The following is a 45,579-nucleotide window of genomic DNA, read 5'->3' on the forward strand; positions in this document are numbered from 1 at the left end:
CAGCAACACCGAACTGTCCTTACCCACCGAATACAACATCACCGGCCGCTCACACTCCGACACGGCCTCCCGGAAAATCTGGATGCTCTCCGCCTCCAGCCGCTGCAGATGCGTCAGTCGACCCATGGTTGCCCTGCCCTTCCTTCACGTGACCCCGTCGTGGCGGGGTGGATTCTCGCTGACTCTCGCTCGGCGTCACGGCGTCACGGCGTAGGCGGTCCGTGGACGACGCGAGAACCAGTCAGGGGAGAACCACCGGCAGGTTCAGCCATCCTCTCGTCGTCGACGTGTGGTCGAGCACCGCGTGGTCACGGTCGACATCCCAGTCGGTCCACCGTTTCAGCACCTCGTCGAGCACAACCCGGCTCTCCATCCGGGCCAGTGAGGCACCCAGGCAGAAATGCAGTCCGTGGCCGAAGGCGAGGTGCCGGTCGATCCGGCGGTGGATGTCGAAGGTGTCCGGGTCGGTGAAGTGGCGCTCGTCGCGGTTGGCGGAGGAATTGAGAAGCAGCACGGCGCTGCCCGCGGGGATGCTCCCTCCGTGGTGCTCGACGTCTCGGGAGACCACCCGGCCCTGCACGGGCGAGGGCGACTCGAAGCGAAGGATCTCCTCGATCGCCTGCGGGACGGCGGACCGGTCGGCAGCCAGTTCCCGGCGCTGGTCGGGATGCTGACCCAGGAGCTGGCCGGTCCACCCGATGAGTCGCCTGGTCGTCTCGTTGCCCGCGCCGGCCAGGACGGAGGTGTAGGTCAGGACCTCCTCCCGAGTGAGCCGGCGCGTGGTACCGGTCTCGTCGGTGAACTCGGTGGTGATCAGCTCGGTCATGAGGTCGTCGGCCGGGTGGGTCGCCCGCCAGTCGACGTACTCGGCGAACGGCTGCGCCGTCGAGCGGGCATCGGTCGGCGCCGGCGCCTCGCCTTCGGTGAGCTGGTGGCGTCGCGTGCCGGCGTCGCGGATCGCCTCCTGGTCGCCTTCGGGGATGCCGAGCATCATGCCGATGACCCGCATGGGGACGATCGCCCCGAGGTCGGCCACGAAGTCGAAGCTCCCGGCACCGACCAGCTCGTCGAGCAGCCGCGCGCACAGTGCGCGGACCTGTGGCTCGAGCGCGGCCATCCTGCGCGGGGTGAACACGCGCGAGAGCAGCCCACGATGGATGTCGTGGACCGGCGGGTCCTCCGCCAGCAGGCTGCCCGGTGGCAGCTGCACACCGGCCTTGATGATCTCGAGGATGAAACCCCTGCCGGAGATGTACGTACCCCAGTCGGTGAGCGCCCTCTCGACATCGTCGAACCGGCTCAGTGCATAGAAGTCGTACTTCTCGTTGTAGTACAGCGGTGCGGAGTCCCGCAGCCGCCTCCACACCGGATAGGGATCCGCGTCGATCGTGAGGTCGTAGGGATCGTAGTAGATCTCCGGGCGCCGTGCCCCTGTCACGTCGGACCCGCGCTCACGAAGGGTCATGAGGAATGCCCTCGGAGCGAGCAGTCCAGTGTCCGGCGCGTGCGGTGTAGGTGGCGAACAGCGGGCGGACCTCGTCGATGTCGATGCCGAAGGTGGCCGGGTCGGGGTGCACGTTGGCCTCCCGCTTCTCCGCGTTCTCCCGCCACCACCGCTTCATTCCGGCCTCGAACTCCTCGGTGACCGGCTCCTCCAGCCAGGAGTACAGCCCGCGGACCTCACGCAGTGGCTCACGCTGCATCGCCCGGAAGTCGATGTCGTAGAACCTGTCGTCCGCGCCCCTGTCGCGGAACGCGAGCGCGCGCTCCATCCCGACCGACCAGTGCTCGACATTGAGTGCGCCGAGGTAGCGCAGATCGATCTCGTCGCAGTAGGACCGGGCCACCGCCGCGTACAGGTCGGCCGCCGAGACCATCACCTCGGCCGGGTCCCGATGCGTCATCACGAACCGGGCGTCCGGAAAGATTTCGTCGAGCTGGTCCAGGAACAGCAGGTGGGTGGGGCACTTCAGCCGCCACGGCCGCGCGGGGAAACCCCACTGCAGCAGCTTCAGGACCCGCAGTTCGTACTGGTAGGTCGGGGTGAGGTCGGCGCTCTCCAACAGCCATGTCGAGTACGACGGGACGTAGGCGAAGGCCTGGAAGTAGTGCGCCTTGAAATCGAGCGCCATCAGGCCCTGGCACTCCGTCGGCCCGGTCGCGCTGGCCGGCACGAGCTTGGCGCGTCGCGGCGAGCTCGTCGCGCGGAACTCCGCGTCCGAGCGGCTCTCGTCGAGCCGGCTTTCCAGCCCGTCGCCGGTGGAGGGCGGTGGGCAGGGCTGTGATGCCTCCCAGGTGCGCAGCGAGCGGGCCTGCGGATCCTCGGCGAGCAGCGCCGACAGGGCCGTCGACCCCGTCCGGGGCAGCCCCAGGCCGATCAGTGGGGCGACGATCGCCTCGTCGTCGATCTCCGGGTGACGCCGGTACCAGTCCTCGACCTGCAGCCGCTGCGACAGCAGCCCGCCGAGCAGCCTGCGGAGCACGGCCTGGCCGGTCGTGTTCAGCCGGGCCTCCGTCTCGAGTGAGCGGGTGAGCCGCTCCAGGCCCTCCCGGAACGCGTCGTCACCGAAGTCCGTGAGGCCGGTCCCGGCCCGGGCCTCGTCCAGCAGCTCGTCCTGTAAACCCATGGTGACTCCCTCCTCGCCGTTGTCGGCTGCCAGTCGCGCAGGTGGCACTCAGGCGCGCATGTTCGCGCCGCCGTCGATGGCCCAGACCTGGCCGTTGATCCATTCGGCGTCGTCGGAGAGCAGGAACGCGACGGTCGCCGCCAGGTCACTCGGGCGGCCCAGCCGGGTCGTCGGGACCTGCGCCAGGAACCGCTGCTGCAGCTCGACGTCGTTCTGCTGCGCCTGCGTCTCGCCCATCACGAGACCCGGCATCACGCCGTTGCAGCGCACCCCCTGGCGGCCCCAGTTGCCGGCGATGTGCCGGGTGAGCGCGTGGACGGCCGACTTCGAGGCCGCGTAGGCGGGCCGGAGCTGGTCGCCGCTGCCGCCGCTGACCGCAGCGCCCGAGGACGTGTTGACGATGCTGCCACCGCCGTTCGCGAGCAGGTGCGGCAGCACGGCGCGGGACGTCCGGACGTAGCCGACCACGTTGACGTCCAGGGTGCGGTGCCAGACGTCGAGGTCGGTGTCGAGCAGCGTCCGGTCGCGCCCGAGGTTGCCGGGGGACAGGTCGGCCCCGACGTTGAACAGGCCGTGGACGGCACCGTACTCGGTGAGCGCCGCGTCGACCAGCTCCTGGACGGAGGCCTCGTCCGCCAGGTCGAAATGGACGGCGACGGCCTGGCCGCCGGCTCCGGTGATCTCCCTGGCGGTGGTCGTCGCTCCGTCGATGTTGATGTCACCGACGACGACGTTGGCGCCCTCCTCGCCGAGCCGCTTCGCGGCCCCGGCGCCGATGCCGGTGGCCCCGCCCGCGATGACGAAGGTCCTACCTGCGAGTCCGCGCATCTACCGTCTCCACCATGCTCCACCGTGTCCGTGTCCGGGTCCGAGGTGACGTCAGGGGGCGCGGGCTCACCCCATCCACTGGCCGCCGGCCACGTCGATGGTCTGGCCGCACATGTAGTTGGCGGCCTCCGAGGCGAGGTAGGCAACCATGTTGGCGACCTCTTCGGGCAGGCAGACACGACCCAGCTGGACCTGGTTCTTCAGCGCGTTCGCGATCGTGGTGCGGCCCGCGAGGTCGCCCTCGTTCTGCGGGTCGAGAATCATCCGCTTCATGTCGGGCTTGATCATGATGCCTGGTGCCACACCCAGGACGTTGATGCCCCGGGGCGCGAACTCGTGGGCGAGGTTGCGGGTGAAGCCGATGACGCCGGCCTTGCAGGCGCAGTAGACCGTGAGGCCGGGCTGCTGGACGCGCCCGCCGACCGCCCCGATGTTGATGATGCGCCCGGACCCCTGCGGAACCAGGTACTGCAGCGCGGCGTGGGCGCCGTACATCATCATGGTCAGGCTGCCCAGGACCGTCCCGTCGATCTGGTCCTTGGTGAAGTTCTCGAAGGCGCCGGCCGATACCATCACCGGATTGTTGACCATAATGTCCAGGCCACCGAGGGCCTCCCGGCTTTCCGTCACGGCCTGGTGCACCTGGTCCCAGTCCGACATGTCCGCGCGGATCGGAACGGCTTTCACGCCCCAGCGCTTCTCGACCTCGGCGGCTCTGCGCTCGACCTTGGAGAACGTCCGGCCGACAAGCGCGACATCGGCGCCGGAACCGGCCAGGCGATTGGCGATGGCCTGGCCGAGCCCGTCACCGCCGGCCCCGGTGACGATCGCCTTCTGGCCCCTCAGGTCCAACAGGTCGCTCACGCGCTTCTCGATGATGTGCGTGGGGAGCCGGTCGAGCCCCATCGCCGCAGACCAGTCCTGTTCTTCCTGTTCCTCCGCGCGCATGGGAGATCTCCTGTCGCCGTGCCGGCGAGGGTGTACCGCCCGAACGGCAGTACGCCCCGTCGCGACTGTTTCGAGCGATGTTAGGGCGATGTGGTGGCGGGCTGCCAATACAAAATTCGGCGCTCAGATATACAGGATCGGTATAGCTGGGGTAACATCCGCGACATGGACACTCATCGTCTGAGGTACTTCTTACGCATCGCGGACGAGGGTTCGATCAACCGGGCGGCCAGTACGCTGGGGATCGCCCAGCCGGCGCTGAGTCGCCAGGTACGGCTGCTGGAGGAGGATCTCGGCGTCACCCTGTTCCGGCGCACGGCCCGCGGTGTCCAGCTCACCGAGGAGGGGGAGCGGCTGCGTGCGACCACCGCCGCGCCGCTGCGCCAGCTCGAGCTCGCTATGCGATACGTGGGGTCCCCGCTGGCGCGGGTCGAGCGTGGCCTGCACATCGGCCTGCCGGCCACCGCCACCGGTATCCTCGCCTCCCCACTGCTCGACGGCCTGAGCGCGGCATTCCCCAGGGTCGACTTCCAGATAAGCGTCGCCAGCACGGACGTGCTCGTCGAGGGAATGTTGAAGGGCGCTGTCGACATCTCGGTCATCGACCCCGTCCAGGACGGCCGTCTCTTCTATCACGACCTGCTGGTGGAGGATCTCGTGCTCGTCGGCGGGCGTACCTCGGACCTGCAGCCGGGCACCGCCATCGAGTTCGCCGAACTCGCCCGCCGCCCGCTCATTCTTCCCGCGTCTCCGAGCGGAATCCGTACCAGTGTCGAGAACACCGCGCTGCGGCTCAAGCACCGGCTGCAGTCCCGTTTCTCCACTGATTCGCTGCAGGTCACGAAAAGCCTCATCGAGGCGGGGCGCGGCTATGGCGTGCTGCCGCTGTCGGCGTGCGCCGCCGAGATCGACGCGAGGAAGCTGTGTTATGCCCCGCTGCGCGACCCGTCCCTGACCCGGCAGCTGGGTGTCGCCGTCACCGCGAACCTCGAACTGCCCCGCGGCTTCGCCACCAGGGTCGGTGAGATCATCCGTGAGGAGGCGGCCCGGCTGGTCGGGTCCGGCGTCTGGGGCGCGCGCCTGTCCCCGTCGATGTCCGAGGCGTAGAGGTTCCTCCACATACGTGAAGGTTTGGGCTAGCATCCCCGCGTATGTCGTCCGCCCAGGTGGCGCCGGAACTGCGCGCCAGGCTCCGCCGCTCACCGCGACTGCCGGTGTACCGGGCACCGGTGCTGCGCTTCGCGCGGTTCGCGATCGGCCGGCTGCCGGCGCCCCCGTTCGCCGGGGTCACCGTCGAGCAGTATCCCGAGGTGGGGCAGGGCCTGCAGGTCTACCGTCCGGACACCCGCCGTTCGGATGCCGCGTTGCTGTGGATCCACGGCGGTGGGCTGGTGATGGGCGCCGTCGCCCAGGACCATCGCCAGTGCGCGGGCACCGCCCTCGAGCTTGGCATCCCCGTGGTGGCTGTCGAGTACCGCAAGGCACCCGAGCACCCGTTTCCCGCCCCGCTAGACGACTGCCAGGCCGCCTGGGAGTGGCTGCAGGGGCAGGCCGCGGCACTGGGGGTGGACCCGGCGCGGGTGGCGGTCGGTGGTCAGAGCGCCGGCGGCGGGCTCGCGGCGTCCCTGATCCAGCGGCTGCAGGACGAGAGCGGTGGCCCCCGGCTGGCGGCCCAGTGGCTGCACGCGCCGATGCTGGACGATCGCACGGCCGCCCGTCGTGACCTGGACTCCCCGCCGCACCCGGTGTGGAGCAACCGGATGAACCGCTTCGGCTGGCGCTCCTACCTGGGTGCCGACCCCGGCTCGGCCGCCGCGTGGCCGCGGTACGCGGTTCCGGCCAGGCGCGACGACCTGGCCGGGCTCCCGCCCGCCTGGGTCGGAGTCGGTGAGGTCGACCTGTTCCTCGCCGAGGCCCGCGCCTACGCCCAGCGGCTGAGCGCCGCCGGGGTGTCGACGACCTTCCACACGGTGCCCGGGGCACCGCACGGCTTCGAAACCTGGGCGTCGGAGACGACCATCAGCATCGAGTACCTGGCCGCCGCGCGTGCCTGGCTGCGCCAGACCCTCCGGGACGGGCCCGCCACCGGCACCTGACGGGCTGCCACCGGCACCCTACGGGCCGCCGCCCGCCATCCGACGGGCCGCCGCCCGCCATCCGACGGGCCGCCGCCCGCCATCCGACGGGCCGCCGCCGGCTCCGACGGAGGCCGGCGGCAGCCCGCCACCATGCGCGGTTCTCGCGTCAGCGGACGACGACGCGGGCGCGGGCGAGGTTCTGGACGAGCCCGTAGGGGCTGTCCCCGGCGCCGGCCCGCCGGGCCGTGACCCGGGCGACCGGGAAGTACGTTCCGGCCCGGTCGAACGTATGGGTGGCGGTCAGCCGGACCGTGCCGTCGGTCGGGTCGATCTCGGGCCGCTCGGCGAAGGCGCCGGTGCCGTCGAAGTCCCACTCCACCCGGACGATCTCGCCGGCCCCCGGCGGCAGTTCGGCCGTCACGGCGAGGGTGGCCGGCTGGCCGGCGCGGGCCTCGGCGCGCGCGGCGGGCCGGATCTCGCGGTCGTCGACCTCGGTGACCCTGACGTCGACGACCGGCTGGACACCGCGGCGCTCGCCGGCGCCGGCCGGCACGTGGATCTGCGTCTCGCCGTCGACCTCGTAGCTGGTACTGGCGGGCGGCGCCGTCCCGCGGGTGACCCAGTCGTCGAGGTAGAGCAGGGCCTGCTGCAGCTCCGACAGGTACCGGACGATGTGGGTCTCGGTGGCCGCGTCACGCGGCGGCACATGGCCGGCGTTGTCCGTGAACCACAGCCGGTAGGAGCCCTCGAGGCCGGAACCGAGGTGGGTCTGTGTCTGCCGGCGGTACCAGTCGGCCGGCCACGGGAAGGCCTCGGTGTCGAGCAGCGAGCCCAGCATGATCATTTTACCGTGGAAGGTGCCGGTGGGGACGGCGCCGCTGGCCGCCTGCGCGAACGTCGGACCGACGAGGAGTGGGCGCTGCGGGTGGAGCGGTGCGCCGTCCGGCCCGCGGAACTGGTCCCAGCCGTACTCGCCGGGCGCCGGGACCTGGTGACGCTGGTAGTACTGCAGCGCGATGATCCACGAGTTGTCGAGACGGAGCCGGTCGCCGGGTCGGATCGTCTCGGTCACCGCCCTGTCCGCGCCGGTGCCGAAGGTGATGGTGTTCCCCTCCACCTCCCCGAGGGGCACCGTCTTCCCGGCGGCGGCACCGCTGAGCACGACGAGGTCGGCTCCGGCCAGCTCACCGGCCGGTGCGGTACCGAGAGTCAGCCTGCCGGGCGGCGCGGCCGGAATCGTCGGCGTGCCCTGGACGTCCCGCAGGGCCGGCCGGGCGGCGGCTCCGGGGTCGTCCGCCCGGGCGGTGACCTCGGCCTCGTGCCGGACGCGCGCGGCCCCGGCGGACGAGGCCGGGTCGGTGCCGGCGTAGCCCGGCTTCGACCAGAAGTCGTCGACATAGGTCGGGTCCAGAACCCGCACCCCTCCGCCCACCGCGAAGAAGGCGCCGCCGGTCATGTTCTCGTGGTCCCACCAGCCACGCAGCGGGAAGCCGATCCGGGTCGCCTCGCGCAGCACCGCACGCTGCTCCTCGTTCAGCCCGGCGTAGGGGTCGCCGCTGCCGCCGGGCTCCATCGCGTCCACGATCTGGGGGAACACGGGCTTCAGGACCCGCAGCGCCAGCAGCTGCGTGGTCATACTGCTCGGGATGGCGTTCGGGGTCCCGGGGACCATCGGCACCCCGCCGTCCCACACGCCTTCGGTGTTCTCCAGGGCGCCGATCGTCTGGTACGCACCGCCGCTCGCCCCGTAGATGTAGCCGCGGGGGCGGGCAGGATCGTCGTAGACCTGTGCCGCGACCGTCCGGGAGAACTTCGCCGCCGCCGCGTTGACCCGGTAACCGGCGATGTCACCGGCGCCGGGCAGGCCGCCCGCGTTGTTCGTGGAGACGACATATGCCCCGCTCGAGACGGCGAAGGCCACGGTGTTCGGCGCGGCCTCGTCGGTGGACAGCGTCGGATACGTCGAATGGAAGAAACGACCCTGATATCGCTCGGGGAAGTAGAGCGAGAACGTTGCCCTGGTGCCGGTGAAACCACCGTGGATGTGGCGCACGTGGACGGTGACATCCGTGGCGGGGTCGGTGATGTCCTGTTTCTCGTCCCGGTCGACGAAAGGCTGGTTCAGCGTCGGGTCCACACACCGCTCGGTGACGAACAGGGCGGTGCCACCCTGCGGCCCCGGTGCGCAGGCGGGTCCCTGAAGTGCGCCGTCGCGCAGCTGTAAGGGGCGTCCGACGTCGGCTCGCCCCGCTGGTTCGGCCGGGGAGTCGTCGCTGCAGGACACCAATGTCGCCGTTGCCGCCAGGCTGACGGCGACGAGCACCTGGCCCGCCGTTCTCGTTCGGCCCGGCCGGAAGCCTCCGGGCCGGCCTCCTTCTCGCCAGTGCCCGTGCCCGCCACGGTTCGGAGCTCGTGTCATCCTTGACCTCGCCTCGCTCTCCGGTCGGTCCTGGACCGCCGACAGGGACGGCGAGTGTAAGTTCGCCGGCTCCGGCGAATCGCCGGAATATGCCGGGGTACCCCCAAACGTGGTGTTCCGTGCGAGGGGCGGGCAGGGGCCGGGCCGGCGAAGCGGATGTCGGCCCTGCCGGGCCGGCCCGGCAGTCTTCGGTGCACGGGCATCCGCCCGAGGGAGTCGGCCTGCGGTGGCAGCCGCACCGCCGGGACGCAGAGAATGCGCGTGAGCTGGAACACCTCGAGCGCAGGCGAGATAGCAGTGACATGCGTCACCGAAGGGTGGGGGAATGTGATCCGGGTAACCCTGATTTCTCGGTTCCGAGGGTTCGATGGGCCGTTCTGTGTCGTGGGCCACGGGCGTGGATCACAATATATTCTTGTTCGGGTGGGTGCGTCTCAGGTCACGTCCGGAGGGCTCATAAAAGCTCCGGAATGGGCGCACCATAAAGACGGTGGCTGGGCGATCGGCCGCCGTCGCCAGTCTTTTCTCTGCACCTGGGAGCCTGCCGTGATGAACGTCGTCCACGCCTTCGCCCGTCCCGGCACGCGCACGATGCCGGCTGTGCGCAGCTCTGCCCGTTCCTGGTTCCTCGGCCCCGAGGAGACCTTCCTGACCCTCGGCGCCCCCGCTGCGCTGCCGGAGCCCCAGGCCGTCGCGGGCCCCCGCCCCGTCTCCGGCCGGGTGGAGCGGGAGCGCCCGGTCCAGCGTCGCCGGGTGCTGCGCTGGGCGCACTCGCACAGCTGACGGCACCGCGCCGCCACCCGCACTGACGCACCGCACTGGCGCACCGCACAGTTCATCCCGCCGACGGGATGACGGTACTGCGGCCCGTTGGCCCGCTCTCCGTACGCTGCGTCTTCCCATGGCTGTCCCTCTCGGTCACTCTGTCATCACTGCACCTTGCGATGCCCGGCTCGTGCCGATCAGCGGTATTTCGGTCACGTGCACGGGCAGGGAAGCAGTGAGACCGAGAACGGGCGGCGAATCCGGCCGGTCAGGCCGGATCGCGTCGCCGCGTTCGAGACCGGAGAGGACGCGGCCATGGCCAATCTGGCGCAGCTCCTGGCGGACACCGCCGCCACCTGTCCCGACCGCGAGGCGGTTGTCCTCGGATCGTCGAGACTGACCTACACCGAGGTGGACGCCGCCGCGGCCGCCGTCGCGCACCTGCTGGTTGCCCGGGGGATTCGTCCTGGCGACAGAGTCGCGCTGACGTGTGCGAACATTCCGCACTTCACCGTGGTGTACTACGGCATCCTTAAGGCCGGCGCGGTCGTGGTCCCGCTCAACGTCCTGCTGCGCCACCGTGAGGTGGCCTACCACCTGGGCGATTCCGAGGCCCGGGCCTACTTCTGCTTCGAGGGTTCCGCCGAGCTGCCCGTGGCGCAGGAGGGATTCGCCGGCTTCGCCGACACTCCCGGCTGCGAACACTTCTTCGTCATCACGCTGGACCCGGCCGCGCCGTCCCCGGTGGCGGGAACCTCGGCGCGCCCGGTGGAGACGCTGGCGCGGGCCGTCGCCGGCCAGCCGTCCACGTTCTCGACCGTCGAACGCGACGATGACGACACCGCCGTCATTCTGTACACGTCGGGTACCACCGGCCGGCCGAAGGGGGCGGAGCTGCGGCACCGCAACATGCGGGACAACGCGCTCGCCGGGCGGGACCAGTTCGGCTCCGACATCTCCCGTCCCGACATCTACCTGGGCGCGCTGCCGCTGTTCCACTCGTTCGGGCAGACGGTCGTCCAGAACGGGGCGTTCGCGTTCGGCGGCACCGTGGTACTGCTGCCGCGGTTCGACCCGGGCGCGGCGATCCGGCTGATGCTCGACGAGCGGGTGACGATGTTCGCGGGTGTCCCCACCATGTACTGGGGTCTGCTGAACGCGCTCGGGCAGGACCCGTCGATCGACACCGCGGCACTCGCGCGCAACCTGCGGGTCGCCGTCTCGGGAGGTTCGGCGCTGCCGGTCGAGGTGCACCGGCAGTTCGAGAAGCAGTTCGGCGTCACCATCCTGGAGGGGTACGGCCTGTCGGAGACCTCGCCGGTGGCGTCGTTCTCGCCGTATGGCGAGCCGCCGCGGGTCGGCTCCATCGGCCTGCCGATCCGCGGCGTCGAGATGACCCTCCTCGAGCGTGACACCTGGGACGAGCTCGCCGACCCGGCCGGGATCGGCGAGATCGCCGTCCGCGGGCACAACGTGATGAAGGGCTACCACCGGCGTCCCGAGGAGACCGACGAGGTCATCCGGGACGGCTGGTTCCGCACCGGCGACCTGGCCCGCAGGGACGAGGACGGCTGGTACTACATCGTCGACCGCTCCAAGGACATGATCGCCCGAGGTGGGTACAACGTGTACCCGCGGGAGATCGAGGAGGTGCTGGTGACCCATCCGGACGTGTCGCTCGTGGCCGTCATCGGCGTCCCGCACCCGCGCCACGGGGAGGAGATCAAGGCCGTCGTGATCCGCGAACCGGGTGCCACCGTCACCGCCGACGAGCTGATCGGGTGGGCGAAGGAGCAGATGGCCGCCTACAAGTACCCGCGGATCGTGGAGTTCGTCGACACGCTGCCGATGACCGCCACCGGCAAGATCCTCAAGCGCGAGCTCTCCTGACGGACCCCCGGTCAGGGGCTGATCAGCGGTCTGAAGGCGGCCTGGATGTCCGAGCCGGCGGGGGTGACGTAGCGCTCCCGATCATAGCCGTAGAGCGTGAGAGGGCAGCTCGAGCCGCTGATCTCCACCCTGGTGTCGGTCAGCAGCGCTCCGGTCCGCAGCTCGTAGACGCGGACGGGCAGCGCCACCCGATGGAACGTCACGTTCCCACCGGGGTTGTAGAGGCAGGTCTCGACCGCGGAGCCCAGCTGGTCGTCGCCGACACAGAGCACCCGGGTGGCGGCGGTCAGATCGCCGGCCTTCCACTCGCCGGGCAGATCGTCGACGTAGGTGGAGGCGCCGAAGACCAGGGCCCGGTTCGGGCCGCCGGACGCCTGCGAGAAGGGCACCGGGGCAGCGCAGTACTGCGGCAGGATGCCGGTCGACGGGGCGCGCAGCAGGTTGCGCAGGTTCGTGACCTCCGCCTCCCGGCCGATCCGCGCGATGCCCTCCCGCGCCCGGGGAGCGAGCGCGTCGCCGGGGTACCGGTCGAGCAGCTGCTGGAAGGTGGCCTGGGCGCCGTTCGGGTTCCCGGCCTGGAGAAGCTTGTCACCGCAGCCGACCAGCGCCGCCGGCGCGAGCCGGGGGACGGCCGCGGCGGCGCGGTCGAGATCGTTGCCGCTGGCCGGCCGCTGGGCGAGCCAGGTCGTGATGCTCGCGGTGTCGCAGGGATCCGGAGCGGGCAGGCCGTCGAGGAACCGGTCGAGGTTCGCGCGCACGACGTTCTCGTGGCCGGGCAGGTCCGCGAGGACGGCCGAGAGCGCCGCGAAGCCCGCCTCCAGCTCCCCCGTGTCACCGAGCCGCGCGCCGTCGAGGTGCCCGGCGGCCGCCCGCAGCCGCGCGCAGGCCTCGACCGTGCGCTCGCCCTGGGCCGCCGGAGAGATCGTGACCATGCGGTGGGCGGGGTTCACGCGGTCGACGACGGCCTGCGCCCGTGGGCAGTCCCCGGCGGCGCGCGCCGAGGCGAGATCCTTCTTGATCTGCCTGGTATCCACCCGGAGTAACACGAACGCCAGCAGCACCGGGAGCACGGAGACGAGGGCGAGTGACCGGCGCAGCCACGACCGGTGCAGCCACGACCGGTGGACCCGCGACCGGTGGACCCGCGGCCGCCGCGGGCCGGCCGTGCGGTGGCGTGGCCATCCGCCGGCCAGGTACCAGCCGTGGGCGACCAGGGCCGCCCACCACACCAGGACGACGACGGCGAACCACAGCACCTGCGCGGACGAGGCGAAGATGATGAGCAGCTCGACGGTGATCAGCACGGAGACCAGGGCGAGATGGACCCGCCCCAGCATCAGGTACCCGACGCCGAGCAGGGAGGCGTTGCCCAGCGCCACCGCCAGCGGATCGTGGGACCGCTCCGTGTCCCCGGCCCGGCCCGGTCCTGCCGTCACGTCCGGTCTGGCCGTCGTGTCCGGCGGGGGCGACGCCGGGTGTGGCCCGGGCCGCGACCTGGCCTGCGTCATCGGCGGTTCCTCTCAGACGGGCGGCGTGATGCGCAGGGTCACGGTGCGGTTGCGGATGTCGTCGGCGGGGGAGTCGGGGTAGGGCGTGACGGCGCTGCCGGCCGCCGCGACCGTGAGAGCGGCCGCGGGGACGCCGGCCGCGCGCAGGACCTGCGCGGCGGCGGCGGCGCGGGCCAGGCTCAGCGCGGTGTTGTCGATGAACGGCCCGCCCGGTCCGACCGGGACACTGTCGCTGTGGCCGACGATCTCGACGGCGACGTCCGGGACGGCCGCCAGCCGGCCGCCCGCCGTGGCGAGCACCGCGCGGCCCTGCGGGCTCAGGGCGTCGCGGCTGGCGAAGAGGGCCTCGCGAAAGACGGCGACCACCTGGCCACCGGCCCTGGTGAGCGTCACCTCCGGCCCGGCGAGGCGCGCCGCCAGCTCCGCCCCGCCGGGGGCCGGAGCGGCGGACACGCCCCCGGGAACGGCGGCCGGAGCGGATGGTGGGCCGGGCACAGCGGGAGCTGCCGCGGCGGTCGCGGCCGCCGCCGTGACCCCGGCTGCCTCGTCCTGGTCGTGGCCGAGCCACCACCCTCCGCCGAACGCGACGGCGAGGGCGACGGCTGCTGCCGCGGCCACCCCTCCCCGGACCCGGCCGCCGCCGCGGGTGCGCAGCTGGTCGAGGCGGTGCAGGCCCGCCGTCGCCCCGGCCGCCGTCGGGTCGAGGGCGAGCGCGGCCCGCCAGTGCCGCTCCGCCTCGTCGCACCGGCCCTGCTGTGCCCGGATCCGGGCCAGCAGGTCGTGTTCGGCGGCGGTGTGGTCACGTCCGTCCGCCAGCGCGCCGAGCAGGCGCAGGCCGTCCTCGTACCGTCCCGCGCGGGCAAGCGTGGCCGCCTGTCCACGGACGGCTTCGCCGAGCAGCGCGGCTTCGCCGGGCAGGGCGGCTTCGCCGGGCAGCGCGGGCGGGCCGCTGCCCGTGGGGCCGGCGCCGCTCTCAGCGCTGGGGCTTGTAGACACCGCTGACGTCCTCCCCGCCGTCCGGCCCGTCCCCGCGCGGGAGCAGCTCGATGAGCTCGCGGTTCACCGACCGCAACGCCTCGATGTCGTTGCCGTCGACGGCGCGCCGGCCCTTCGCGATCAGTCGCGCGGCCGCGGCCTGGTCGGTGAGCTCGTCGCGCATGCCGGTGAGCTGGGAGAAGCGGGCCATCACCACCGCCCCCGTCCTGCGGTCGACGACGGTGGCGAGGTAGGCCGCGAGCTGGTCCACCAGGGTCCGCAGGTGCTCGGCGTCCCGGCTCTCCAGCGCCCGGCGGACGTCGGCGGCGAGCAGCTCGTAGCGCCGCCGGTCCCGCGGCTCGCCGTACTCGTCGATCAGCCCCGGCGCGTCATGCAGCACCCGGTTCGCCCACTCGACCAGCGACGGCCACTCCAGCGCCTGCTCGACGGCGTCAAGCCTGGCCTGCAGGTCCAGCAGACGCCTGCCAGCGGTGCCGGCCGCGTCGGTGTCTCCGTGCTCGGTCGCGGCGACGTCGTTCTCCAGCTGGTCGACGACCCGTTCGTCGTCCAGCTCGTCGAGGATCGCGAGCGCGGCCGGGTCGGCGGTGCGCCGCGCGTCCGTCTGCAGGCCGTCCAGCCGTTGCTGCTCGGCCTGCAGCGCCCGGCGCAGCTCGGCCGGCTCCGGGGCGCGCTCGGTGGTCAGGTCGTGGAAGGCCTCGAACTCCTCGTCGAGGACCGGCACGTACGCCCGTGTGGTGACCAGCCGGGAGGCGTCGATCTGGATCTCCACCTCGATCTCGCTGTTCTTCGGGATGTCCCGGGTGACCTGGTCGGCGAGGATCTCCAGCGCTCCCACCTGCCGGTTGCGGTTGGCCCGGGCGTGCTCGCCCTCCACGATCGGGATCCGCAGCAGGCCGCCGGACTCGCCGCGGGTCAGCCGCACGGTGCTGCGCAGGATCTCGCGGGCCTTCTCCGGGATGCGGGTTCCCTTGGCCAGCAGCCAGGAGACCTCGTTGCCGGCGAGCGTGACGCCGATCGAGTGGGTCAGGGTCGCGGCCGGCGCGACGACCCCGACGGTGTACGTCAGCTCCGTGGGCTGGACCTTCTCCCGGGCCCCGGTCGGCCCCTCCAGGACGATCTCGTAGACGTTGCGCCGCTCGGGCTCGGCCCGCAGCGTCGTGATGAACGTCCCGGCCGCCGGCAGGACGACCTTCCCGCTTCGCCACGGCGGCCGGGCCCCGGCGTTGACGAACTCGACGGTGAAACCGTCCAGTGCCCGCCCGGCCGGGCCCCGCACCACCCCGCCGACCATCGGTTCCGGGTCGGAGCCGATCGGCTTGTACTCCAGGTCCACCGTGTAGGAGACGCCCGGGCGCACTGGCTCCGCGGGCAGTCGCTGGGTCCCCGCGAAGATCGCCGCGCCGCGGGCGACGACCGTCATCGGGTCCTGGCTGACGTCCAGCTCGATGCCGAGGCCCTCGTGCAGCCGGCGACGCAGGTAGGGCGTGAGGGTGGGGCCGCCGACGAGCAGCACCCGGTCGATCCGGTCCGGCGTCAGCTGGCTTTCCCGCAGCGCGGCCTGGCAGATGTTGACCGCCCGGGCGACGAACGGCTCGGTGAGGGCGTCGACGTCCGCGCTGTGCAGCTCGTGGACGAACTCCACCGGGGCGCCGCGGGAGTCGGCGCACAGCGGCGGGTCGCTGATGTCGATCAGCGCCGAGTCCGCCGAGGACAGCTCGATCTTCGCGTTCTCCGCGGCCGCCTTCAGCTTCGCGATCGCCTGCGCCCAGGCAGGCTCACCCCGACCGAAGCCGGGCAGCGTGTACTGCCGCAGCAGCGCGGGAATCAGCAGCTGCTCGACGATCGCCCAGTCGATGAGCTTCCCGCCCAGGAAGTTGTCGCCGCGGTGGTTGACGATGTCGAACTCGCCGTCGCGGATGTGCACGACAGAGGCGTCGAACGTGCCGCCACCCAGGTCGAAGACGAGCCGGTAGATGTTGTCCTCGTCGCGTTGGAAGCTGTAGGCGAGGGCGGCCGCGGTCGGCTCCTGCAGCAGCGGGGAGAGCTCCAGCCCGGCGGCCTCGGCGGCCCGCCGCGTCGCGTCGGTCTGGTTCAGCTCGAACGCGGCCGGCACCGTGATGACGGCGGCCCGGACCTCCTCGCCCAGCTGCCTGGTCACGTTCGCCTTGAGCGCGCGCAGCACGTGGGCGGACAGCTCCTCCGGGCCCAGGCTCAGGCCACTGTTGACGAAGGATGTCAGCTGGTCGCGCAGGCCCATCCTGAGCTTGAACTCGGCGGCGGCGTTCGCCGGGTCGGACTCGACCCGTTCACGGGCGCGTTCGCCGACATGGATCCGTCCGGCGCGGTCGGCGTACACGGCCGACGGCGTGGTGTCGTGCCCGAAGGCGTTCTTGACGATGCGGGCCTCGGTGCCGTCCAGGACGGCGATCGCGCTGTTGGTCGTGCCCAGATCGATGCCGAAGTCCATCGTTGATCGCGCCATCATGCCTCCTGGCCGGTGAAAAGGGGGATGGGTCAGCCGCCGCCGTCGCGCGCGGCGGTGTCGGGCGGGGCGGTGTCGGGCGGGGCGGGAATGCCGACCACGACCTCACCGGTCTGCACCCGCTGGCCGTGCAGGTAGACGCTCGGCCGCAGGGTCTCCAGAACGATCTCGCCGCTCAGGCCGGCGGTCTGCTGGAACTCGAGAACCTGCAGGTCGAGGCCGGAGTCGTAGCGGGTGCGGTCGTGTTCCTGGATCTCGACCCCGGCCGCGGTGAGGGTGCCCCACAGGGAGTCGAGCTGGCGCTGCAGGCGGCGGGTGTCCGCCGAGCCGGCGGACTTCGTCCGATCGCTGCCGCCGGCCAGGTCGGACAGGCGCCGGCGCAGCCGCCACAGGCCGGTCGCGAGCTCGGCGACCACCGGCTGCCCGAGCGTCCGCTCGTCGGCCGGCGCGTGGGTCGCGCCACCGTCCGCGGACGCTGACGTACCGGACTGCGGCGGGGCCTGCGCTGTGGCGCCCGTGGCGCCCGTGGCGCCCGTGGCGTCGGGGGCCGTCGTCGACGTGGGCCCGGAGGCATCCGCGGTCCGGCCGGCCGAGGTGGCGAGCCGCAGTGCCTCGGCCCATGCCGCGGGCAGTGCCGGCCGGGCTATGCGGAACTCACGGGGATGGCGCCACTGGCGCAGGCCCTCAACCACCGGTGACCCCGAGCGGTCGTTCGCCCCGCTGCCAGCCCTTGCCACGCAGTTCCGCCAGCGGTGGGAAGGAGTCGATGTGCGCCCGCCTCCGTCGCGCGGCGGGCCAGCTCACGGCCATCCCGTCGACGAGGAAGGCGATGACCGCGGCGAGAACGCCGAGCGCGACGAATCCGCCGCCCGCGCCGGGGAACAGCATCGCGGGAATGCTGATCGCCACGAGGAAGTACAGGACAGTCCGCAGGATCATCCGCCAGCCGCCGCCCACCTCGCGCAGCTCGCAGGTACGACAGCGCGGCACGGTGACCTGACCCTTGCTCCACTGCACGCCCTGGAAGGTCCGGACCACCTCGCCGTGCATCCAGACCTTGATCCCCGAGCGTTCCTCGGCCGGCCGGTCCTGGCAGACCCAGCAGACGATGTGCAGGGCGGACGACTCGAGAAGCGCCCGGTTCTCGGCAAGGCGCTCACGGATGGCCTCGGAGCCCGCTGTGCGCTCGGCCCGCGTCAGCAGCTCGGTCATCGTGAGGTGATCGCGGGCGGCGCTGTCCCCCGCGGCGCGGGGCACGCCCCTGGTCCGGTCGAAGGCCAGCAGGCAGTGCAGCGTCTCGAGGGCGACCTTGTCGTGCGCGCGGACCCGCGTCGGCTCCTCGGCGGGCAGCAGGACGTCGACCCGTTCCAGCAGCTCCGCGGACTCGGTGAGGATCCGCTCGGCCTGGGCCAGGCCTTCCGTCGAGGTGTTCTCCGCGACCCGGATGGCGCTGTCACACAGGGCCGTGATCTCGTTCGCCCAGGGGGTACCCGCCGCGCGCAGCGCCGCACCGAGCGCCTCGTCGGCGGCGGGTCCCAGCCGCGCCGCCCGCATCGCCGCCAGCTGTCGCTCGGCCCGCCCGAGGTCGCCCGCGGTGAGGGCCGCGACGGCGAGCTCGGCGCCGATCGCCAGCAGCGCGGTCGGCAGCGCCGCGCGGACGTCGGCGGCGAGGCTTTCGTCGAGCCGGGCGTTGCCGGCCTGCCGGATGCGTGCCGCGAGAGCCTCCCAGACCCGATCGTCGGCCAGGACGTTCTCCCAGCGGCGATGGACCGACAGCCAGTCAGGCGGCGGACCGCTCGTGCCGGCGGCAGCGGCGGCCGGCTCGGCGTCCAGGGCCTGCAGGTGCTCGAGCACCGCGAGGTTGTGGACGGCACTCGCGGCCTCCGTGGACGCCTCCGGGTCGGTTCGGGCCGCTGCCGCGGTCCAGTGCCGCACCGCGGACGCCGTGTCGCCGGCGGCCAGGGCGGCGAGCGCCGGGTCCGGCTCGGCGCCAGCACCGCCCGTACCGCCCGTGCCACCGGTACCGGCCTTGCCGCTCGTGCCGACCGGCCAGAACCAGAAGAACTCGTCGACCAGTCGCTGGCGCGGATCCCCCAGCCGGTCGAGGGCGCCGCGGATGTCCTGGGCGGACGGCGCCGGCCGCAGCGGCAGGACGTCGGGTACCGGCAGCTCGCCCCCGGTCTTCTCGATCACGGCGAGCATGTCGGACTTCCGCCTGATGTCCCGCCCGGTCGCCGCCAGGGGCAGGCCGGTCACGCGGAAGGCGTTCTGCCGGTAGAGCCGTGGCGACAGTCGCCCGAGGAGACCGGAGCCGGTGTGCTGGGTCGTCATCTCGCCACCCCCCTGCGCCACAGCCGGATCTGCGACGCATGCTGTTCACGCAGGTCCGGCCAGGCGGCACAGGCCTCCTCCAGCAGATCGGCGGCGTGGCCGTACCGGCCGGCGGCAGCGGCGGCCACCGCCCGGGCAGCCAACCGCTCCGCCGCGGCCGGCCCGTCGGTTGATGCCCGGTCGGCGGGTAACGTGCGGCGCTCTGGCGGCGCCTGGCCGGCGGGCAGTGCGTGGCCGGCGGGCGAGGCCCGGCCGAACGCCTGCTTGCCTGCGGCGATCTCCCCTGCCGGCACGGGTTCCCGCAGAGGCCGGCGGGCTGCGGCCGGGGTGCCCGGCCGCCACGCCTCCAGATCGGCGAGCAGCTCCGTGGCCGACGGGTAGCGCTTCGCCATGTCGAAGGACAGCGCCCGGGCGACGATGCCGTCCAGCACCGGGTCCACCGCGTGCCGCACCTCGCTCGGCGGCACGAGCGCCGACCGGTGCCACGACGCCGCGACCGGGTCGCTGGCGCCGCGCTGCGGATAGGGGACCTGATCCGTCAGCAGCAGGTGGAACACGACGCCCAGCGACCAGACGTCCGCCGGCATCGAGGACAGGTGCGGGTGGAGCAGGGTCTCCGGCGCCATGAAGGCAATCGATCCCTGGGAGCTCGCCAGCAGGGTCAGGGCGCTGACCTTTCTGGCGAGACCGAAATCGCTGACCCGCACCCGCAGGCCGGCCCCGTCATGACCGACCAGGATGTTCTGCGGAGTGATGTCACGGTGGACGACCGGCGGGGACTCCTGGTGCGCCACGGCCAGCCCGCGTGCCGCCTGCCGGATGATGTCCACCGCCGTCGGGATGGGCATGTACCCCTCGCCCTGCGAGCGCCAGAAATCGTGCAGCGTACCGCCGGCGACGTATTCCATGGTGAAGTAGGCGTGTACGCCACCGGACGTCTCGACGGTGTTCGCCTCGAACACGCGGACGATGTTCGGGTGCGCTATACCGGAGAGCAGCATCGCCTCGCCGAGCGCGTCATGAACCTGCTCTGTGGACATTCCCGCCTGCCGGAAGACCTTCATCGCCTGCCGCTTCCTCAGATACCGGTGTCGGACCCGGTACACCTCTGCGAACGCGCCGGCGCCGAGCAGCCGCTCCACCGTGTAGGTGTCACGGATGACCTGCCCGTCGCGTAACAGAGCCATGGGTCCGAACCTCCGGCAGCGCAGTACCAGATGGGGGTTCCACGGGGCCGGCTCCCACCGTGTGCTCTGGTCCCCGGGGATGGACTGGTGCGCGGTCGGGCGGGTGCGAGCGCGCCGGGCCTGCTGATTGTCCCGCTGTTTCCGAACCGCGTCGCCGCTGCCGTCGGTCGTTGTCTGTCAGGATGACGACAGGCCCTCGCGGTGTCGAGCACACCGGTTTCTTGCCTCGTAGCAACCAGTTTCCTCCCTGCTGTTCCCATGCGGCGCGCAGTCGCCACGTTAATCTTCTCTCCCCCCCCGCGTACAGCTGGGAGGAGAAACCGAAGAACGGTCTCTCGGAAAGCCGATTTCTGGCTGGATCGCGCGTCCTCCCTGCGTCCGGTCGGAACGATTTCCGAGGGGGCGGGGTTGTCGAGAGGCGGGGCTCCTCGTGATGATGCTGTGGTGGTCAGGATGCTGTGCTCGGGGTGCTCGGCAGGACGGTGCGACCGAGGGAGCATCCGGTGATCGTCGACCGGTCGCGGGTGGCCGCGGCCGTGCCGAACTACGTCCTGGGTGAGCAGCTCGGCTCGGGGGCGTTCGGCCTGGTGCTGCGGGCCGAGCACCGCCGGATGCGCCGCCCGGCGGCGATCAAGGTGATGCCGGCCGAGGGGGCGCGGATCGATTTCGCCGCCGAGGCACGCCTGCTCGCGGGGCTGGACCATCCGCACGTCGTCCGGGTTTACGACTACGTCGAGGGCGACGACCTGTGCCTGGTCGTGATGGAGCTGCTCGCCGGCGGCACGCTGACCCGACGGCGGGAAGGGTTGACAGCCGGGCAGATCTGCGCGGTGGGCCTGGCGGTGGCCGCGGCGCTGGGCCACGCGCATGACCGCGGGGTGCTGCACCGTGACGTCAAGGCCGACAACATCCTGTTCGCCGCGGACGGGACGGTGAAGGTCGGCGACTTCGGGATCGCGAAACTGTTCGAAGGATCGGCCGCCACCGTCAGCAAGGTCGTCGGCACACCGGTCTCCATGGCACCCGAGCAGATCGACGTGGGTGGCCGGCTCGGACCGGCGACCGACCTGTACGCCCTCAGCGCCGTTCTCTACACCCTGCTGGCCGGCCGGCCCCCGTTCGACCCGAAGCAGCCCCTGCACCTGCTGTGGCACCAGCTGCGTAACGAGCCCGCGCCGCCGATGGGCGGGGTGCCGGACTCCGTCGCCCAGGTGGTGCTGCGCGGGCTGGAGAAGGACCCGGCGGCCCGCCACCCGGACCCGGCGGCGTTCGCGCTGGACCTCGCCAGCGCCGCGGCCGAGGCCTACGGTGCCGACTGGCTCGCCCGCGCCGGCATGCCGCTGCATCTTGACGACGCTGTCCGCCGGGCCGCTGTCCGGTCACCGGCCGAGGCGGTGACGGAACTCGTCCGGGATATTGTCGCGGAGGGGCCGACCGCGCGCCCCGACGGGCTGCCCACATTTCCCGGCCCGGGCCCGGGCGGCGCCGGGTCCGCACCGGGCACGGTGGCCACGGCCAGCGCCGGCCTCACCGAGGGCCGGTACGGGGGTACCGCCGGCGCGGAGGAGTTCGCCCGACTGCGGCACACCCACGGCCCCGACCATCCCGCCGCCCTGGCCGCGGCGAACGAGCTCGCTCTGCGGCTGAGCGTCCTCGGGCGGCACGAGGACGCCCGCGAACTCGACGAGGACGTGCTCGGACGGCTGCGCCATCAGCTCGGGCCCGACCATCCGGACTCACTCACCGCCGCCCACAACCTCGCGGTCGACCTGGCCGCGACCGGTGCGGCGGGCCGCGCTCGTGACCTGTGTCAGGACACGCTCCTGCGACGCCGGAGGGTTCTCGGGCCCGACCACCCGGACACCCTCGACACGGCACACAACCTCGGCATGCTGCGCAGCGCCGGCGGCGAGCACGCGGCCGCCCGCGAGCTGGGGGAGGACACCCTCGCGCGGCGCCGGCGGGTGCTGGGGCCCGACCATCCCGAGACCCTGACCGCCGCCTTCAACCTGGCCGCACGGCTGGGCGCCGGCGGCGCCTTCGAGGCGGCGCGCGAGCTGGGGGAGGACACCCTGGCCCGGCGCCGGCGGGTGCTGGGGCCCGACCATCCCGAGACGCTGGTCAGCGCCTTCAACGTCGCCTTCTACCTCGGTCGTCTCGGCCGCTACCTGGATGCCGGCGACCTCTGCGCGGAGGTCCAGGAGAGCCGTCACCGGAGCCTCGGCCCCGGCCACCCCGACACCGTCGCCGCCGAGGATGCCGTCGCCTGGTGGTTCCACCAGGCCGGGCGTGACCTTTAGCCGCCTCTGGGTCCGATGGCGGCCACAGCCGTCAGTGCGGTTTGCGGCTGCCACTGAACGGCGGCCTTGTGCGTATGGATCAGAGCCTTTCGTTCTGGCTGGACGAGCAGTTCACGCCGCCGTTAGGCTCGCTCTGCTGGTGGGAGTATAAGGGCCATGTAGGTGACGGTGGATTCTGTCGTGCGTTGGCTCGGAGATTTCGGGAGCACGAGCAGCGGACGGTCATCCGGCATTGGCCCGGTTCGTTCTACCCGGCGGGCAACTCGTTATGACCGCCCCTGTCGGGCGGCATGGCGGTTGAGTCCTTCACGTCTTCGTAAATACTCGGGCATAAACAATTCGGGGGTGTCTGGTGGAACTTGTCTCGACGTACTCGCACCTGAGTGACAGGATGTTCGCCGAGCAGATCATGGAGTCGATCAGGGAGCGGCACGGGGTCGACCTGCGAGCGATCTTCGCGAATGACGCGCTGAGTGAGCGGAAGAAGGCCCGGATCGCGCGGGTCCGCCTTCTGGAGGCGGTTCTGGAGGAGGTGGGCCGGCCGGGCTCCGGTGCGACCGGCCTCGAGGCCACCGACTTCGACGAGGACACCGCTCTCGAGAGGATGCTGGACACCGAGGTCGACATCGAGCCGAACCTCTCGATGACGCGCAGCGACGCGAACTTCGTCATGGGTCTGCGGGGTGACGACGTCAGGCAGTACCTCAGCTCGCTCACGAAGCGCTTCGAGAACATGCAGAACGCCAAGACCCCGGGCCAGCTCGCGATGGAACTGGTTGCTGGCGGCCTGGTCAGCGTGGGCGTGCCGATGGCGGTCGAGACGATCAAGGCGTTGCGCGCCGGGCAGGCCCTGCTCGCCGCAATCCGCACCGGTGTCACCAGCATCGGTCTCAAGACGGCGATCGGTGCCGTCGTCGTGGTCCTCGTCGGATTCCTGCTGTACCTGTTCCTCGAGAATCCGAAGAAGATTCTCGGAATGATCATCAACGACACCGACGAGCACCTTGTCGTCAAGGACTGGGAGAAGGGGGTGGATGGGAAGAAGTCCGGCGACCTGTACATGGCCTTCGGGCACATGGCCTCCTTCATGCAGGACAACGAGAGCGGGCTGATCTCGCCGAAGGTGCAGGTCAGGGCTCGCGTCAACTTCGGGCCGAACGATCCGGAGAACCTCGTCTTCGCCGGCATCTACTTCGCCGACCGGAACTTCGGGATGCGCGGCGCCGAAGGAATCATGGTCTTCAGTTCGCCGAAGATCCGCTTCGCGCACCTCTTCGCCGTCCCGTACTTCGAGGACAACGGCACGTACATCGGGTTCGTCACCGAGGGCGAGGACATCGAGAAGATCTACAAGGACTTCTATGGGAAGCGGCAGGTCTCCGTCTCCTACACCGAAAGGAACTACCGGCTTGCCGCGAACGTCAACGCACCCAGAGGCGGTGTCGTGGCCTGTATCGCCTCCATTGTCCAGTGACGGTCGGCGCTCCGCGGGCGGCGCGGGCGGGAAGCCCGACAAGGCCAGGTAACCGGCGCTGACGGAAGCGCCGTCGACAGGCCGACCTCACGACCGCGGTCGCGAGACCGGCGAGGACCGGCAACACAGACCCACCCGGTAGCGGCTTCGTCGAACCGGTCCTCGCTCGGCTCGCCCTGCGGACCACGGATATCGCCAGGGTCCGCGACTGCGCGGCGCCGTGTGGTGCTGCTCGGGATCCGCCGAGCACCTTTCTACTTCGGCGACTGTGGGCGCGAGGCGGCGTCGGTGCGGGCTGGGTCGTGCTGGCTTGCGGCCCAGCTGGCGAGGAGGCGCAGGGCGTCATGGGACGGGGTGGCCGGTGGTGCGGTGTAGGCGGTGAGGGTGAGGCCCTGGTCGGCTTCGATGGCCATGGCTTCGAACATGAGGTCGAGGTCGCCGACTGCGGGGTGGTGGAAGCGTTTCCCGCCGGACCGGTGGAGGCGGACGTTGTGAGCGGCCCAGAGAGTGCGGAACTGGTCGCTGCGAGTGGACAGCTCGCCGACGAGGTCGGTGAGCGCCTTGTTGTAGGGGTCCCTGCCGGCTTCGGCGCGAAGCAGAGCGACGGTGGTGTGCGCAGATTCCTCCCCGTCCGGGTAGAAGGCGCGCGCGGCGGGGTCGAGAAACCTGAACCGGGCAAGGTTCGGCGGCTGGCTCTGGGTGAGAAAGACCGGTGAGTACAGCGCCCGTCCGAGGATGTTGGTCGCCAGAATGTCGAGGCGGCCGTTGCGGACAAAGGCCGGCGTGTGGGTCATCCCGTCGAGGATGAGCTGGACGCCGGGGCGGATCCGGTGGGGCGCCCGACGCCGGGAGGCGCGCGCCGGGCCGGTGTTCGCGGCGCGGGCCAGATCGGCCAGGTAGAGGCGTTCCGCCTCGTCCAGCTGGAGGGCACGGGCGACGGCCTCCAGCACACTGTCGGAGACGCCTGCGAGGTTGCCCTTCTCCAGGCGGGCGTAGTAGTCGGCGCTGACGCCGGCGAGCATCGCGACCTCTTCGCGGCGTAGGCCGGGGACGCGCCGGTTCCCGCCGTAGATCGTGAGCCCGGCCTGCTCTGGTGTGATTCTGGCGCGGCGGGTGCCGAGGAACTCCCGCACCTCGTACCGGTTGCTGTTCACGTCCTTCACGCTAGGACCCTTCCGGGGACGGAGGGGGGTTCTGCCGGAACCGGGAAGAGCGTGACCTGCCACGTTGCCGTCGATGGACGTTGCATGGACCTCACGACAGCCCCGACCGAGACCTGCGGGGCTCGTCGCGTGTTCCCCCGAGGAGACAGATGAACATCGAAGCGAAGGCACCGACCGCGAAGGGCCCTGCCGCGTGGTTCACCGGGGACGTCTACATCGACCCGATCGCCACCCGCAGGCCCGAACCATCCCGCATGGCGTGCGCCTGCGTGCGTTTCACGCCCGGTGCGCGTACCGCCTGGCACTCGCACGCCGTCGGCCAGACGCTGTACATCACCGAGGGCATCGCCCTCCTGGGAACCCGCGACGGCACCGTGATCGTGGCCCGGCCGGGGCACGTCGTCTACACCCCGCCCGGCGAGGAGCACTGGCACGGCGCGACTCCGACCGACTTCATGGCTCACCTCGCGTTCTGGGAGGGCACCGCCGAGGGTGACGGTGCCACCTGGCTCGAACACGTCACCAGCGACCAGTACACCGCCGCGGCCGCGGCCCTGACGTCCCGCTGACGGTCAGGGCCCTTCGCGCGCCGCCGTGACGAGAGCCGACGGGATGACGGTCGGCGGCGCGGGGCTGGCGGGGCCTGCAGGGGCGCGGGCGAGCACCCCGGTCAGCGCGTCGGCGACCTTCCGAGAGACCCGTCCGGGCAGGCCGGGCCGGGACCACACCGCCAGCGGCAGGGGTCTGGGCCTGGGCAGGTCGTCGCGGGCGACGAGGCCTGCCGGGGTCTCGCCGAGGGTCGCCATCAGGGCGACGCCCAGGCCGGCGCCGACCGCCGCCTGCACGCCGGCCAGCTGGAGGGCCTCCGCGCCGATCACCGCCGGGATCGCGTGGGAGGAGAGGGTCTCCAACGCCTGGGTGCGCAGCGCGCAGGGCTGGTCGAAGGCCACGACCGGGACCGGCTGGGCCGCGGCAGGCCGTTGCCAGGCAGGGGCGGAGTACCAGGTCAGCTCGAGAGCTCCGACCGGCTGGGCCCGGCTGTCGTCGGCCGGGCCGAGGAGCAGCGCCAGGTCGATCCGGCCGGCGTCCAGCCCCTCGCGCAGCGAGGTGCCCCGGTCGATACGAAATCGGACACGGTGGTGGGGCAGCGACTGCCCCAGTACGGTAGCGAGAAACGGCAGCAGCTGGGCGGCGCCGTGCTCGGTCGACCCGATGAGGACTGCCTCCTCGGCCTCCAGGCCGAAGCCGTGCAGGGTCTCGTCGTGCAGGCTGAGGATCCGCCGGGCCTGGGCGAGCAGGTGTTCGCCGTCGCGGGTCAGTCGGGAACCGCGGCCCTGGCGTTCGACGAGGACCCGGCCGGTCGCGCTCTCGAGGCGGCGCACGTGCTGGCTCACCGCCGCCTGGCTGAGATGCAGCGACAGCGCGGCGCGCTGGAAGCCGCCGCAGTCCGCGACAGCGACGAAGCTGCGCAGCGGGGCGATGTCCAGGGTCCGTCTCATGCCGTCAGAGTATCGGTAACTCTACCATGTTCATCGGAAAGGTAGAAAATAATCACGGTTCGCGATTGATCGTCATCATGAAGCGTTGTTGGACATACTGCGCCGCACGCCGCATGCTCATCGCCATGACCCAGTTGGCCACCGTGCTGCTCACGTGTTGTCGCTGGCTTGACCTCGCGCGTAGTCAGACGGCCCGCTGTAGCTGACCCGAAGAGGGTTCCAGGCCTACGCCGGCATTTCTCCGTTCCGCCCTTCCTGCTGCGCCGCCGTGCCCGCGGGTACGGCGGCGCACGCCAGAGCGCGCCGCCGCTGACCTGATCGTCGGCACCTGTCGGCACCTCCTGTCGGCGGGCGGTGAGGTGCTCTCCTCCGGCCGCCGCACTCCCGGCATGCCCGCCGCCGGGGACATCGCCTCGCTGACAGCGGTGCCCTGGCGATGTCCCCGGCGACGCCCACAGTGGTGCCCACCTCGGGCCGGCGCGCCGGCTCTGCCTTCTGAGCCCGTCCGTCTCCTGGCCTCCCGGCCGGTCCGCGGGCCTGCCTTCGCGATCTCCCGCACACCATGATCCGGCCTGTCCGAAGCCGAGCACAGCCTGCCGCAGCCCCGACACAGAAAGAAGACCATGACCTCGGAGCGACACCCGCCGTCCACGCGCCGCCGCAGAGGCGGCGTGGTTCCCGCGGCCCTCGCGGCCCTCGCGGCCCTGCTGCTCGGTGCCTGCGGCAGCGGCGGGACCAGCACGGCCACCGGGGCCGGTGGCTCGGCCACCCTGAAATGGGCCTCCTCCTACTTTCCCACCCACTGGGACCCGGTGGTCTCCGGCAGCGGTGCCCAGTTCCGCCAGCTCGCGCTGGTCTACGCGTCGCTGACCCGTACCGACGCGAAGGGCAACGCCGTCCCGGACCTGGCCGAGAGCTGGCAGTACAACGACGCCGGTGACGAGGTGACCTTCCATCTGCGGCCGAACCTCACCTTCAGCGACGGTGTCCCGGTCAACGCGGACGCGGTGAAGCAGGCGATCGAGCGGGCCAGGACGCAGAAGGACTCGGCTCTGTTCGGCGACCTCACCTCGATCGAGTCGGTCACGACCAGCGGGGAGCTCGACGTCGTCATCCATCTCACCCAGGCCGACCACCAGATCCCGCTGCTGCTCGGCCAGCGTGTGCTGCAGGTAGCGAGCCCCCAGGCTGCGGCCGACCCGGCGAAACTCGACCAGAACCCGGTGGGCGCGGGCCCGTTCATCGTCGAGCAGCTCATCCCCGGCACGAAGGCTGTCCTGAGGAAGAACGACAGGTACTGGGACGCGGCGAACATCCACATCGACCGGGTCGAGCTCGTCTCGGCGCCGGATCCGGCCACCGTCGTCTCGGGCCTGCAGACCGGCGTCTACAACTTCGCCGACATCCTGCCGAGCCAGGCCAAGGCCGCGAAGGGCGCCGGTCTCGACGTCTTCGTGCAGCCCGGCTTCAACGCCTCCAACATCAGCCTGAACATCAACAAGCCTCCGTTCGACAACCCGAAGGTCGTCGACGCCGTCCGGCACGCGATCAATCGCCAGGAGTTCGTGGACAAGATCACTTTTGGCTACGGTTCGGCGACGAGCCAGCCGTTCCCGGAGGGCTACATCGCCTTCGACCCGCAGTCGAAGGACCCCTACCCCCACGACCCCGCGAAGGCCAGGCGCCTGCTGAGCGAGGCCGGCTACGAGCCCGGTGACATCAGGCTGGATCTGGTCATCCCGAACGAGATGGCAGCGGCGGAGATCGTGCAGTCCCAGCTCGGCGCGATCGGGATCACCGTCGACATCAGAATCGACAAGAACTGGACGACGCCGTTCTTCGCCAAGGACCTGACGCTGTCGATCTACGGAACGACCGGGCGTGACTCCGCGGCCCAGACCCTCACCGCGCACTTCGGGCCGGACGGGCCGTTGAACCTGAGCTCCCCGTACGAGCCTCCGGGTTTCGAGGCGGCTATCGCCAAGGTCCGCGAGACGCCGCTGGACGCCCCGGACTACGCGCAGACCCTGCAGGCGGCCACCCGAGCCGGCCTGGAGAGCAGGGCGCTGGTCTTCACCTACTCGCAGCCGAACCTCTACGCCAAGAACACGGCGATCTCCGACCTGCCCGCCAACCCCGGACACATCGAGTGGACGGGCGTCACCTTCGGCGACTGATACCTCCGCGACCTCCGCGACTGATCCCTCGACGACTGACCGCAGTCGCAGTCGCAGTCGCGGTCCCGCCCGAACGAGAGGAGGCAACCCCATGACGGCAACCACAGCTGACACGATGGTCGGGTCCGACCCGCGTGGACGGGGCGCCGCGACCAGGGCGCGGCGGGCGGCCGTCCGCACCCTGGTCACCCTCGCCCGCTCAGCTGCGATCTTCGTCCCGGTCTTCCTGGTGGCGACCTTCCTGACCTTCGCGCTGCGGGCGATCAGCGGACTCAGCCCGGCCCAGATCCAGCTCGGGGAGAACGCCACCCCGGAGGCGGTCGCCCGCGTCGAGCACGAGTGGGGCCTCGACCGGCCTTTCCTCGCCCAGTACTGGACCTGGTTCGAGAACATCCTGCACGGTGACCTCGGGACCAGCTGGTCGAACAACGCCGACATCGACGAGCTGATCGGCAACGGCCTGGCCGTCAGCCTGTCGGTGGCGGTGCTGGCCCTGGTCATCGGCATCGTCGGCGGCTTCGGCCTCGGCACGCTGGCCGCGCTGCGCCGCACCACCTGGGTCGACCGGGGGATCACCGGCTTCACCACCTTCATGGCGGTGACGCCGCCGTTCGTGGTCGGCATCGTCCTGGTGGCGATCTTCGCGGTGGGTCTGGGCTGGCTCCCGGCCGCCGGCTATGTGCCGGCGGCCGCAGGGGCCTGGCCATGGCTGTCCCACATCCTGCTGCCTGCGCTGGCGCTGAGCTTCGACACGATCGCGGACGTCGCGCGCCAGCTCCGGGCCGGCCTCATCGCCGCCTACCGGGAGAACTACGTGATCGGCGCGAAGGTGCGCGGACTCAGCCCGCGGCGGATCTTCTTCCGTCACGTGCTGCGCAACGGCGCCGGGCCGGCGCTCGCCGTTCTCGGCCTGAAGTTCCCCACCCTCATCGGCGGTGCCGTCGTCACCGAGTGGATCTTCGGGCTGCAGGGGTTCGGGCGGTTCGCCAACGACTCGGCCCAGGCGGGCGACGTGCCCGGCGTCCAGGGCGTGCTGGTCGTCTCGATCGTCCTGGTCGTCACCTTCAACCTGATCGTCAACGTGCTCCTGGCCCGGGTCACGCCGGCCTCGTAGCGGGGGGTGTGAGATGGTCCGCCGCATCCTCGGGCTGCGGGCCGGTCGGGTCGCCGTGGGGATCCTGTCCGCGATCGCGCTGCTGGCGATCCTCGGCCCCGTCCTCGCCCCGCAGGACCCGCTCGCGACCCGGCCGGAGACTCTCGCCGGGCCATCCTGGTCGCACTGGCTCGGCACCGACTACCTGGGCCGGGACGTGTTCAGCCGACTGCTCGAAGGGTCACGTACCAGCGTGCTCGGCTCCGTGCAGGTCGCGCTGATCGCCCTGGTGGTCGGGGCGGTCCCCGGCATCCTGTCGGTGTACCTGGGCCGCGCGTTCGAATGGCTGACCCTGCGGGTCGCCGACACCCTCATCGCGCTGCCGTTCCTGGTGTTCGCCGTGGCCGTCACCGCGCTGCTCGGCAACGGGCTCCCGCAGGCGATGCTCGTCGTCGGCGTGCTCGTCTCGCCGCTGTTCTTCCGGGTGTCCCGGGCGGCGACGCTCGCCGTCGCCCGGTCGCAGTACGTCGAGGCGGCGCTGATCTCCGGTGGCTCGGTCGGCTGGCTCGTACGCCGGCACGTGTGGGGCAAGGTGCTCCCACCGATCGCGGTCGCACTCGCCCAGACCATCGGCACCGGGTTCATCGTCGTCTCCAGCCTGACCTTCCTGGGTATCGGCGTGCAGCCGCCGGAACCGACCTGGGGTGGCCTGCTCGCCTCCGACCTGGGCTATCTGGCGTACCAGCCGTGGGCTCCGGCGGTGCCTGCCGCCCTGATCATGGCGACGGTCTGGGGCAGCAACCTGCTGGCCGACGCGATCCGGGACGTCTCCGGCGAGGCCGGCCGGACCCTGGTGAACAGCCGCCGGGCCCGGGCCCGGCGCCTCGACAGCACCGAACCGCTCACCGCCGGAGGTACCACCCGATGACAGGGACCCCGCCCGACAAGCCGGACACGGTCGTGCCGGCGGACGCGGTTGTTCTGGTGGACGCCGCCGTGCCGGTGGACGCCGCCGTACCGGGCGACTCCGCCGTGCTGGCGGTCCGGGACGTCCGGATCCGCGACGAGATCAACGACCGCGAGATCGTGCACGGCGTCTCGTTCGAGCTGCGACCCGGCCAGGTGATCGGCATCGTCGGGGAGTCCGGCAGCGGGAAGACGCTGACCTGCCGAGCGGTGCTCGGCATCCTGCCCGAGCATCTCGCCGTGTCCGCCGGCTCGATTCACATCGCGGGCCGGGACATCGGCGGCCTGACCGAGCGGGAGTGGACCGACCTGCGCGCATCGACGATCAGCGCGGTCTTCCAGGACCCCGCCTCCTACCTCAATCCGTCCCTCAAGGTCGGGTCGCAGATCACCGAGGTTCTGCGGGTCAAGCTCGGCCTGGGCCGGCGGGCGGCGCGGCACCGGGCGATCGAACTGCTGGCAGCGGTGCGCCTGCGCGACCCCGAGCTGGTCTACGACCAGTACGTCTTCGAACTGTCCGGCGGGATGCTGCAGCGGGTCCTGATCGCCGCGGCGATCGCCGCCGACCCGCAGGTCCTGATCGCCGACGAGGCGACCACCGCCCTCGACGTGACCGTACAGGCGGAGATCCTCGACCTGCTGGCCGACCTGCGGGAGCGCATCGGGCTGGCGCTCGTCGTCGTCTCGCACGACCTGGCGGTCGTCGCCCAGCTGTGCGACGAGGTCCTGGTGATGCGCCAGGGCGAGGTGGTGGAGCACGGCCCGACCGAGGACGTCCTCTACCACCCGCGGCACGCGTACACCCGGCTGCTCATCACCGAGCACGAGCAGTACGGGCTGGAACGGTACCTGGACGCGCCGGCCCCGGCTGCCCCCGGACCAGCGGAGTCGCCGGACCCGCCGCAGTCCCGCGGGCGCGCGGCGCAGGCGGAGCAGCCGGAGTCGGCGGAGCAGCCGAAGTCGCCGGAGCGGCGGCAGTCGACGGATCGGAAGGTGCTCGACGGTGTCCGATGACAACGACAGCCGGCCCGTACTCGAGGTCGCCGACCTGGAGGTGCACTACGGCGTGCGACGCCGCCGGCGGCGGGCGCTGCACGGCGTCTGCCTGACAGTGAGTCCCGGCGAGACCGTCGGTGTGATCGGGGAGACCGGCTCGGGCAAGTCGACCCTGGCCCGGGCGGTGCTCGGCCTGGTCCGACCCTCCGGGGGGCGGATCAGCGTCGTGGGAGAGGAGATCACCGGCTACTCGCAGCAGCAGTGGCGGGCGCTGCGCCGGCGCGGTGTCGTCCAGTACGTCTTCCAGGACCCGCTGCGCAGCCTCGATCCGGATCTGACGGTCGAGGAGTCGCTGATCGAGCCCCTGCTGATCCAGGGCGTGCCCAGGGCGGAGGCGTCCGCCCGCGGCCGTGCCTACCTGGCCCGGGTCCGCCTGGCGGACGACCTGCTCGGCAAGCTGCCCGGGGAGCTCTCCGGCGGCCAGCGCCAGCGGGTTGCCGTGGCACGGGCACTCGTCGCCGAACCGAAGCTGATCATTTTGGACGAACCGGTCAGCGCGCTTGACTCCGCCAACCGCGTCGGTGTCCTGGAGATCCTCAAGGAGCTGCGGGACGCCGGGATGGCGCTCATCTTCATCTCCCACGACCTCGGCTCCGTCGCCGGCGTCGCCGACCGGATCGCCGTGCTCTACCAGGGCGAGATCGTCGAGGTGGGTCCCGCCCGCACGATCATCAACGCCCCGGGTCACCCCTATACCCGCCTGCTCGTCGGCTCGGCACCCACGCTGCGCACCGCCTCGGCCAGCCGGGCCGAGCGCGAGGCACTGCGTGCCCGGCTGCAGGTCCAGCTGCACGTACGGGCGGAAGCCGACCTCGCGCCGGCGCGCTGACCGGGCGGTCCCGGACCCGCCGCCCCCGAAGTCGCCTGCCGCAGTCGATACCTGCCGGAAAGGAACACCAGATGAGCCGAACACTCCACCTGGCCCTGAGCGCCTACGGCGTCGGCGGCCCCGGCCAGCACGGTCTGTGGAAGGACCCGCGCGTTCCGGTGAACGCCAGCGTCGACATCAACTACTACATCCGGCAGGCGAAGACGGCCGAGCAGGCGCTCTTCGACGCGTACTTCATCGTCGACAGCCAGTTCATCAACGCCGGCTACCCGGCGCACTACCTGAACCGGCTCGAACCGCTGACCCTGCTGTCGGCCGTGGCGACGCACACCCGGTCACTCGGCCTGGTCGGCACGGCCAGCTCGACCTACAACTCGCCGTTCAACCTCGCCCGGCGCTTCGCCTCGCTGGACCAGATCAGCGGCGGGCGTGCCGGCTGGAACGTCGTCACCAGTTTCGACACCCAGACGTCCCGCAACTACGGCCTGGACGAGCACCTCGACTACGCCACCCGCTACGGCCGCGCCCTGGAAGCGGTGCAGGTGATCCGCGGGCTGTGGGACTCCTACGAGGACGACGCCTTCCCGGCCGACGTCGAGCGGAACCTGTTCCTCGACCCGACCCGGCTGCACGCCCTGAACCACGTCGGCGAGCACTTCACGGTGGCCGGCCCGCTCAACCTGGCGCGGTCCCCGCAGGGCCAACCGGTGATCTTCCAGGCTGGTGTCTCCGACGAGGGCCGAGACCTGGCTGCCCGGGTGGCGGAAGGGATCTACGCCCCGGGCGAGTCGTTGGAGCAGGCCCAGGCCTACTTCCGTGACGTCAAGGCCCGCGCGGCCGCGCTCGGCCGCGAGCCCGACCATGTGGTGATCTTCGTCGGCGCGAGTCCCGTCATCGGTGGCACCGATGCCGAGGCACACCGGATCTCCCGCGAGATCTTCGACGCCGACAACGACTTCGACCGCAAACTCGCGTTCCTCGGCCGGGCCTTCGGCGCCTACGACTTCACCCGGCATGACCTCGACGCCCCGTTCCCCGACATCGCCCACCTGGCCGAGAAGGGCGGCCGTACCCACGGCCTGAAGATCGTCCAGCGGGCCCGGGAAACCGGGCAGACCCTGCGGCAGGTCGTCGAGACCGTCACCGAGTACCGGCCGTCCCCGTTCACCGGCGCGCCCGACACCGTCGCCGACACCATCGAGCACTGGTTCCAGACCGCGGCCACCGACGGTCTCAACCTGCGCTTCCGCACCTTCGACGATCTCGACCGCTTCGTCGCCGACGTCGTTCCGCTGTTGCAGAAGCGCGGTCTGTTCCGTACCGAGTACGAAGGCGACACCCTGCGCGAGAACCTCGGCCTGCCGTTCCCCGCCAACCGCCACACCCTGGCTCGGGAGGCGGCCGCGGCCGGCGCGGAGGACGCCGCATGAGTGCCCTCGCCGCGACGGGCGGCCGGGACGTCCACACCGTGCGGTTCCCGCTGACCACGCCGCCGGCGGAGGTCGACGTGCTGATCGTCGGCGCCGGGCCGGTCGGGCTGTCGGCCGCGGTCGAGCTCACCGCCCACGGCGCCCGGGTCGCGGTCGTCGACCGCGCCCACACCGCCACCCTGGTCCGGGCCGGCGCGATGGGCCACACTCCGCGTGTGGTGGAGCACTTCCGCCGTTGGGGTCTGCTGCAGCGGATCCGCGAGGAATGGACCTTCCCGCCGGAGTGGAACCGGGGCATCCGCCTGGTCACCTCGCTGGTCGGCCACGATCTGGGCCAGGCACGCGGTGTCTCCTTCACCGGCCCGCGCGCCGGGCGGCACTCCTCGCAGGAGGCACTGCGCCGCCCGCAGACTGCCCTGCAGCAGGTCTTTCTCACCCACCTGGCGGAACGCGGCGTGTCCGTCAGCGGCGGCTGGCAGCTCGACGAGCTGCACGAGCGCGCCGATCACATCGCCGCAGGCCTGGTGGCGGCCGGCCGGCGGATCGGCGTCCGGGCACGGTACGTGCTGGGCGCGGACGGCGGGAGCAGCACGGTCCGCGGACTGGTCGGCATCGAACGCGACGGTGAGCACGCCCCCGACAAGCGGCTGCGTCTCGTCGTCCGCACCGGCGACATCTCCGGCGTCGTCGGCGCGGCGCCCAGCGGCACCAACGTCGTGTTCAACCAGAAGGCGTCCGGCTTCCTCGCCGCGATCAGCACCCGCGAATGGCGGGTGTACGCCGGGCCGTACCCGCTCGACCACACCCCCGACGAGGCCGAGCTGCTCGACGTCGCCCGCGGGGCGTTCGGGTTCGACCCCGGCCTGGAGCTGGTCTCGTCGACGACCTTCCACGACGCGACCCGGATCGCCCGGACGTTCCGTCGTGGGCGGGTGCTGCTCGCCGGCGACGCCGCCCATGTGCGGACACCCGGTGGGAACCTGGGCGAGGGCTTCGGTGACGTGGTCAACCTCGGCTGGAAGCTCGCCGCCGTGCTCGCCGGCCAGGCGCCCGACACGTTGCTGGACTCCTACGACCAGGAGCGCCGCCCGCACAACTGGCGGGTCGCCGACCACGCGCTGGAGCGCGGCCGGCGCTCCCGGGACCTGCTGGCCGAGCTGCGGGCGGCCGGCATCCCCGACGACGCCGACACCAGCGCGCCGGCCGTCGAGCGGCGTGCGGAGATCAGTGCCCGGCTCGGCCGGGAGCGGTACGAGGCGGCCGGCGTGACCTTCGACGAGCGCTACGACGCGTCCGCGGTGATCTGGTACGAGACCGACCAGCTGGACACCGAGCCGCCGTGGCTGGCGGACGTCTACGAGGACGACCCGCGGCCCGGCCACCGCGCGCCGGACGGCTTCGTCGACCCCTACGGTGACACGCTCTACGACCGGATCGGCAGCTCCTTCGCGCTGCTGGTGCTCGGCGCGGACCGTGCGGTGGAGGAGGCGTTCGCCGACGAGGCGTCCGCTCGCGGGCTACGGTTCACCGTCGTGCACCTCACCGACCCGTCGGTGCGCGCCCTCTACGGCGCCGACAACGTGCTCGTCCGCCCCGACCAGCACGTCGCCTGGCGCGGCGGGGAGCTTTCCACCGGCGGCGCCGGCGCCGTCCTCGACCGCGTGCTCGGTGCGGGGAGTCCGGAGGTGCCCGCCCCCGCTCTCCCGGTCCCGGCGGGCATCTCCGCCCTGCCAGCTCCGAAAGGCGTCCGGGCATGACCGATGTGCCTCCCGGGGGACGGCCGGCCGCTCCGCACCGGGCCCCCGCACCCGACCTGGCCGGAGTCTGACCGGTCTGACCGCCCGATCGGCGTCCATGCAGCCTGCCGGGAAGGCGAGAAGTCATCGCCGGCCGCGATCGGTCCTCATCGTGAATCGTTGTTGGACACCTGCTCGCCCGCGCCGCATGCTCATCGTCATGACCCGGTGGACCGCCGTGCTGCTCACGTGGTGTCGCTGGCGCGACCTCGGGCGCAGCCAGACGGCCCGCTGTCGCTGAGCCGGTCGGGTACCGCCCCGGCCCCTCGCGCGGCGTCCCATCCACGGGGCGGCGCCGCTGTCACCGCCGGCACAGGCGATCGCTCATCCGTTCCGAGGCCCGCCTGAACTCCCGCCGATCACCGACGTGAGTCGTCCGGCCGGGCTGATCCGAGCCGCGGAACGGAGCGGTCGGCCTCGGGCGGCTGCCGCCCCACCATCAGGAGGGTTCCACCGATGTCCGCTCGTACGCTGAAACTGGGAGCCGTCCTCATCGGGGTCGGTGGGCCCGGGCAGCACAACACCTGGCTCAGCCCGGAGATCCCGGGGAACGCCAGCGTGGACGTCCGCTGGTACATCGCCCGCGCCCAGCAGGCGGAGGCGGCGAGGTTCGACCACATCTTCATCGTGGACAGCCAGTTCATCACCGCGGACTCGCCGAACCACTACCTGAGCCGGCTCGAACCGCTGACGCTGCTCTCCGCGGTCGCGGTGCACACCAGCCACATCGGCCTGGTGGGGACGATCACGACGTCCTACAACGAGCCGTTCAACGTGGCCCGCAGGCTGGCCTCGCTCGACCACATCAGCGGCGGGCGGGCCGGCTGGAACGTCGTGACCAGCGGCGACGCCGGAACGGCGGGCAACTACAGCCGCGACGAGCACTACGACTACACGACCCGGTACGGCCGCGCCCACGAGCACGTGCGGATCGCGCAGGGGCTGTGGGACTCCTACGAGACAGACGCCTTCCCCCGGGACAAGGACCGCGGGGTGTTCTTCGACCGCAGCCGCCAGCACCCGCTGAACCATACCGGCGAGTACTTCTCGGTGGTCGGCCCGCTGAACCTGGAGCGCTCCCCGCAGGGCCAGCCCGTCATCTTCCAGGCCGGAGACTCCGAGGAGGGCCGTGACCTCGGCGCCAGCATCGCCGAGGCGATCTTCACACACGCGCAGACGCTGGAGCAGGCACAGGCCTTCCGTACCGAGATGCGGGCACGCGCGGCGGCCAGGGGCCGTGACCCCGAGCAGCTGCTGATCATCCCGGGGATCTTCCCGATCATCGCCGACACCGACGAGGAGGCGCGGGCCGCGGAGGAGGCGACGCTGGGGGCGAAGAGCTTCGAGCGTGCGCTGGCCGAGCTCGGACGTCCCTTCGGCTGGCACGACTTCTCGCAGTACGACCTGGACGCGCCGTTCCCCGAGGTCGGCGACGCCGGTGCGCTGAGCTTCCGGACCCAGGCCGAGTCGATCAAGAAACTGGCGCGGGAGAACAGCCTGACACTGCGCCAGGTCGTCGAGCACCAGCTCCGCGCCATGCGCTCGCCGTTCGTCGGCTCGCCGCTGACCATCGCGAACGAGATCCAGCGCTGGTTCGAGGGTGGCGGCTTCGACGGCATCAACCTCATGGTGACGGTGCCGAGCGAGTTCGCCCGGTTCACCGACGAGGTGCTGCCGATCCTGCGCGAGCGGGGCATCGCCCGCACCGAGTACGAGTCGACGACGCTGCGCGGCAACCTCGGCCTGCGGGTGCCGGAGAACCGCCACACGGCGGCGCGGCTCGGGTCGCAGGCGGCGGGCGCGGCGGGCGCGGCGGGCGCGGCGGGCGAGGGGTCCTACGGTGCGCCGTCCCCAGCCGGTTCACCGGCAACGTCATCCGCCGACCCGGCACGGTCATCCTCCGACTTGGTGCCGGTGCCGGCGAGCGCGCCGCTGTCGTAGCGGAGCAGCAGGCGCTCCACCAGCGCGCGTGTCTCGGCGTGGCCGTCGGTGAGACCCAGCGGGTCCTCGGCGACGAAGCCGCGCGAGACCGCGCCGATGAGGAAGAGCAGGGCAGCGGGCGGGATGTCGTCCGGGCCGGTGCCGAAGTCCGGCAGCCGGCTGGCGAGGAGTTCCGCCTGCTGCCGGCGGAACCGCCGGGAGTACTCGGCGATCTCGTCGCGGATGCTCTTGCGGTGGTTGGCGAGCGCCATGAACTCGGAGAGCAGCGCGGTGCGGGCCGGCTCCACACTGAGTTCCCACAGGGCCCGCAGGGGCTGCGGCTCGGTGAACACGCGGGCCTGCCGGGCGAGGTTCTTCTCCGCGCCGTGTCGGAAGACGGCGAGGAAAAGATCATCCAGGGTCGGGAAGTAGTAGTGGATCAGAGCTGGCGTGACCCCGGCCGCCTTCGCGACGCTCCGCGAGCTCACCGCGGCGTAGCCGTCCTGCCGCATCAGCCGCTCGGTGACGTGGATCAGGAGCGCGCGGGTTCGGGAACTCTCGGCGCCGGTACGGCGGGGACTGACCATAACCGCATTGTGGGTTACGCCGCGAGAGCCGCACGCTGTACTCCCGCTCAAACCCCGCTCAGCTGCGGTTCTCCCGGCTGGGCCGGATCGTGTGGAAGCCGTCCGTGGCTCCGTGCAGCACCAGCGACCACCGGCTGCGACCAGCCGAGGACCAGCGGTGCGACCACCAGGTCAGCGAGGCGTGGGCGACGGAGAAGCCGTAGGTCAGCGGGGTGACGGCCGGCACGCCCATCAGCAGCCGGTGGGCCGCCTCCACCGTCTCGCCGTGGGCGATGACCAGCACGCGCTGGCCGCGGTGCAGCTCGGTCAGCTCCCGCAGGCAGCCGCCCGCGCGGATGAGGAACTCGCTCCAGCTCTCCGAACCGGGGGCGAACGGCTCCTCCGGTCGGTCCGCGGGATGCCCGCCGAACTCGGCGATGATGTCCGCCCACGGCCGTCCGTCCGCCTCGCCGTGATCGGGTCCGGACAGCCGCGGCTCCGCCGCCACCGGCAGCCCGAGCTCGTCGCAGACGGTCTGCGCGGTCTCCCGCACCCGCAACCGCGGCGCCGCGTAGGCCACATCGATCGGCCGCGCGGCGTGCAGGGGGCGCAGCGCCCGGGCGAGGTTCGCCGCCTGCTCGCGGCCCCGCGGGGTCAGCCCGGTGCAGCCGCGGTCGCCACCGGCGACCCAGGCGATGTTGCAGTGTGCCTCGCCGTGCCTGACCAGCAGCAGATCCGTGTCGGTGTCGGACATCCAGCGGCCCCCGTCCCGTGAGTTCATCCCGAACCCTGCCGGTGCGAGCCGGCGCGGTCAGGTGAACGGGCGCAGCGGCGCGGGTGGGTAGGTGGATCGCCCAGGTGCGGGGGCTTTGTCCGTTGCGAGGTCTGCTGGCAGGTCTGTTGCCGGGTCCGCTGCGACGCGCCCGAAGTGGCGTTCGAAGTGGCGTTCGACCGCGGCCAGCCAGGCCAGCGGTCGGCTGGCGTGCGGGCTGTGGTCCGCCCCCGCGATCACCGCGAGGTGCGCGCGGGGAATGGTCCGGGCCAGGGTCTGTGCCGAGTCGCGCAGGCTCGAGTCCCGCTCGCCGACGATGACCGTCGTCGGGCAGCCGATCTCGCCGAGCCGGTCGACCATCGACGGGTAGGCCCCCAGCTCACGGCCGAACGCGACCAGCGCCTCCGGATCGATCCGGCCGAGTCCCTCGACCTGGTGGTCGGCGGCACTGCCGTGGCGCTCGGCCGCCCCGGCCCGCTCGTCCACGACGGCGAGCTCGCTCGGGCCGCCGTCGGCCGCGGGCTCCGGGTCGTGCGCGCTGTGGACGGCGGTCGCGATCGCCGCGGCACCCTCCAGCAACGCGGACACGACCCGCCGGGCCGCCCCGCCCGTCGCGGAGGCGGGCTCGGCAGCAGTGTCGACAAGGACGAGTGAACGCACCCGCTCCGGATGGTCGAGCACGTGGCGCAGTGCCACCACACCACCCATCGAATGGCCGACCAGGTCGACGGTGCGCAGGCCGAGCGTGTCCAGCAGCGCGACGAGGTCCGCCAGGAGCAGGTCGAAGGTGTAGGAGGTGCGCCCGCCGGCGGCCCGGTCGCTGGCACCGTGGCCACGGTGGTCGTAGGCGATGACCCGGCGGGTGGTGGCCAGCTCGGGAGCCACCCGTGCCCAGTCGGCGGTGGTTCCCGCGATGCCGTGAACGAGAACGACCGGGGTGGGGCCCGACGGGGTGGTGTCGACGGCCGCGGGGTGCAGGTCCTCGACGTGCAGGTCGAGGCCGCCCGCCACGCGGATCCGGCGCACCGCCGACCTCTCCGCGGGCCTTCCCGCCGGCCCGTCCGCGGACTGCTCCACCGGCGCCTCGGACCAGGCGGTCCCCTCGGCCGGCCGGTCAGCCGTGTGGTCAGCTGTCTGGTCAGTCACGGACCGCACCTCTCGTCGGGCGTCCCGTCGTGTGTCCACGCCGGTGTGTCCATGCCGGTCTGGCGTCGGGGCGGGGCACGGAACCCCACCCCGACGCCGGATCCGGAGCCGGCCGTCCACGCGGCTGACCAGCGACGGTCAGCCTGCCATCCGGCCGGGCAGTCTGCTGGCCGGACAGGTCAGCGGCTCAGCCGCCCAGCGGTTCGGCTGGTCTGCCACCGGCGGTTCGGCTGGTCTGCCGGCGCTCGACCGGGTCGATGGGGTCGACGTGTCAGGGAGCGTCCGCGTAGCGGAGGTAGGGCTTGATCTCCTCGACGTTGCTGAGCTTCGCCCGGGCGTCCTCGGTCGACAGGGCCGGCGAGACGATCACCCGGTCGCCGGGCTTCCAGTCCGCCGGGGTGGCGATCGGGTTGGCGTCGGTGGCCTGCAGCGCGTCGATGACCCGGACGATCTCGTCGAAGTTGCGGCCCACCGACTTCGGGTAGGTGAGCGTGAGGCGCACCTTGTTCGCCGGGTCGATGATGAAGACCGAGCGCACCGTGGAGGTGTCCCCCTCGCCGGGGTGGATCATCCCGTACAGCTCGGCGACGCTGCGGTCCGGGTCGGCGACGATCGGGAAGTTCAGCGGCGTGCCGCCGACCTCGCCGATGTCCGGGGCCCAGCCCAGGTGGTCCTCGACCGGGTCGACGGACACGGCGAGCGCCTTGGTGTTGCGCTTGGCGAACTCGGTCTGCAGCGCCGCCGTCCGTCCCAGCTCGGTGGTGCACACGGGCGTGAAGTCGGCCGGGTGGCTGAAGAAGACCACCCAGGAGCCCTCCTTCCAGGCATGGAAGGAGATGTCGCCCTCGGTGGTGGCGGCAGTGAAATCGGGCGCGATATCGCCCAGCCGAAGGCTCACAGAAGAGTCCTTTGTCGGTAGCGGTGAACGGACGTCCACCAGGGCCGGCCGGCCCTGGCACCCCTGAAACTACCCAAGCCGCCGCCCCGGCTCCTGGATCCCCGCAGGCGTGATCAGCCTCTCGGGCCTGCCGGATCATGTTCGTGCCCGCTGTGATCAGATTGCTCCGCCGCCCATGCGAGGCGGGGAGAGAGGGCGTGCCGGATGCCAGAGCCCGAGGGCGAGCTCGATCTGCCGATACCGGTGCCGCGAAGGCGTCGGCGCCGGGTGATGCCGGAGAGCCCGGCCCCGGCGCAACAGGCCGCGGTCCTGCCGATCTCGGCCCAGTACGCCGCGGTCCTGGCCATGCTCGCGTGGGTCGTCACGGCCATGGCCGGCTGGGGTCTCGCCGGTGCACTGGGTGGCCCGCCGCTGGCCGGTGCCGTGCTGGGAGCGGCGGTGGAGCAGGTCGTGGAGGGGCTCCTCGTCGTGCCGGTCCTGGCACGGCGGAGATCGTGGCCGTGTTCCGATCCGGTACGCGGTCGTGTGATCGCCGCCGGCGCCGAGGTGGGCGTGAAGGTGGCGGACGTGAGGACGCTGGGGAGCAGCCGGGGCCCGGTGCGCAGCGTGGCTGTCGTCGGCTCGGCGCGCCGTCCGCGCGTGATCCTCGGAGAGCAACTCGCGGCGTCGGCTCCCCCGGAGCTGGAAGCCCTGGTCGCTCATCAGATTGTGAAAAGCCGTGGGCTGGCCCCCCACCGGCTCATCTCGATGACGATCTTGATCTGGGCTGTGTTCGGCGTGCTGATCGACTGGTGGGACACCAATGCGGTGGCCACCCTCCTGCTCATGCTGATGGCATGCCTCTACTCGGGGCTCCTTGCTACGGGTCTGTGCCTGAGGTTCGCCGATCGGCGTGCGGACCGTCGCGTCGGGGAGGCGCTGGGCGCCGGGCGTCTCGCTGGCGCGCTCGAGAGCCAGCAGCGGGCCGGAGATATCTGCCCGCCCGGGTTCAGCCTCTGGATCTACCTCGTCTGCCCGCAGTCCGCTCTGCCGGATCGCCTCGCTCGCCTGCGGGCCGCGCAGTGTGCTCCTTCGACGGCTCCACCGGCGGAGTCGTCCTGGCCGAACGAGAGCAGATGAACCTGGCGCCTGCCTCGGCTGGGGACGGAGAGAACGGAGGCGCCGCTCGGATGCCGGAGGCGGCCAGCGAGCTCGACCTGCCCGTGGCGGTGCCGCGGCGGACACGGGAGCCGAGGCAGTCGAGGTTCGCGGACATGCCGGTCGCGGTGGAGCGCGCGCTGCTGCTGGACACCGTCGCGCGTGCGCTGCTCGTCGGCCTCTGGCGCCGGTGTCGACGGATGTTGAACACGTTCAAGTCCGGCGGTAACGTGACCTGACGCGGTCACCGGCACAGGGGAGTTCGGCGTGGAGACCGAAGGCGTTGATCATTCCGTCCGCCCCGGCCGCTCCGCCCGCGGCGGTGGGCCCGCGGAGCGGGCGGGAGAGAACGCGGGGAAGGGCGCCGCGACACGGGCGCTGATCCTGCAGACCGCGCTCGCGTCGTTCCGGGACCGCGGCTACGACCAGACGACGATGCGGGGGATCGCGCAGTCGGCCGGGGTCTCGCCGGGGAACGCCTACTACTACTTCGGCTCGAAGGAGCAGCTGGTCCAGGAGTTCTACGCGCTGATCCAGGACGGGCACCGGCTCCGGGCCGCCGAGGCGCTGCGGTCCCGCGGGTTCGCGGAGCGGCTGCGTGGGGTGCTGCACGCCGGCATCGACGAGATGACGCCGTACCACGCCTTCGCCGGGTCGTTCATCCGAGTCGCGATCGCCCCGACGTCGACAGCCAGCCCGTTCAGCCCCGAATCGGCCGCGGCGCGGGCGGCCGCGATCGGGCTGTTCCGTGAGGCGCTCGACGGCTCCGACGCCCGCCCCGCCGGACCCCTCGGTCGGGACCTGCCCGAGCTGCTGTGGCTGGCCTATCTCGGTATCACGCTGTACTGGGTGTACGACACCTCGCCCGGGCAGGCCCGCACCCGGCAGCTGGTCGACGGTTCCGCCCGCATGATCGCCCGCGCCGTCCCGCTCACCCGGCTGCCGGGGCTGCGTGGAGTCGCCGACGACCTGCACACCCTGGTCGCACACCTGCGTGGGAGGGTGCCATGAAGATCGTCATTCCGGGCGGCACCGGGCACCTCGGGCGTCTGCTCGCGCGTTCGTTCAGCGACGCGGGGCACGCGGTGGTCGTCCTCAGTCGGCAGCCGGGCGCGCAGGTGCCCGGCGCCCGCCTGGTGCACTGGGACGGGCGCACCGCGGGGGACTGGGCGGCCGAGATCGACGGCGCGGGCGCCGTGGTCAACCTGGCCGGGCGCACCGTCAACTGCCGTTACACCGACGCCAACCTGCGGGAGATGAGGGATTCGCGGGTCGACTCGGCCGCCGTCGTCGGCGCGACGATCGCCCGGGCGGCCCGGCCGCCCCGGGTGTGGCTGCAGATGAGTACCGCCACGATCTACGCGCACAGCCACGACCGCGCCAACGACGAGGCGACCGGCGTCATCGGCGGCTCCGAGCGTGGTGTTCCGGCCTACTGGGCGTGCAGCGTCGACATCGCGCGGAACTGGGAACGGGCCCAGGCCGACGCCCCGACCCCGGACACCCGCCGGGTCGCGCTCCGCACGTCGATGGTGATGGCTCCCGGTCGGGGCGGCGCGTTCGACATGCTGCTCCGGCTGACCCGGTGCGGCCTCGGCGGGCCGGTCGGCGGCGGGCGGCAGTACATGTCCTGGATCCATGGCCGCGACTTCGCGCGGGCCGTCGACCTACTTCTCACCGACGACACTTTCGCGGGACCGGTCAACCTGGCCGCGCCGAACCCGCTGCCGCTGCGTGACTTCATGGCGGGCCTGCGCGGTGCGGCCGGCGTGCGCCTCGGGCTGCCCGCCACGCGTTGGATGGCGGAGATCGGCGCCTTCGCGCTCCGCAGCGACACCGAACTTCTCCTGAAGAGCCGCCGTGTGGTGCCAGGCCGCCTGCTCGGTGCCGGCTTTGCCTTCGACTTCCCCGCCTGGCCCGCCGCCGCCGAGGACCTGGTGGCCCGGGTTCGTGACGGCGCCGGTGGCACCGCCGCCGCCTGACGCCGGTCCCATTCCGGCTCCGGCTCCGGGCGAGCGCGTGGCGGCCGGTGACCAGCTGGGGTGCTCGCGTTGACGCGAACGTCAGGACCACCTGCCGACTGAGGCCGGGCGCTGCGGGTCCCGAGGTTACCAGGGCACTGGATGCTTGCTGAGCTGCCCGTTCTCGTCTACGTTGACGTCATGTTCTCCTAATATTGACGTCGACGCCCGGCAGAACCACGGCGAGAACAGAAGACGACGGGAAGCACGACCAGACAGAACCTCTCTGGCGCGATGTACAGGAGTCGATGTGCGGGGGCGGGTTGACGCCGGCCCCCGGGTTCCGGCCGCCCGACCTGTTTCGGAAGGCCTAGGCATGGCCCGGTTTCCCGGTGCTTTTTCCGGGATGGCGGGCCACAGGCACCGCGCTGCACGCGAGTATCTTCACGTGCCGCGGCGAGAAGCAGTGCGAGGCCTTCACCGTAATGCCTTGACTCTCAGGAGCGCATCGTGATCACCACCTCCGAAGCCGACCCCAACGAATCGAACGTGCCACGGTCGCGCCGAGGCGCCGAGACCAGAACGCGTCTGGTGAAGGCGGCGAAGTCGGTGTTCGAGGAGAAGGGCTTCCACGAGGCCCGGGTGGCTGACGTGGCCGAGCGCGCGGGCCTGTCCCACGGTTCCTTTTATCACTACTTCGATTCGAAAGACGAGATTTTCCGTGAGGTCGCGGCGACGATCGACACCGAGCTCAGCGCCGGAATGCGCATCATTCTCGACCGGGAGTCCACGGCGACCCCTCGGGAGCGTCTCGCGGCGGCGATCCGGGTCCATTTCGAGGCCTACCGCGAAGAAGCACGCATCATGAGTGTGATCGAACAGGTCGGGCGGCACGACGAGCGGATCCGCGAGCTGTGGGACGGCCTGTACTGGAACCACAACACCGACGTCGCGGCGTCGGTGGAGAACCTGCAGCGCCACGGGCTGGCCGATCCCGACCTCGACCCGGTGGTGACGGCGGCGGCGTTGGGCGCGCTCACCTGGCGTTTCGCCGAGCAGTGGCTGGTACAGGGCCACCCCGACCGCCAGTTCGACGCCGCGCTCGAGCAGATCACCCGACTCTGTGCGAACGCGCTGTGCCTTCGTGACCCGGTTCGTCCGCCGCGCGCCGGGCAGGCACGGATGGCGCCGTTCACGGAGTCGTTCGCCGAGCCCGGCACGGATGCGTCCACGGGGCGGCCGATGGCGCCGTCCGCCCCGGCCTCGGTGCCCTTACCCACCGCGCTGTCGGACCCGTTACCGACGGCGCACCCCACGCACCCCACGCACCCCACGCC

Annotated in this window: 37 protein-coding genes and 1 pseudogene; 20 read left to right on the top strand and 18 right to left on the bottom strand. The window is 71.8% G+C overall.

Features of this window, described 5'->3' with window-relative positions:
- The 5 genes and pseudogenes from AB1460_RS21030 to AB1460_RS21050 all read right to left on the bottom strand — a co-directional run.
- A pseudogene (locus AB1460_RS21030) lies at positions 1-126 on the bottom strand (sulfate adenylyltransferase small subunit); the annotation flags it as partial.
- A 115-nt stretch (positions 127-241) separates the two neighbouring features.
- Positions 242-1,465, bottom strand: a complete 1,224-nt coding sequence (locus AB1460_RS21035; protein WP_368963491.1) for a cytochrome P450 — start codon at positions 1,463-1,465, stop codon at positions 242-244.
- Positions 1,452-2,627, bottom strand: a complete 1,176-nt coding sequence (locus tag AB1460_RS21040) for a sulfotransferase family protein (RefSeq protein WP_368963492.1) — start codon at positions 2,625-2,627, stop codon at positions 1,452-1,454. The genes AB1460_RS21035 and AB1460_RS21040 overlap by 14 nt, the downstream gene beginning before the upstream one ends.
- Before the next feature lie 48 nt (positions 2,628-2,675).
- Positions 2,676-3,455 carry an SDR family NAD(P)-dependent oxidoreductase gene (locus tag AB1460_RS21045; protein WP_368963494.1) on the bottom strand — a complete coding sequence of 260 codons (780 nt, stop codon included), beginning with the start codon at positions 3,453-3,455 and terminating at the stop codon, positions 2,676-2,678.
- 66 nt (positions 3,456-3,521) lie between these two features.
- Positions 3,522-4,403 carry an SDR family NAD(P)-dependent oxidoreductase gene (locus tag AB1460_RS21050; RefSeq protein WP_368963495.1) on the bottom strand — a complete coding sequence of 294 codons (882 nt, stop codon included), beginning with the start codon at positions 4,401-4,403 and terminating at the stop codon, positions 3,522-3,524.
- A gap of 165 nt (positions 4,404-4,568) precedes the next feature.
- On the opposite strand from AB1460_RS21050, the gene AB1460_RS21055 reads away from it, so the two are divergent.
- Positions 4,569-5,510 (top strand): LysR family transcriptional regulator, encoded by a 942-nt coding sequence (locus tag AB1460_RS21055; RefSeq protein WP_368963496.1) that lies wholly within the window; start codon positions 4,569-4,571, stop codon positions 5,508-5,510.
- Between the two features lie 44 nt (positions 5,511-5,554).
- Positions 5,555-6,499 carry an alpha/beta hydrolase gene (locus AB1460_RS21060; protein WP_368963497.1) on the top strand — a complete coding sequence of 315 codons (945 nt, stop codon included), beginning with the start codon at positions 5,555-5,557 and terminating at the stop codon, positions 6,497-6,499.
- Positions 6,500-6,647: 148 nt separating this feature from the next.
- On the opposite strand, the gene AB1460_RS21065 is transcribed toward AB1460_RS21060, so the two are convergent.
- Entirely contained in the window at positions 6,648-8,804 is a 2,157-nt protein-coding gene (locus AB1460_RS21065; RefSeq protein ID WP_368963498.1) for a PKD domain-containing protein, read from the bottom strand.
- 642 nt (positions 8,805-9,446) lie between these two features.
- On the opposite strand from AB1460_RS21065, the gene AB1460_RS21070 reads away from it, so the two are divergent.
- The gene (locus AB1460_RS21070; RefSeq protein WP_368963499.1) at positions 9,447-9,683 is read left to right on the top strand and encodes a hypothetical protein; all 237 of its coding nucleotides are present in this window, start codon (positions 9,447-9,449) and stop codon (positions 9,681-9,683) included.
- A gap of 297 nt (positions 9,684-9,980) precedes the next feature.
- Positions 9,981-11,555, top strand: a complete 1,575-nt coding sequence (locus AB1460_RS21075; protein WP_368963501.1) for a long-chain-fatty-acid--CoA ligase — start codon at positions 9,981-9,983, stop codon at positions 11,553-11,555.
- An 11-nt stretch (positions 11,556-11,566) separates the two neighbouring features.
- Here the strand turns inward: AB1460_RS21075 and AB1460_RS21080 are convergent, their stop codons facing one another.
- From AB1460_RS21080 to AB1460_RS21105, 6 genes are read right to left on the bottom strand one after another with little or no spacing between them, the layout of a single operon-like run.
- A complete protein-coding gene (locus tag AB1460_RS21080) occupies positions 11,567-13,063 on the bottom strand; it encodes a tetratricopeptide repeat protein (RefSeq protein ID WP_368963502.1) in 1,497 nt (498 codons plus the stop codon).
- Positions 13,064-13,075: 12 nt separating this feature from the next.
- Complete coding sequence (locus AB1460_RS21085) at positions 13,076-14,059, bottom strand: OmpA family protein (protein WP_368963503.1); 984 nt, start codon at positions 14,057-14,059, stop codon at positions 13,076-13,078.
- Positions 14,037-16,544 carry an Hsp70 family protein gene (locus AB1460_RS21090; protein WP_368963504.1) on the bottom strand — a complete coding sequence of 836 codons (2,508 nt, stop codon included), beginning with the start codon at positions 16,542-16,544 and terminating at the stop codon, positions 14,037-14,039. The genes AB1460_RS21085 and AB1460_RS21090 overlap by 23 nt, the downstream gene beginning before the upstream one ends.
- 29 nt (positions 16,545-16,573) lie before the next feature.
- Complete coding sequence (locus AB1460_RS21095) at positions 16,574-17,233, bottom strand: hypothetical protein (RefSeq protein WP_368963506.1); 660 nt, start codon at positions 17,231-17,233, stop codon at positions 16,574-16,576.
- Positions 17,226-18,872: a hypothetical protein gene (locus AB1460_RS21100; protein ID WP_368963507.1), complete on the bottom strand. Its 1,647-nt coding sequence runs from the start codon at positions 18,870-18,872 to the stop codon at positions 17,226-17,228. The genes AB1460_RS21095 and AB1460_RS21100 overlap by 8 nt, the downstream gene beginning before the upstream one ends.
- Positions 18,869-20,059, bottom strand: coding sequence for a serine/threonine-protein kinase (locus AB1460_RS21105; RefSeq protein WP_368963509.1), 1,191 nt, complete (start codon positions 20,057-20,059; stop codon positions 18,869-18,871). The genes AB1460_RS21100 and AB1460_RS21105 overlap by 4 nt, the downstream gene beginning before the upstream one ends.
- A 503-nt stretch (positions 20,060-20,562) precedes the next feature.
- Between AB1460_RS21105 and AB1460_RS21110 the strand changes: the two genes are divergently transcribed.
- Together AB1460_RS21110 and AB1460_RS21115 are read left to right on the top strand one after the other, a co-directional pair.
- Positions 20,563-22,359: a protein kinase domain-containing protein gene (locus AB1460_RS21110; protein WP_368963511.1), complete on the top strand. Its 1,797-nt coding sequence runs from the start codon at positions 20,563-20,565 to the stop codon at positions 22,357-22,359.
- A gap of 352 nt (positions 22,360-22,711) precedes the next feature.
- Positions 22,712-23,833, top strand: coding sequence for a hypothetical protein (locus AB1460_RS21115; RefSeq protein ID WP_368963513.1), 1,122 nt, complete (start codon positions 22,712-22,714; stop codon positions 23,831-23,833).
- Between the two features lie 254 nt (positions 23,834-24,087).
- Here AB1460_RS21115 and AB1460_RS21120 read toward each other — a convergent pair whose 3' ends face one another.
- Positions 24,088-24,987, bottom strand: a complete 900-nt coding sequence (locus tag AB1460_RS21120; protein WP_368963542.1) for a helix-turn-helix domain-containing protein — start codon at positions 24,985-24,987, stop codon at positions 24,088-24,090.
- A 158-nt stretch (positions 24,988-25,145) separates the two neighbouring features.
- On the opposite strand from AB1460_RS21120, the gene AB1460_RS21125 reads away from it, so the two are divergent.
- Positions 25,146-25,565, top strand: coding sequence for a cupin domain-containing protein (locus AB1460_RS21125; protein WP_368963514.1), 420 nt, complete (start codon positions 25,146-25,148; stop codon positions 25,563-25,565).
- 3 nt (positions 25,566-25,568) lie between these two features.
- On the opposite strand, the gene AB1460_RS21130 is transcribed toward AB1460_RS21125, so the two are convergent.
- Positions 25,569-26,495 (bottom strand): LysR family transcriptional regulator, encoded by a 927-nt coding sequence (locus AB1460_RS21130; RefSeq protein WP_368963516.1) that lies wholly within the window; start codon positions 26,493-26,495, stop codon positions 25,569-25,571.
- 623 nt (positions 26,496-27,118) lie between these two features.
- Here AB1460_RS21130 and AB1460_RS21135 point away from each other — a divergent pair.
- The 8 genes from AB1460_RS21135 (at position 27,119) to AB1460_RS21170 (ending at position 37,783) form a co-directional block, all read left to right on the top strand.
- Complete coding sequence (locus tag AB1460_RS21135; protein ID WP_368963518.1) at positions 27,119-28,672, top strand: ABC transporter substrate-binding protein; 1,554 nt, start codon at positions 27,119-27,121, stop codon at positions 28,670-28,672.
- A gap of 91 nt (positions 28,673-28,763) precedes the next feature.
- Entirely contained in the window at positions 28,764-29,786 is a 1,023-nt protein-coding gene (locus AB1460_RS21140; RefSeq protein ID WP_368963520.1) for an ABC transporter permease, read from the top strand.
- Positions 29,787-29,799: 13 nt separating this feature from the next.
- Positions 29,800-30,693, top strand: a complete 894-nt coding sequence (locus AB1460_RS21145; protein WP_368963522.1) for an ABC transporter permease — start codon at positions 29,800-29,802, stop codon at positions 30,691-30,693.
- Positions 30,690-31,745 (top strand): ABC transporter ATP-binding protein, encoded by a 1,056-nt coding sequence (locus AB1460_RS21150; RefSeq protein WP_368963524.1) that lies wholly within the window; start codon positions 30,690-30,692, stop codon positions 31,743-31,745. The genes AB1460_RS21145 and AB1460_RS21150 overlap by 4 nt, the downstream gene beginning before the upstream one ends.
- The gene (locus tag AB1460_RS21155; RefSeq protein WP_368963526.1) at positions 31,735-32,616 is read left to right on the top strand and encodes an ABC transporter ATP-binding protein; all 882 of its coding nucleotides are present in this window, start codon (positions 31,735-31,737) and stop codon (positions 32,614-32,616) included. Before AB1460_RS21150 ends, AB1460_RS21155 begins: the two co-directional genes overlap by 11 nt.
- A gap of 71 nt (positions 32,617-32,687) precedes the next feature.
- Positions 32,688-34,046: an NtaA/DmoA family FMN-dependent monooxygenase gene (locus AB1460_RS21160; RefSeq protein WP_368963527.1), complete on the top strand. Its 1,359-nt coding sequence runs from the start codon at positions 32,688-32,690 to the stop codon at positions 34,044-34,046.
- The gene (locus tag AB1460_RS21165) at positions 34,043-35,803 is read left to right on the top strand and encodes an FAD-dependent monooxygenase (RefSeq protein ID WP_368963529.1); all 1,761 of its coding nucleotides are present in this window, start codon (positions 34,043-34,045) and stop codon (positions 35,801-35,803) included. The genes AB1460_RS21160 and AB1460_RS21165 overlap by 4 nt, the downstream gene beginning before the upstream one ends.
- A 495-nt stretch (positions 35,804-36,298) precedes the next feature.
- Complete coding sequence (locus AB1460_RS21170; protein ID WP_368963530.1) at positions 36,299-37,783, top strand: NtaA/DmoA family FMN-dependent monooxygenase; 1,485 nt, start codon at positions 36,299-36,301, stop codon at positions 37,781-37,783.
- Here the strand turns inward: AB1460_RS21170 and AB1460_RS21175 are convergent.
- The 4 genes from AB1460_RS21175 to AB1460_RS21190 all read right to left on the bottom strand — a co-directional run bounded on the left by AB1460_RS21175 (position 37,678) and on the right by AB1460_RS21190 (position 41,144).
- Entirely contained in the window at positions 37,678-38,349 is a 672-nt protein-coding gene (locus tag AB1460_RS21175; protein ID WP_368963531.1) for a TetR/AcrR family transcriptional regulator, read from the bottom strand. The genes AB1460_RS21170 and AB1460_RS21175 overlap by 106 nt on opposite strands.
- 58 nt (positions 38,350-38,407) lie before the next feature.
- Positions 38,408-39,109, bottom strand: coding sequence for a histidine phosphatase family protein (locus AB1460_RS21180; protein WP_368963533.1), 702 nt, complete (start codon positions 39,107-39,109; stop codon positions 38,408-38,410).
- Between the two features lie 30 nt (positions 39,110-39,139).
- On the bottom strand, positions 39,140-40,246 hold the full coding sequence (locus tag AB1460_RS21185) for an alpha/beta fold hydrolase (protein WP_368963535.1): 1,107 nt from the start codon (positions 40,244-40,246) through the stop codon (positions 39,140-39,142).
- 271 nt (positions 40,247-40,517) lie between these two features.
- Positions 40,518-41,144, bottom strand: a complete 627-nt coding sequence (locus AB1460_RS21190; protein ID WP_018637769.1) for a peroxiredoxin — start codon at positions 41,142-41,144, stop codon at positions 40,518-40,520.
- A 204-nt stretch (positions 41,145-41,348) separates the two neighbouring features.
- Between AB1460_RS21190 and AB1460_RS21195 the strand changes: the two genes are divergently transcribed.
- The 5 genes from AB1460_RS21195 to AB1460_RS21215 all read left to right on the top strand — a co-directional run.
- Entirely contained in the window at positions 41,349-42,263 is a 915-nt protein-coding gene (locus AB1460_RS21195; protein ID WP_368963537.1) for a hypothetical protein, read from the top strand.
- On the top strand, positions 42,260-42,520 hold the full coding sequence (locus AB1460_RS21200) for a hypothetical protein (RefSeq protein WP_368963539.1): 261 nt from the start codon (positions 42,260-42,262) through the stop codon (positions 42,518-42,520). The genes AB1460_RS21195 and AB1460_RS21200 overlap by 4 nt, the downstream gene beginning before the upstream one ends.
- 28 nt (positions 42,521-42,548) lie before the next feature.
- Entirely contained in the window at positions 42,549-43,292 is a 744-nt protein-coding gene (locus AB1460_RS21205; protein ID WP_420497330.1) for a TetR/AcrR family transcriptional regulator, read from the top strand.
- Positions 43,289-44,263 (top strand): epimerase, encoded by a 975-nt coding sequence (locus AB1460_RS21210; RefSeq protein WP_368963540.1) that lies wholly within the window; start codon positions 43,289-43,291, stop codon positions 44,261-44,263. The genes AB1460_RS21205 and AB1460_RS21210 overlap by 4 nt, the downstream gene beginning before the upstream one ends.
- 489 nt (positions 44,264-44,752) lie before the next feature.
- On the top strand, positions 44,753-45,579 hold an 827-nt coding region (locus AB1460_RS21215; protein WP_368963541.1), incomplete at its 3' end, for a TetR/AcrR family transcriptional regulator.

The sequence above is a fragment of the Parafrankia sp. FMc2 genome (assembly GCF_041008525.1).
In the GTDB taxonomy this organism is placed as follows: Bacteria; Actinomycetota; Actinomycetes; order Frankiales; family Frankiaceae; genus Parafrankia.

What these genes read in the sequence shown, in the direction of transcription:
- AB1460_RS21165 (WP_368963529.1), top strand. Translation starts at nt 34,043, where the DNA reads ATGAGTGCCCTCGCCGCGACGGGCGGCCGGGACGTCCACACCGTGCGG.
- AB1460_RS21125 (WP_368963514.1), top strand. Translation starts at nt 25,146, where the DNA reads ATGAACATCGAAGCGAAGGCACCGACCGCGAAGGGCCCTGCCGCGTGG.
- AB1460_RS21150 (WP_368963524.1), top strand. Translation starts at nt 30,690, where the DNA reads ATGACAGGGACCCCGCCCGACAAGCCGGACACGGTCGTGCCGGCGGAC.
- AB1460_RS21060 (WP_368963497.1), top strand. Translation starts at nt 5,555, where the DNA reads ATGTCGTCCGCCCAGGTGGCGCCGGAACTGCGCGCCAGGCTCCGCCGC.
- AB1460_RS21050 (WP_368963495.1), bottom strand. Translation starts at nt 4,403, where the DNA reads ATGCGCGCGGAGGAACAGGAAGAACAGGACTGGTCTGCGGCGATGGGG.
- AB1460_RS21130 (WP_368963516.1), bottom strand. Translation starts at nt 26,495, where the DNA reads ATGAGACGGACCCTGGACATCGCCCCGCTGCGCAGCTTCGTCGCTGTC.
- AB1460_RS21210 (WP_368963540.1), top strand. Translation starts at nt 43,289, where the DNA reads ATGAAGATCGTCATTCCGGGCGGCACCGGGCACCTCGGGCGTCTGCTC.
- AB1460_RS21040 (WP_368963492.1), bottom strand. Translation starts at nt 2,627, where the DNA reads ATGGGTTTACAGGACGAGCTGCTGGACGAGGCCCGGGCCGGGACCGGC.
- AB1460_RS21100 (WP_368963507.1), bottom strand. Translation starts at nt 18,872, where the DNA reads ATGACGACCCAGCACACCGGCTCCGGTCTCCTCGGGCGACTGTCGCCA.
- AB1460_RS21200 (WP_368963539.1), top strand. Translation starts at nt 42,260, where the DNA reads ATGAACCTGGCGCCTGCCTCGGCTGGGGACGGAGAGAACGGAGGCGCC.
- AB1460_RS21055 (WP_368963496.1), top strand. Translation starts at nt 4,569, where the DNA reads ATGGACACTCATCGTCTGAGGTACTTCTTACGCATCGCGGACGAGGGT.
- AB1460_RS21195 (WP_368963537.1), top strand. Translation starts at nt 41,349, where the DNA reads ATGCCAGAGCCCGAGGGCGAGCTCGATCTGCCGATACCGGTGCCGCGA.
- AB1460_RS21105 (WP_368963509.1), bottom strand. Translation starts at nt 20,059, where the DNA reads ATGGCTCTGTTACGCGACGGGCAGGTCATCCGTGACACCTACACGGTG.
- AB1460_RS21175 (WP_368963531.1), bottom strand. Translation starts at nt 38,349, where the DNA reads ATGGTCAGTCCCCGCCGTACCGGCGCCGAGAGTTCCCGAACCCGCGCG.
- AB1460_RS21160 (WP_368963527.1), top strand. Translation starts at nt 32,688, where the DNA reads ATGAGCCGAACACTCCACCTGGCCCTGAGCGCCTACGGCGTCGGCGGC.
- AB1460_RS21180 (WP_368963533.1), bottom strand. Translation starts at nt 39,109, where the DNA reads ATGAACTCACGGGACGGGGGCCGCTGGATGTCCGACACCGACACGGAT.
- AB1460_RS21080 (WP_368963502.1), bottom strand. Translation starts at nt 13,063, where the DNA reads ATGACGCAGGCCAGGTCGCGGCCCGGGCCACACCCGGCGTCGCCCCCG.
- AB1460_RS21170 (WP_368963530.1), top strand. Translation starts at nt 36,299, where the DNA reads ATGTCCGCTCGTACGCTGAAACTGGGAGCCGTCCTCATCGGGGTCGGT.
- AB1460_RS21140 (WP_368963520.1), top strand. Translation starts at nt 28,764, where the DNA reads ATGACGGCAACCACAGCTGACACGATGGTCGGGTCCGACCCGCGTGGA.
- AB1460_RS21045 (WP_368963494.1), bottom strand. Translation starts at nt 3,455, where the DNA reads ATGCGCGGACTCGCAGGTAGGACCTTCGTCATCGCGGGCGGGGCCACC.
- AB1460_RS21075 (WP_368963501.1), top strand. Translation starts at nt 9,981, where the DNA reads ATGGCCAATCTGGCGCAGCTCCTGGCGGACACCGCCGCCACCTGTCCC.
- AB1460_RS21090 (WP_368963504.1), bottom strand. Translation starts at nt 16,544, where the DNA reads ATGATGGCGCGATCAACGATGGACTTCGGCATCGATCTGGGCACGACC.
- AB1460_RS21035 (WP_368963491.1), bottom strand. Translation starts at nt 1,465, where the DNA reads ATGACCCTTCGTGAGCGCGGGTCCGACGTGACAGGGGCACGGCGCCCG.
- AB1460_RS21135 (WP_368963518.1), top strand. Translation starts at nt 27,119, where the DNA reads ATGACCTCGGAGCGACACCCGCCGTCCACGCGCCGCCGCAGAGGCGGC.
- AB1460_RS21145 (WP_368963522.1), top strand. Translation starts at nt 29,800, where the DNA reads ATGGTCCGCCGCATCCTCGGGCTGCGGGCCGGTCGGGTCGCCGTGGGG.